Origin of the sequence: Brevundimonas sp. A19_0, from assembly GCF_017744255.1 — a bacterium.
Taxonomy (GTDB): domain Bacteria; phylum Pseudomonadota; class Alphaproteobacteria; order Caulobacterales; family Caulobacteraceae; genus Brevundimonas.
Genome location: NZ_JAGHQP010000018.1, coordinates 1 through 40,527, shown reverse-complemented (window position 1 = coordinate 40,527; position 40,527 = coordinate 1). Strand labels below are relative to the sequence as shown.

The following is a 40,527-nucleotide window of genomic DNA, read 5'->3' as shown; positions in this document are numbered from 1 at the left end:
CCGGCCCCGATGCCCGAGCCGGCTCCGGCTCGGGGACGGGGGCCGGAGCCGGCTCGGGCATCGGGGCCGGGGCCGGGGCCGCGGTCAGGAAGGGCAGGGGGCCGATGGCCTGGACCGAATAGGGCAGGAAGCGCTGGAACGCAGGCGCGGCCGTGGGGGCAGGCGCGGGCGCCGGCGCGGCGGGCGGCTCGGGACGGGAGGCCGGGGCGTCGGTCGCCTCACCCACCATGGGATGCTCGGGGACCTCGGACTGTAGCGGTGCCGGGCCGAAGTTCGGGATCTGGACGTCCGGCGCGGACGGCGCCTCGGGCGCGGCGTCGGGCTGCGGGTCTGCGGGGGCTTCGGTCTCACCGAGCAGGGCGGCCACGGCCTCGGCGCGCGGATCCCGGTCGTCCGGCTCTGGCTCTGCGGCCGGCGCGGGTTCGGGCGGCGGCAGGGGGGCTGAGAGCAGGGCGGCCAGCGCCACGGGGTGACCCGGGTCGGCCATGAACAGGGCGCGCTCAGCGGCCCGGCGGCGCAGGCCGTCCTGGGGCGAGGCCGGCTGGGGCCAGTGGACCAGGGCGTCGGCGGCCTCGCCGGTCGCCCCCCGGGTCAGGGTCTCCAGCACATCGGAGGCCATGAAGGTCTCGACACCGACCGACAGGGCGAAACTGGCCAGGGCATCGAACTGGTGGCCGTTGAGCGTCGGGATGCGCCCGTCGTCCATGGCGCCGTTCAGCGCCTTGACCACGGGAATCAGGTCGTACTGCAGCAGCAGTTCGGCATCGGCCTCGCCGATGGTCAGCCCCTCGCGCGCGGTCAGACGGTGACCGTAGCCGATCACCCAGCGCCCGTCGGCATCGAGGGTGGCGGTCGCCCGGAACCCCTCGAAGCTCTTGATGAGCACCACCCCCTCGCGGGAGACCTTCATCTTGTGTCGGATGGCTTCAGACACCGCAATTGACCCAAATCGAGACGGCGACCTTCGCCGTGCCAGATATCCAGCAAGGGGCGGGCCACGCCCTCCGGCCTAGAGCAGGACGATGGTGGCGAGGCCGAGGAAGATCAGGAAACCAAAGAAATCGGTCGTCGCCGTGACAAACACGGCCGAGGAGACCGCAGGGTCGAATTTGAGCCGGGACAGGGTCAGGGGCGTCAGCACGCCCACGGTGGCCGCGACCAGCAGGTTGAGGACCATGGCGGTCGAGATGACCGCACCGATGCGCCAGTCGCCGGACCAGAGGGCAGCGGCGATGCCGATCAGGGGCGACAGGATCAGGCCGTTGGCCAGACCGACCACCAGTTCGCGCCAGAAGGTCCGCACGGCGTTGGAGCTGTTCAGTTCACGGGTGGCCAGGGCGCGCACCGTCACGGTCAGGGCCTGGGTGCCGGCATTGCCGCCGATGGCCGAGACGATCGGCATCAGCACGGCGAGGGCGATGATCTGTTCCAGGGTGGCGCCGAACCACGAGATGACGCTGGCGCCCAGCACCGCAGTGCCCAGGTTGATCGCCAGCCAGGGCACGCGACCGCGGACGATCTCCGGTATCGACGAGCCCCGGTCCTCGTCCGACACACCGGCCAGGCGCAGGATGTCCTCGCGGTTCTCTTCCTGGATGATGTTGACGATGTCGTCGACGGTGATCTGGCCGACCAGCCGCCCGGCCGAGTCGATCACCGGCGCCGAGATCAGGTGATATTTCTCGAAGACGTAGGCGACCTCTTCCTGGTCCTGATCGACGGTGATCTCGTTGATCGGCTCCATCAGGTCGCTGAGGGCGGCGCTGCGCGGCGCGCGCAGCAGCTGGCTGACGGCCACCCCGCCGACCGGCCGGTTGAGCGGATCGACGACATAGATGTCGAAGAACAGTTCCGGCAGCTCCTCGCCCTGGGCGCGGACGTGGTCGATGGTGTCGCCGACGCTCCAGAACTGCGGCGCGGCCATGACCTCGCGCTGCATCAGACGGCCGGCGGAGTCCTCCGCATAGCCGAGACTGCTCTCGATCGCGGCGCGGTCCAGCTCGGGCATGGCGGCCAGCACGCGCTCGCGCCGGTCGTCCTCCAGGTCCTCGACCACGGCGGCGGCGTCGTCGGAGTCGAGCTCCTGCAGCGCCTCGGCCAGGGTCAGGTGGGGAACGCGCTCCAGCACCTCCTCGCGGATGCCGTCGTCGAGCTCGGGAAGGGTCTCGGCCAGCAGTTCGGGCGGCAGCCATAGGGTCACCACCGCGCGGTGCTCGGCCGTCAGAAAGCCCATCAGGTCGGCGACGTCGGCGGGGTGCAGGTCTTCCAGCAGGCCGCGCAGCCGCATGCCGTCGCCGTCATCGGCGGCGTCGACGACCTTTTCCACGAAGGCGGGCGTCAGCACATAGTCCTCGTCGAGCGCGATGTGCTCGATCTCGTCGGATTCAGGGCCCGGGGATGCGATGGCGTCTGTGCTCACGCGGCTGCCTCCCGGATTTCAGATCAGCTATTCGCCGATGATTCGCCCTTCAATATCAGATGGTGCGGTCGAGAAGACTCGAACTTCCACGGGTTGCCCCACAGCGACCTCAACGCTGCGCGTCTACCAATTCCGCCACGACCGCTCGCATCGGAGCGGGGGCGATAGCGCAGGTCGCGGGGAAAGGGAAGGGGCATCGTCCCGCATTCGCGCAACGGGGTCGCGGAGTGTCCGGGCGCTCCGTCGGCGGAACATCGCCGGGTGGATCACGTTTCCTGACCCGACAGAAGGGCGTCTTTCACAGGACGGAGTACCATGAAATCGCACATCACCCTGGTTTCCACCCTCGCGCTGTCGGCGGCGCTGGCCCTGCCGGCCCTCGCTGCCGATCAGGATCGCGGCAACGGCAATGGCAATGGTAACGGGAATGGTCGGGGGCAGTCTGCCCGCGCCGAGCGCGTCCAGGACGGTCCCGGCAACGGCAACCGGGGCAACCCGGGTCGGGGCAACGACAACGCCCGCAAGGACGATCGTGGTCCTCCGGCGGCGCGTGGCAACGGCAATGGCCCGGTGCCGCCCCAGGTCCAGCCGCGACCCCGGGATCGGGGCAACGATGTGCGCGATGTCGATCGACGGGCCGATGCACGGGCCCGGGTGACGGTCCCGGTCGGCCGTGATGACCGGCCCGAGCCGGTGGTGACCCTGTTCCGCGACGGCCGCGTGGAGCGCCGGGCGCTGATCGATGGATGCCCGCCGGGATTGGCGAAGAAGAACAATGGCTGCCTGCCACCGGGACAGGCCCGCCAGATGCGGCGCGAGGCCCTGGGCCGGTACGACGGCTACTGGCTGCGCGGGGACGAGGGTTACCGGTACCGCTACGACGACGGCTATATGTATCGCTATGACCGGAACGGCGGCCTGACCGGGTGGCTGCCGGCGCTGGGCGGGGCGCTCGGCCTCGGCAACACCTGGCCCCAGCAGTACAGCTATCAGCCCGCGCCGCAGTACTACAGCCAGTATTACGGCCTGAATGACCGTTACAGCTATCGCTATGCCGACGGCGTTCTTTACGGCGTGGACCCGCAGACGCAGGCGATCCAGTCGGTCGCGGCCCTGCTGACCGGCCAGCCGTGGACCGTCGGACAGGCCATGCCGCAGGGCTATGACGTCTACAATGTGCCGTACCAGTATCGCGGGCAGTACGCGGACAGTCCGCAGTCCTGGTACCGGTACAGCGACGGCTATGTCTATCAGGTCGATCCGACCACCCGGCTGGTGCAGGCCGTTATCCAGCTGTTGGCCTAGGGCCGGGGAGAGTCATCATGCGCAACCGTCTTCATACCCTGATGCTGTCCGCCGCCATGCTGGGCGTGGCCGGCCTGTCGCTCGCGGCCTGTGACCCCGCGCCCGAGACGGACACGACCGGAGTCGAGGTCGCCTCGACCCGATCAGACCGGACGCTGACCGCGGCCCTGTCGGATCAGGGCGATGCGGCGGGCTTCCGTGATGTGCTGGACAATTCGGGTCTCTCCACCGCGCTGGAGGGCGTCGGGCCCTATACGGTGTTCGCGCCGTCGGACTCGGCTCTGGGTACCGATGCCGACGGGCTGAAGGATGAGGCCATGTCGGCCGAGGCCGCGGCGCTGGTGCGCGCCCACATCGTGCCGGGCTCGCTGGGCCGGGCGGATATCAATGCCGCCATCGACGCCTCCGGGAACGATCAGGCGCAGATGCGGACCATGGGCGACGACATGCTGACCTTCACCCGCGACGGCGAGACCATCGTGGTCACGGCGTCGGACGGTGCGTCCGCGCGTCTGTCCGGGACCGAGGTTCAGGCCAGCAATGGCGTGATCCAGCCGATTGACGCGGTGCTGGTGAAGACAGAGGCGGTCGAGTAGCGCCGCCCGCCGGGGTCAGGCCGAGCCGGCCATGAAGTCGTAGACGTCGGCGGGACGGGTTACGGTGATCGCGATGCGGTCATCGCTGATCGAGATCTCGCCGCGCGCGATCGGATGGTTGTTGGCCAGAATCCAGACCTCGTCCGACTCGGTGGCGTTCAGCGGAATCACGGCGCCACGACCCATCTTGAGCAGCTGGGACATGGGCAGCACGGAGCGACCGAGGACGACGGAGATTTCGACATCGACGGCGTTGATCTGACTCATGACGGACTCGGGCGTACTGGACGAAGTTTGGGATGGAGCTTGCATGGGACCCCCCGCAGGCCACATTGGGGGCACCATGCTTTCGCAAGCCTTAAGCCCCGAACGATCCGCCCTCATCCGTGCCGACGGACGGTCGGTGGAATGGCGCGTGACGCCCGGGCGGGTCGACTACGCCGAGGCCGAGGCGGAGATGGAGGCGCGGGTGGCCGCCATTCGCGCAGGCGAGGCCAAGGAACGCGTATGGCTGCTGGAACACCCGCCGCTTTATACCGCCGGCGTCTCGGCCCGGCCCGAGGACCTGATCGACGCGCGCCTTCCGGTGCACAAGACCGGCCGGGGCGGGCAGTTCACCTATCACGGACCGGGACAGCGGGTGGCCTATGTGATGCTGGACCTGGACCAGCGCGGCCGGGACATTCGTGGCTTCGTCCGGGGGCTTGAGCGCTGGATCATCGGGGCGCTGGCCGGGTTCGGCGTCGAAGGCGAGGTCAAGGACGGACGTGTCGGCGTCTGGGTGACGCGCAAGGGGCCCGGATGGTCGCGCGAGGACAAGATTGCGGCCATCGGCGTGAAGGTGCGCAAATGGGTCAGCTTCCACGGCATCAGCCTGAATGTGGAGCCGGACCTGGACCATTTCGGGGGGATCGTGCCCTGTGGCATTCGCGAGCACGGGGTGACCAGCCTGCACGATCTGGGGGTGCTGGCGGGCATGGACGAGGTGGATGCCGCCCTTAAGTCCAGCTTTGAAAAGGAATTCGGCTCGCCCGTCGCAGGGTAAACTTAACCCCGGTGTGCAAGCTTGGCCTATCGCCAGAAGTGTCCCGGGTATGACCGCCATGTCTCTTGCCGCATTTGATTCCTGCCCGGACGAGATGGGCGTGGCGGATACCTTTTTCGATGTCTCGCTCGACATGCTGTGCATCCGCGACCTTGAGGGCCGGATCGTGCGGGTCAGCCGGTCCTGGGAGACGACGCTCGGCTATGCGCCCGAGGAGTTGCACGGTCGGGCGGTGCTTGATCTGGTGCACCCGGAGGACCTGGCCGCGACCCGGAAGGCCGCCGCACAGGCGCAGGACCTTTATACGGGCGGCTTTGTAAGCGGATACATCAATCGATACCGACACCGGGACGGGGGCTACCGGCTGCTGGAGTGGCAGGCGCGGCGCCACGGGGAGCGCATCTTTGCCGTGGCCCGGGATGTCACCGAGCGGGAGACCACCCGGCGCGAGTTGGAGGCCGCCAAGATCGCCGCCGAGGCCGCCAGCCAGGCCAAGACCGACTTTCTGGCCAATATGAGCCATGAGATCCGCACGCCGCTGAACGGGGTGATCGGCCTGATCGGCGCGTTGCAGGGCGATAATCTGACGCCGCGCCAGAGGGAGCTGGTCGATCTGATCGCGCAGTCGGGCGAAAGCCTGGAGCGGCTGGTGTCGGACATTCTGGATGTCTCGAAGGTCGAGGCCGGCAAGCTGGAGATTGTGCCGGTCGACATGGACATCATGGACGAGCTGGCGGGGGCGATCGCGACAGCCCGGGCCAAGGCCGAGGCCAAGGACCTGAGCTTTACCTTCCGGGCGGGGCCGACGGCGCGCGGACGGTTCCTGGCCGATGCCGGGCGCATTCGCCAGATCCTGTCCAACCTGCTGTCGAACGCCATCAAATTCACCCACGTGGGCGAGGTCGCCCTGGACCTGACGATCGACGACGATACGCCCGAGCCGGGGGTGAGCCAGCTGGTGATGGTGGTGCAGGACTCGGGCGTCGGCTTTGACGCCGAGGCCGCCCGGACCCTGTTTGACCGGTTCACCCAGGCCGACAGCACGATCACGCGCCGGTTTGGCGGGACGGGTCTGGGCCTGTCGATCTGTCAGGCGCTGACCGAGATGATGGGCGGTGAGATCCGGGCCGAGTCGGTTCCGGGCAAGGGCAGTCGCTTCGTCGTGGAGCTGCCGCTGTCACGGACGCGCTCGCTGGACGCCTATGACGCCGGTGTGGCCGTCGCGCGCGAGCGGGCAGAGCGGGCGATCCCGAAGCTCGACGCGCGGGCGGCCGGGACGCCGGTGCGGGTGCTGCTGGCCGAGGATCATCCGGTGAACCAGCGGGTGGTGGAGGCAATGCTGGCGGGCCCGGAGTTCCAACTGACCATTGTCGAGAACGGCGCCCTGGCGATCGCCGAGGTGGAGTCGGGGGCCTATGACGTGGTGCTGATGGACATGCAGATGCCGGTGATGGACGGCCTGGCCGCGACCCAGGCGATCCGGGCGGCCGAGGCGGCGATGGCCACGCCAAGGCGCCTGCCCATCCTGATGCTGAGCGCCAATGCCATGCCCCAGCATCTGGAACAGGCGAAGGAGGCTGGTGCCGACCGGCACGTGTCGAAACCGGTGACGCCGGCGGCCCTGCTGGAAGCCATCGGCGGGGTCGTGAGGCGGGACCGGGCCGCGTGAGCGGAGCGGCCCTCAGCGGGGGTGTGGTCCACGACCTGCCCGACGATCTGGGGGCCGCCCTGAAGGCCCACCCCGAAGCGCTGGCCGCGTGGGAGGACATCACCCCGCTGGCGCGCGACGAATGGATCTGCTGGACGATCTCGGTGAAGAAGGCCGAAACGCGCGAGAAACATGTGGTCCGGGCCATCGAGGACCTGACCGCCGGCAAGCGCCGCCCCTGCTGCTGGCCCGGCTGCCCGCACCGGGAGCGGGATGGAGGGCGGGGCGCAAGGGGCTGACCCCCGCCGTCACTCGATGGGACGCTTCGACGAGAGCAGGTTCTCTTCGGATGAGTCGCGGCGCTCGGCCTCGATGGTGCGGTCGATGTGGTCGTCGGGGCGAACGGACTGCACGGGCTCTGCCGAATCTCCCGCCGGGGCGTCAGCGCGGAGCCGCTTGACGGGCGGAGTGGCCGGGGCGCTACCTGTGGTTCCGGACAGGTCCGGCATCTGGTCGATGCGCAGGCGGTAGATCGGCTCGGGAAGCGAGAAGCCCGACGATTCAATGGCCATCTTGGCGACGCGGATGGCGGCGCTTCGACCCTTGAGAAAATCGACGTCTTTCTGATCGATCCAGCCGGTGAACTTCAGGATGATGTTGCTGTCTCCCACGGCCACGATGACGCCGGTCGGCGCGGGGTCGGACAGGATGAAGTCAAGGTCCGCCAGGGCGGCCACGCCCACCTTGATGGCGGCTTCCGGGTCATCCTCGGCATCGACGCCCAGTTCGAAGTCCAGCCGGCGCTGCGGGTTGCGCGTGTAGTTCAGGATCACCGCCCGGAAGACCATCATATTGGGAATGCGCAGGTGGTTCCCGTCCAGCGTCATCAGCACGGTGGCCCGCGACGTCAGCCGCACCACCTTGCCCTCGTGACTGTCGATGACGACGTGGTCGTTGGCCCGGAACGGCTGGCGCAGGCTGAGCATGATGCTGGAGATGTAGTTTTCCAGCGTGTCGCGCAGGGCGAAGCCGACCGCGATACCCAGCACGCCCGCGCCGCCCAGCACGGTGCCCATCAGGGCGGTGGCGCCCATCAGGTTCAGCGCCAGAACGATCCCGATGATCAGGCTGACCGCCCGGACCAGCTGGGCCAGCAGGTCGCCGACGAAGGGGTTGGGTGTCAGGCCGCGCCAGAAGCGGTTGAAGGAGGCCACCCACCAGCCCAGCCCCGCACAGACGAGGACGATCACGAGGCTGAGCACCACCAGCGGTCCGCTGTCGAGTACAGACCGCCACAGGGCCTTCATCTGTTCGAGGAAGGGGGACACCCGCTCGCCCAGCTGGACACTGGCCACAAGCTCGTTGCGCACGGCCACCACGCCCTCGACCCGGCCGGCGATCGCCTCGGCCTGATCCATATCGGCGCGGTCGGCCACCATGCCGTCGAGGGTCACCACCCCCTCGGTCACCCCGACCTCGACTGCGGAAAGGGCGTCGAACTGGGCGAAAATGCGGGTCAGGCGCGCGGCGATGGCGGCATCGGAGCCGGCGTCGTTGTCGACACGGATGGCCGGGGGATCCTGAACCGGTTCGGGCGTCTGACCCCAGGCCGGCGCGCCCGTGGCCGCCAGCCCGACGATCAGCATCAGGCAGACGGCCAGCAGGACGCGGAGGGCGGAGGATGTCATGGGGGCCGGTGGGGGAGAGGTCATGCCGGCCATGCTGGCACCCGCAGACGGGGCTGTCACCGTCCGGTGCGATCGCCTCGACCTCCTGGCCCCCGATAACGGGACGAGGACGGACCGACCATCCGCTCAATCGGCGGGGTCCAGCCTCACCAGCGAGAAGGTCTGATCGCCGACCACCAGCCGGATCGGTCCGGACGGGCGGGGGTCAAATTGGATGTGGATGGGGGTGCCGGGAATCCTCAGGTCCCCCGGGCCAACGACCTCCAGCCGAGCACGACGGATACGGGTGCCATCCGCTGCCGTCTCCATATAGCCGAGGCCGGAGTCCACGGGGACAAGGGTGATGCGGTTGCCTTCGGGATCGTCGGCAACAGCATAGGTGCCCGCCAGATAGTCAACATCGGCCGACGACAGACCGCCCGTGCGGTCGAAGGTTGGCAGCGGCACCGCGGGATCGAGGAGGTGCAGGGCGATGGCCTGCAGATCGTCGTCGACGGACGAGTTGGACATCAGGACGACGGCGGTGCCTCCGTCATCCTCACGAAAGCCCACGAAGGTCTGATACCCGCCGGCCTCGCCGCTGTGGTGGTAGATGCGCTGGCCGTCCACCTCGTGAACCTGCCAGCCGAGGGGAAGGTCGCGGTAGCCGACCAGCGCGACCTGCATGAAGGCCGTTTGCGGCTGCCGGTTGGCGGGCAGATGAAGGACGGCGAAGTGCAGCAGGTCGCGCGGCGTGCTGTAGAGGCCGCCTGCGCCCCGGCCGATATCCACCGTTTCCGGGCGGGTCTCACCGATGTCGGTCCTGCCGATATGAGGCCGCGCCAGACGCGCGCGATCAACGGGATGGTAGGCCGTGCTGCGCAGACCTGCGGGACCCGCGATACGGCCCAGCAAGCGCCCCAGAGACGTCCGGGTGCGGATTTCCATCGCGCGGGCGAGCAGCGCCATCCCCGCACTGGAATAGGTCGGGGTGCGGTCGAGCGGAGGTGTGGGAACGGCGGCGAGAAGGTCCTCGTCCTCGCCGCTCTGCAGGGCTGCCAACGGGACGTCGCGGGGCAGGCCCCCGGTATGGGTGGCCAGGTCACCGAGGGTGAGGTCGTACGGCAAGGCCGCGCCCGGCCAGATGTCCGACAGGGGGGTGTCGAGCTCCAGATCTCCGGACCGGCTGAGGGCGGCCAGCAGTTCTCCGGTAAAGACCTTGGTGATCGATCCGGTCTCGAACAGGGTGTCGGGGCCGACCGGCACGCCGGCCGCCGCAGTCGTGCCCCATGCATAGAAATCGCTCCGACCATCCTGCCAGTAGCCCACGACCACACCCATGCGATCGCCGTCCTCGACGGCCGACCGGACCGCTAAAGTGACGGGCTCGGGGATCAGCGGGTCCTGGGCGTGGGCGGTGCTGACTGTCAGGAGGGCAGCGGCGGCGCAGATGAGGGGTCGGAGCATCAGGCTTCCTCTTCGATATCCAGAATGTCGCCCGGCCGGCAGTCCAGCGCCTGGCAGATGGCGAGCAGGGTGTTGAACCGGACCCCGCGGACATGTCCGTTCTTCAGCAGGGAGAGATTGGTGGTGGAGATGCCGACCTGCTCGGAGAGCTGATTGAGGGACATCTTCTTGCGCAGCATCAGTTCGTCGATCCGGATGACGATGCGCATCAGATGACTTCGTCGCTGTCGCGCTGCACCTCGACGCCCACACCGAACGCGCGGGACACGACCAGAAGGATCAGGCCGGCGATGACGGCCTCGGGGCTGAACTCGGGCAGCAGGCGGAGGGCCGCGTCATCAGGCGCCGGGGCGAGGGTGTGGATGAGGGCTGCCTGCTCCCCCTGGTGCGCGATCACGCTCATCTGCCAGAGGGCGGACCGGAGGAGTTGCCAGACGGGGTAGGCCATCAGCAGCACGCCGGCGCGCGCGAGGCTATGGGTCGAACCGGCTGTAAAGGGCCTGCCGCTGGCTGCATCGCGGGCGAAGCGGCGCAGAAGCCAGATCAGCACAATGGCGAAGCCGCCCGTGATCGCCACATCGACCACGCGGAGGACGCTGGCGTCGAGGCTCGAGGCCGGGAGCGCGATCTCCCCGCGATCGAGGACCAGCTGGGCGGCGCCTGCCTGTCGCTCAAGGGCACAGACCGAATGCGTCGCATCCACGCAGGCGACGGGGAAACCCGTGATCAGGGGCTGGCCGACCAGAGGAGCAATGATGGCGAAGGCCGCCGCGACGGCGGTCACCGCGCAGGCCAGGATCAGGGCTACAGTCAAAAGGCGCGGCAGGACATGAGACGGCATGGGCGAACTCCTTTCCGCCCATGTGACACGATCACATATCGATTAACAGCAATATCGTTACGTTTTACGTAAATGTAATGCGGCGGCGCGGCCCTATTCGAACTCGACCAGGACGTCGTCGGCGGCGACGGGGTCGCCGGGGCCGGCGCCGATCGCCTTCACCACACCGTCGCGCTCGGCCTTGAGGATGTTTTGCATCTTCATGGCTTCGATGATGGCGACGGTCTCGCCTTCCTTGACCTCCTGGCCCACGGTGACCGGGACCGAGACGACCAGGCCCGGCATGGGCGACTGGATCAATTTGGAGGTGTCCGGCGGGACCTTTTCCGGCAGGCGGGCATAGAGCTCGGCATGGCGCGGGGACAGCACGCGGACGCGGGCGCGCATGGCCCGGTGACGGATGTCGAAGCCGTCGGGGACGCGGGTGACCTGGGCGGTGAAGGGGGTGCCGTCCAGCACGGCGCGGAACTGGGGCAGGCCGGGCGACCAGTCGATCTCGGACAGGACCAGGGTGCGATCCTCGTCGTCCAGCTCGATCACGAGGTTCTCGTCGTCATCGACCGCGAGCGAGGCCGAGACGTGCTCGGCGCCGACCAGAACCGTCCAGTCGCTGCGGTGGCCGGGGTCGCCCGCCTGTTCGACCTGGACCGCTTTCATCGCGAGGCTGGCGGCCAGCATGACGTCGCGGCCAAAGCCCGCCACGGGCAGGCCGTCGAACCCGTCGGGGAATTCGTCGGTGATATAGCGGGTGGACAGTTCGCCCGAGCGGAAGCGCTGCTGGTCCATGACGGCGGCGAGGAAGGGCACATTGTGGCCGACGCCCTCGAGGTGGGTGTCTTCCAGCGCGCGGGCCATGCCGTCGATGGCGGCCTCGCGGGTTTCGCCCCAGGTGCACAGCTTGGCGATCATCGGGTCGTAGAACATGCTGATCTCGTCGCCCTCGCGGACGCCGGAGTCGTTGCGGACCAGATAGCCGTCCTGATCCCCCTCGCGGGGCTGTCCATAGCGGACCAGACGGCCGATCGACGGCAGGAAGCCGCGATAGGGGTCCTCCGCATAGATGCGGCTCTCGATCGCCCAGCCGCGGATTTTCAGGTCCTTCTGGGTGATGTTCAGTTCCTCGCCCCAGGCCGAGCGGATCATCTGTTCGACCAGATCGACGCCGGTGATCAGCTCGGTCACCGGATGCTCGACCTGCAGCCGGGTGTTCATCTCGAGGAAGTAGAAGCTCTTGTCCTGACCGGCGACGAACTCGACCGTGCCGGCGGAGTCGTAGTTCACGGCCCTGGCCAGGGCGATGGCCTGGTCGCCCATGGCCTTGCGGGTCTTTTCGTCGAGCAGCGGGGAGGGGGCTTCCTCGATGACCTTCTGATTGCGGCGCTGGATCGAGCATTCGCGTTCGAACAGGTGCACGACGTTGCCGTGCTTGTCGCCCATCACCTGGATCTCGATGTGGCGCGGGTTCTCGATGAATTTCTCGAGGAAGACCCGGTCGTCGCCGAAGGCGGCCTTCGCCTCGGCCTTCACCGAGGAGAAGCCGTCGGCCATGTCGGCGTCCGAGTGGGCGACGCGGATGCCCTTGCCGCCGCCGCCGGCCGAGGCCTTGATCATGACGGGATAGCCGATGCCGCGCGCGATCTCGACGGCCTCCTCGGAGGTCTCGATCAGGCCCATGTGGCCGGGCACGGTGGAGACCCCGGCCTCGGCGGCGAACTTCTTGGAGGTGATCTTGTCGCCCATGGCGTCGATCGCCTCGGGGTTCGGGCCGATGAAGGCGATTCCCTCGTCGCGCAGGCGGCGGGCGAAACCGGCGTTCTCGGACAGGAAGCCGAAACCGGGGTGGACGGCTTCTGCGCCCGTTTGACGCACGGCCTCGATGATCCGGTCGGCCAGCAGATAGGATTCGGCGGCCGGAGCCGGGCCGATCAGGACCGCTTCGTCCGCCATCTCGACGGCCAGCGAGCCGGCGTCGGCCTCGGAGTAGACCTGCACCGTGCGAATGCCCATGCGACGGCAGGTCTTGATGATGCGGACGGCGATTTCGCCCCGGTTGGCAATCAGGATTTTGGCGAACATTCCCGGTTCCATCGACATCGCCGGAGGCGGGAGATCAAGGCTCTGTGATCTCACCTTGAGGCGACGGCCCCGATTAGGCCGTGATCGGATGCGAGTAAACCGCGTTCCGGACCGGGGGGTTCGCTTGATCGGCGTTCGGGGTTGGCAAGGCCCCGCCTGATCGGCTTTAACGTGCGGGTACTCCCTGACACGGCCACTGGAGCCTTTTGTATGACGTTTCGACCGTATGTTGCCCTCACGGCTGCGGCCCTCGCCATCGCCACCGCGACCTCCGTCGCTGCGCAGGACTTTCGCGCACTGGCCTCGCAGGACCTGATCGCGGCCCAGGAAGAAATCCGCGAGAACCACCCGGCGCTGATCGTCGACGGCCCCGAGGCCGCAGCTTTCCGCACCAATTTGGACTCGGGCCTCGCCGAGGCGCAGTCGATGATCGGACAGGTGAACAGCGGCGACAGCCACGCCTATCTGATGCGCTTCTTCGCTGCCGGTTTCCGCGATTCCAACCTGCGCATCACCCCGACCTTCGACCTGCTGGGGCCGTATTTCGCGACCAGCTGGGCCGGTGTGACCACCGGCTGGAAGGACGGCCAGTATGTGGTGACCCAGGTGGCGCCCGGTGTGCGCCGGGGCCCGCCGGTGGGCTCGGTTGTGCTGGAATGCAACGGTATTCCGATCGAGGAATTCGCCATGGGCAAGCTGGATCGCTGGGAAGGCGATCTGACCACCGAGGCCGGTCGTGTCCGCTCGGCGCCCTATCTTCTGTGGAACCGCAACAACCCGTTCACCCGCGGCGTGCCCCAGACCTGTAAATTCCAGGAAGGCCGTCGTCGCGCGCGCGACTATGACCTGCAGATCCAGCCGGTCAGCCGTGAAGCGATGGAAGCGGCCTACCGCGCCACCGTCTGGATGCCGGGCGATGTGCCGCTGGCCATCGAGGAGGTCAACGGCCGCCCGTGGGTGCATGTGCACTCGCTGAGCGAAGACGCCGACTGGGCCGCCTTCAACGCCGCGCTGGTCGCCCAGGTCGACTCGATCCGGGGACCGCAGGGCTTCGTGCTGGACCTGCGCGGGGCCAACGGGTCCGAGTTCACGGCGTCGCGTCGTGCCTATGGCGTGGCCAACCGCATCTGGACCCCCGAGTTCACCGTCAGCCGCCAGCCGGTGGTCGGCGAGGTGACCTATCGGGTCAGCGCCGACAACCGCAAATGGTTCGCCGATGCGCTGGGTCGCATGGAAGCCGATCCGCTGTTCGTCGAGGAAAACCCGGTCGTCATCGAGGAGACCCGCGCTCTGGTCGCCGCGTTTGATGCGGCCATGGCGGCCGGTGAAGACAGCTTCGTCCTGCCGGGCCGGGCGCCGGTGCCCGACACGGGTGCAGCCAACCCCGTGCAGGGGCCGGTGATCGTGCTGATCGACTCGGGCTGCTCGGGCGGCTGCCTGGACGTGCTGGACCTGCTGGTGAACCTGCCGAACGTGCGTCTGGCCGGTTCGACCACGGCCGAGGACTCCATCTTCGTGGAGCCGACCATCGTCCGCCTGCCGTCGAACTATGCCGACCTGACCTATGGTCACAAGGTGTGGACCAGCCGCGAGCGCGGCAATGACGAGCCCCACGTCCCGGCCGAGGGTCTGGCCTATACGGGCAACCCCACGGACGAGAATGCCGTGCGCACCTGGGTCGCCAGTCTGTTCTAGGACGGACGATACGGGCAAGGATCGGGCCGGTCGGGGTGGAACCCCGGCCGGCCTTTCCTATTTCAGGGACATGACCCAGATGACCTCTGCCTCGGGCTTTGACCTGACCCCGCCCTCCGAAGACCAGCGCGAGCGGTTGATCGCCGATCTGGACCCGGAGGCCGAGCGGATCCTGTTGGCCCATGGCACCGAGGCGCCCTTCTGTGGCGGCCTGCTGGACGAGAAGCGGGCGGGTGTCTTCTGCTGCCGCCTGTGCGGCCTGCCCCTGTTCCAGACCAAGACCAAGTTCGAGAGCGGGACGGGCTGGCCCAGTTTCGACCGGCCGTTCGACCCAGACCATATCCGCGAGGTGCGCGACACCTCGTACGGGATGGTCCGGATCGAGACGCGCTGCGCCCGCTGTGACGGGCATCAGGGGCATGTGTTCCCGGACGGCCCGCCGCCGACGGGTCTGCGCTACTGCATCAATTCCGCAGCCCTGAGCTTTGCGCCCGAGGGAGAAGCCCTGCCGGACCCTCTGGGCCGGGGAGAGGCGATCAGCGGCGGGAACGGGGCCTGACATGGCCACATTTGGTCCCCACGGTAGTGGTCGGGCGCCCGGGCCATTGCGGCGCGTCCGATCACAGGGGAAGATCAGCCGATGATCCTTTTGCTCGCCAGTGCCGTCCTCAGCCTGTCCGCGTCTGACCCGCAGGACCCCGAGGGCGAGATCATCCGCACGGCCACTGCCCCGCAGGTGTCCGCCGAAGCCGTTGCCGCAAACGCGGCCAGCCAGCCGCCGGCTGCTGCGCAGGACCCCGATCCGCACGGACTGACGACGGACCAGCAGATCCAGCGCTGGCTGGCGGCCGGACCGGTGGTCGAGACAGTTTCGGGCGATCTGCCGGCGGGCCCCGTCGACGGGGTTGCATGGGACGCCGAACGCCGCGTGCGCGGTGAGTTCAGCGTCGGCGTCGGGACGGAAGGCTATCGATCCTATGGGGCATCGGTGTCGGTTCCGCTCGGCGAGCGGGGCCATCTGGAGCTGCACTATCGCGAGGTCGAGAACGGCCTTCCGGCCTACAGCCGCTATGGCTCGCCCTATGGCTACGGCTATGACCCTGACTGGCCGGATGTGGTGATTACGCCCTGGGGATCGGATGCGGGGCTTGAGCCCATCGATGCGCGCCTCGACGGCCGGCCGGACCGTACGCGGGCCTGGCAGGACTATGGACGCACGCGTCGCGCTCCGGAGTCGGAGCGCTAGCGTAATCTGACAGGGAAGATGGTGCCGCCGGGGGGAATCGAACCCACGACCTCAGCCTTACCAAGGATGCGCTCTACCACTGAGCTACGGCGGCGAAATCTGAGGAACCGGGCGTATAGCCAAAGCCGGATGCGGGCGAAAGCCCCTAATCGCAATCTCTTGATGAAAAGCGCATCGGGTGGTCAGAGGGGCGCATGAGCGAGCGAGACAATTCCCCCGCCGACACGCCCACTGCCCGGGCGGCCCGGGCCCGTGAGGACCGGCTGGCCAGCGCGCTCCGCGCCAATCTGCGGCGGCGCAAGCAGGCCACGCGCGCCGCGCCCGCCCCGGAACCGGCCGGTGAGGCCGGTGACGAAGAAAGCTGAGTTTTGGCGGCGGCCTGCCCTTTCAACCCGGGGGCGGGTCGCGCTAGATAACCGGTCCCCCGCAGCGCGATCAGGTGCCGGCGGTCAGCATCAGGATCGACATGGACAGTATTGCCATCCGCGGCGGCAACACCCTGAACGGCAGCATCCCGGTCAGTGGCGCCAAGAATTCGGCGCTGAAGCTGATGGCCGCCTCGATCCTGACCGACCAGCCGCTGCGCCTGACCAATATGCCGCGGCTGGCCGATACGCGTTTCCTGGGACAGCTGCTGCGTCAGCTGGGGGTCGAGGTCACCGAATCGGGCGAGGCCGGGGCGCAGCAGACGCTGTTCCATGCGCCGGAGATCACCTCGACTTTCGCGCCCTATGATCTGGTGCGGCAGATGCGGGCCTCGTTCAATGTGCTGGGCCCGCTGCTGGCCCGGACCGGCGAGGCGCGGGTGTCGCTGCCGGGCGGATGCACGATTGGGGCGCGACCGGTGGACCTGCACCTGATGGCGCTGAAGGCGCTGGGGGCGGAGATCGAGCTGGAAGAGGGCTATGTCGAGGCCCGGGCGCCGAAAGGCCTGAAGGGCGCGGAGATCACCTTCCCCTTCATCTCGGTCGGGGCGACCGAGCACGCGCTGCTGGCGGCCGTGCTGGCCGAAGGGACGACGGTCCTGAACAATGCGGCGCGCGAGCCGGAGATCGGCGATCTGGCCCGATGCCTGATGGCCATGGGGGCGAAGGTCGATGGCCTGGACACCCATACGCTGACGATCACGGGCGTGAGCGCGCTGGGCGGGGCCGACTGGCCGGTGATCGCCGACCGGATCGAAATGGGCACCTATGCGGTGGCGGCTGCCATGGCGGGCGGCGACGTCACCCTGACCGGTAGCCGGCCCGAGCTGATGACCGCCCTGACCGCCAAGCTGCGCGAGTGCGGCGTGGACGTGGCCGAGACCGACGACGGCGTGCGTGTGCGGCGTGATCCGGCCGAGCGGCTGAAGGCCGTCGATGTGACGACCGAGGTCTATCCGGGCTTTGCCACCGACCTGCAGGCGCAGTTCATGGCCCTGATGACCACGGCCGAGGGCGAAAGCCGCATCCACGAGAACATTTTCGAGAACCGCTTCATGCATGCGCCCGAACTGGCGCGTCTGGGCGCGGACATCGCCGTGCACGGCGGCGAGGCGGTGGTGACGGGGGTCGAGCGCCTGCGTGGGGCGCCGGTCATGGCCACCGACCTGCGCGCCTCGGTCAGTCTGGTGATCGCCGGACTGGTGGCCGAGGACGAAACCACGATCGGTCGGGTCTATCACCTGGATCGCGGCTTCGAACGGCTGGAAGAAAAGCTGGGGCGCTGCGGCGCGGACATTCGCCGGATCACAGGGGATGGCCATGAGCACTGACGTCGAGGCTGCGCTCTCCCCGCCGCAGTCGGCCACGCCGCCCGAGCCCCTGCGGCTGCTGGCCATGGACGTCGAGGACCTGCAGTTCGTGTCCGCAGCCTTGCAGGACGCGATCCTGCGACCGGTTGACATCGTCTGGGAGCGGTCGGCGCGGCAGCTGACCCTGACGCTGAGCCGCTTCTGCTGGGAGTGCGGCGGCACGCGGGTGATGGCCGCCATGCAATTCGGCGACGTGACAGCGGTCAAAAGCCGGCAGCTGCCGCGCGGACCGGAACAGGCGCTGGAACTGCTGGCCCTGCATTTCGAGCCGTCGGAGGCGCCGTCCGGTCAGGTCTATCTGATGTTCGCGGGCGGTGGCGATCTGCGCATCGATGTGGAATGTCTGGACGTGGTGCTGGCGGACCTGTCGGACCGGTGGCCCGCGCGCGAGAAGCCCAGCCATCCCGAACTGGACGAGGGAAGCGAGACGGAATGACCGACAGCGCCCGCCCGGACACGGACCGTCTGGCCTCGGTCGACCTGGATGCGGCGACCCTGCCCGCCGCCACGGCCGAGATCGAGCATGAGCGCCGGGTGGCGATCTTCGATCTGGTCGAGAAGAACGCGTTTCGGCCCGAGGGGGCGTCGGGCGGTCCCTATGCGCTGAAGCTGTCGCTGCAGGACAGCCGGCTGGTGTTCGATATCAGCGGACCCGACTATGCGCGGGCGCACGGGCTGTCGCTGACGCCGCTGAAGACGGTGCTACGCGACTACATCCTGATCTGCGAGAGCTATTATGAGGCGCTGAGGGGTTCCTCGCCCAGCCAGATCGAGGCTGTCGACATGGGCCGCCGGGGTCTGCACAACGAGGGTGCCGAGATCCTGAAAGCCCGGCTGGAAGGCAAGATCGACATGGACCAGGAGACGGCGCGGCGCCTGTTCACCCTGGTCTGCGCCCTGTACCGGCGGTGAGACCCATGGGGCCGGAATCAGCCAAGGCCTTCGCCATCCGAAAGCATGGGAAGCAACAGTACGACGAGCATCCGTACGAACATCATCTTTCGCAGGTCGTGGACATCTTGCAGACTTGGACCGACGATCCCGATCTTCTGGCAGCTGCCTGGTTGCACGACACGATCGAGGATACCGACACGTCTCGTGACGACCTGATGAGACTTTTCGGAGAGCGTGTTGCGGGTCTGGTGTGGGCGGTGACCGCAGAGGGCGAAAGCCGTGCGGACAAGATGTCGGCCATCTATCGCAAGATTGCAGATAACCCGGACGCTGCCCTCGTAAAGCTGGCTGATCGGGTCGCCAATGTAGAGGCGGCGAGCCCGGGATCGAGACATCTCGAACGCTATTTGGGTGAACACGAAGGCTTTGCCAAAGCGATCCGACCGTATGTGCCGGCTGACGCCTGGACACGGATGGAAGCGGCGTATCAGCCCTGACCTCTCGACTATTCATGGATTTTAATGCATAGGGCGCGACCTCAACGGTCCGTGTTTCGCCCGACTTGGTACCGTTCAATGTCTCCCCGGGCGTGAGAGGCCGCATGGCTAAGGAAGAACTGCTCGAGTTTCCCGGCGTGGTCAGCGAACTGCTGCCGAACGCCACGTTCCGCGTGACGCTCGAGAACGACCACGAGATCATCGCCCACACCGCGGGCAAGATGCGCAAGAACCGCATCCGCGTGCTGGCCGGCGACAAGGTGCTGGTCGAAATGACCCCCTACGACCTGACCAAGGGTCGCATCACCTATCGCTTCAAGTAAGGCCGGGCGGGATGGCCCGTCCTGAGCTCATCCTGGCTTCGGCCAGTCCGCGCCGGCGTGAGCTGCTGGCCCAGGTGGGGATCGTTCCGGACCGGATCGAGCCCGCCGACATCGACGAAACCCCGCTGAAATCCGAAACCCCCGCGCAGCTGGCCGAGCGTCTGGCGCGCGGCAAGGCGGCTGTGCTGGCCGCCCGGCACCCGGACGCCATCGTGCTGGCGGCCGATACGGTCGTGTCGCTGGGACGCCGGTTTCTGGAAAAGGCGGCGGACGAGGCCGAGGCGACGCGTTTCCTCAAGATGTTGTCGGGCCGGAACCACCGGGTGCACACCGGTGTCGCCGTGGCCCGGGGGGACCGCGTGTCCGTGCGGGTGGTGGAGACCCGCGTCGCCCTTAAGGTGCTGAGCGAGGCGGAGATCGCCGCCTATGTCGCCAGTGGCGACTGGCGCGGCAAGGCCGGGGCCTATGGCATCCAGGGGCCTGCGGGCGCCTTCGTCCGGCGAGTCGTCGGCAGTCATCCGGCGGTGATGGGCCTGCCGCTCTATGAGACCGTCAGCCTGCTGGAAGGCGTCGGGTACCGGCGCGGGTGAGCGCGCTGCAGACCTTTCTGGATGAGGCGCCGGGCGAGACCTGGGGCGTGCTGTGCCAGGACGGCGAGCCGCGCCGCATCTTCCTGTCGCGTGACGAGGATCATCCGACGAATCGTCTTGAGGCCGAGAGCATCGGTCGGGTGACCGCCCTGTTGCCCGGGGGCGGCGGGGCCTTCGTCGATCTGGGGGCCGGAGAACCGTTCGGATTCCTGCCGAAGGGCGCAATGACGGTGGGCGAGGCTGTCCATGTGGCCGTGACGGCCGAGCCGCGGGGCGGCAAGGGGCCGACGCTGAAGCGGATTGGAGACGGGCAGGGGGCGCCGCGCCTGCTGAACGCCGGACCCGAAGTGGCTGACTGGCTGACCCGTACCGCGCCGGGTGTCGTGCCCGAGACCGGGGCAGCCGCCATCGAGGTCGTGCGGGAAGCACGCGAGCTGGCGCTGGCCTCCGTCATTGTAGAAGGCGGACTGGACGTGGCCGTGGAGCGCACCCGCGCCATGGTCACTGTCGACATCGATCATGCGGGAGAGGCCGGGCGCGACGGTATGCGCGCGCGTCTGGCGGCGAATCGGCGCGGAATGACGCTGGCCGCGCGCCGGATCACCCTGAAAAACTGGGGCGGGCTGGTCGCAATTGATCTGGTCGGCACCTCGTTGCCGCCGGAACCGGTGATGGCCGGAGCAAAAATTTCATTTCAGGACACCGGTGTCACTTTTGGGCCACTGAGCCGGTTCGGGGTCCTGCAGCTGTCGCTGCCCTGGGCCGAGACCCCCATCGAAGAGGTGTTGTTCGGCGTCTCGGGCGAACGGCGACGGCGGACGGATCAGATCGACGCCGTGCGCTCCCTGCGGCATGCGCTGGCGACCGACCGGTCGTCGCCCCGGGTGACCCTGGCGGTCCCGGAAGGGGAGGCGGGCGACATCGCGGCGCTGACCACCGGGATCGGTCCGAGAGGCCGCGTCGTCACAGACCCGGGCCTTGCTCCCGGTACCTATGAACTGCGGGAGGGCTGAATGGCCAAGTGTCCGATCTGCAAGAAAAATTCCACCCATCCCGATTATCGGCCGTTTTGTTCCAAGCGGTGTTCGGATGTTGATCTGCAGCGCTGGCTGACGGGGGGATATGTGCTTCCCGGGGAGCCCGCAGAGGGCGGCGAGGACGATAGGCGGGACGACGACAGCGAACTGTGAAGAAGGGTGCTGGACACCCCGCATTCGCTCGCCTATAGACCCCGCTCCCGCCCGCCGGAGCGCGCCTGGGTAGCTCAGTTGGTAGAGCAGCGGATTGAAAATCCGCGTGTCGGTGGTTCGAATCCGCCCCCAGGCACCACTTCTCCGAACCCCCTTGGGGCAGGAAATTCCAGATATCATTAAAATGTCGCTTTCCGGGGGAAGTCTGTGCCCCAACGACAGGTGTTCTCGCGCCGGGGGAAAAGCGGCTCGGCGCACTTGACGCTCTGGTATGCGTTCGCCAAAGGGAGCGTGACTGCTTTCTTGGGTGGGGGTGGCCAGGGGGTTCCGGATCTCGATCCGGAGGCATCTGTCACTGACACCGGTTCCATTCGGCAACCGGTCGCATCCGAAGGCGTTTCGACGTCGGACCCCTTCAGGTCTGAAGTCGGGAAGTCAGAGTTTTCAACTGGGGTACGGCCACTGGGGTCGGGTCCTTTTGGTTTTATGGTCAGACCACAACGCAGGAACTGGCGAACTATGCGCGATAGCAAAAAGACGAACATCCTCCTCGCAATGGCCGGCGCCGCCGTGCTGATGGCGAGCTCGCCGGTCCTGGCTCAGGACACCGCGACTCCGGCTCCGGCGACTGCCGAAGCCACCACCACCGAGGCTCCGGCCACGGACGCGGCCCCGGCCGACGCCGCAGCCGATCCGGAAAGCGTCGCTGACGCCGTCGGCGGCGAAGGCCACGGCGACATCACGCCGATCTCCATGTTCATGGAAGCCGGCATCGTCGTGAAGATCGTCATGATCGGCCTGCTGGTCGCCTCGATCTTCTCGTGGGTCATCCTGATCATCAAGATCATCGAGTTCGCCGGCCTGAACTCCAAGACCGACCGCTTCCTGGAAAGCTTCCGCGGTGCCCGCTCGATCGCGGACATGCGCAAGATCGCCACGGCGGACGAGTTCGACGGTAACCCGCTGGCCGACATGGCCGCCGCGGCCACCGAAGAAGTCGAACTGTCGCGTCAGGCCGGTCTGTCGGTCACCGGTGAGCACCGTGACTCGGCCATCACCCGCGCCTCGACCGCCGTTGCCGCCGTGCAATCCGGTCTGGCCGGTCGCCTCTCGGGCGGTCAGCAGTTCCTCGCCTCGGTCGGTTCGTCCGGTCCGTTCGTCGGTCTGTTCGGTACGGTGTACGGCGTCATGAACTCCTTCATCGGTATCGCCCAGTCGAACACGACCAACCTGGCCGTCGTGGCTCCGGGTATCGCCGAGGCCCTGCTGGCTACCGGTATCGGTCTGTTCGCCGCTATCCCGGCGGTTATCTTCTACAACTACTTCAACACCCGCATCGCCGCCTACGGCACGCGCTCGGACGGCTTTGCGGCTGAACTGCTCAACGCCATCTCGCGTCAGCTCGACAAGGGAGCGTAAGGCTCATGGCCGCAAAACTCTCAGGAGGCGGCGGCGGAAAGTATCACGTCGAGCAGAACAGCGAGATCAACGTTACGCCTTTCGTTGATATCATGCTGGTTCTCCTCATCATCTTCATGGTGGCCGCGCCTCTGGCCACCGTGTCGATCGAGGTGAAACTGCCCACCGCCGCGGCAGACCCGCAGGAGAACCCGCCCAAGCCGGTGTTCATCTCGATCCAGAACGACGGGGACGTGTTCCTCGGCGACTTCCGGACCTCGGTGGCCACCCTGGGTGACGATCTCCGCACACAGATCCGCACGCGTAACCCGGAGGAAGAGCGTATCTTCATCCGCGGCGACCAGCAGACGCGCTATGGCGATTTCATGCAGGTGATGAATGCCCTGCAGGACAATGGCTTCTATAGCGTCGCCCTGGTCGGCGAAGACAACGCGCCAGAGTAAAGGACGGGCATATGACCGATACACCCGTTGAGTACCATCGCAGTCGCTATGATGCCCCTCGCAAGAAGGGCTTCCTGGGGGTCTCGCTTGGCGTCTGGCTGATCGTGCTGGTCGTCGTCACCATCCTGTTCGGGGTGATGCTCTACTTCATCGACAAGACGAAGTTCGAGCTGAAGATTCCGGAGTATTCGGATGAGTCGGTGCAGGTGGATTTGATCGATCCGATCCCTCCGCCTCCGCCGCCGCCTCCGCCGCCTCCGCCTCCGCCGACGGACCAGCCGCCGCCGCCGAAGATCCAGCCGCGCGAGCCGCTGCCTTCGCCGATCACGCCGCCGGCCCCGCTGCCCATTCCGCCGGTGCCGAAGGAGGACCGTCAGGAGTACACGGGACCGCCGATCAACATCCCCGGGCCCCCGCCGCCACCGGCTCCGCCGGCGCCGCCGGTCCGCCCGTCGGTGATCACGAACCCCTCGTGGTCGCGTCGTCCGCAGCCGACCGAGCGGGATTTCCCCGACAGGGCTCTGCAGTCGGGCACCAGCGGTGAAGCCACCGTGCGGTGTACCGCCCAGGCCAACGGCCGGCCCGCCAACTGCCAGGTGGTGTCGGAGTCGCCGAGCGGATACGGCTTCGGTCGATCTGCAATCCGGGTGGTCCAGCGCGGCGAACTGTCGCCGCGGACCGTGGACGGGGCCGCCGAGAACGCGACGTTCAACGTCACGATCCGGTTCCCGATCGCGGACTAGGACAGAAGACATGAAGACGCCCCGGGGTTCGCCCCGGGGCGTTTTTGTCTGTCCGGACCCTCGGCGCGCGTGGGATCAATTTCGGCGCCTGCGGGTTCAGGCTTCACCGTTAAACAGAAATCTCCCGGGAGAAGTCCTGATGACCCTCACTGTGCCCAAGGTCCTGGTCGGACTGGTCGCTGCGTCTGCCCTCGTCGCGGGGTGCGCCTATAACGAGGCGCTGGGCCGCAACCAGTTCCTGCTGGTGGATAATTCGTCCCTGACGCAGCAGGCGGACCAGGCCTGGGCCGACGCCCTGCGGACCCAGCAGGTGTCGAGGGACGCCAATGCCAATGCCCGCATCCGTCGGGTGGGTGGACGGATCGTGCAGGCCGCCGGCCTGACCAACCTGAGCTGGGACTATGCGGTGTTCGTCGACTCGTCGCCGAACGCCTTCGTTCTGCCGTCGGGCAAGGTGGGGGTGACCACCGGTCTGCTGGCCCTGGTGCAGAACGATGATCAGCTCGCCGCGGTTCTCGGCCACGAGGTGGGCCATGTGGTCGCCCAGCATGCGGCCGAACGCTATTCCAGCACGGCGGTGACCAGCATCGGCCTCCAGGCCATTCAGGGTGCATCGGGGGAATATGGTCAGGCGGTCGGGGCCCTGGGTGGACTGGGCGCGCAACTGGGCGTGCTGCTGCCCTTCTCGCGCCAGCATGAGCTGGAGGCCGACCAGCTGGGCATCGACTATATGGTGCGTGCGGGCTATCGCCCGACCGAGGCCCTGACCCTGTGGCGCCTGATGGCCGCCCAACGACAGACCCAGACGCCGGAGTTCGCCTCGACCCACCCGTCGGATGCGTCACGCATCCAGGCGATCGAGCGCTACATCCAGTCCAGGGGCTACAGCTGATCCGGACGGGGCAGTGAATTCGAAAGAGCCGCTTGCCCCGGGCCGCGAGGCCCGCTAGAGAACCGCCCTCGCGACGAGATGTGCAGCCTTAGCTCAGCTGGTTAGAGCGCCGGTTTGTGGAGCCGGAGGTCCTCAGTTCGATCCTGAGAGGCTGTACCATCGCGAAACGGGCGCCCCCGGGCGCCGCTCTCCCCGACATGTCAGGCGCCTTGCTTGCGTCCCCGCCTTTTGGCCGGGGGCTCGGGCGCCTCGACGGTTTCGGCGGCCTCCGCCTGGCGGCTGCGCTCCCGACGGAGCCGGGTGACGGGCACATCAAGTTCAGCGAGGGCCGCGCGCGCGGCCTCATAGCCTGCCTGAACGGGAATGTCGTAGGCCTTCCAGTCCCGGATATCCATGCCCTCGGGTTCCGGCTGGATCAGCAGGTCGGTCGCCTTGCGCGACGTCTCGACGTCGGCGTCACTCGTCAGGGTGGCGGCGCGCATCAGCACGGCCACGATGGGCGGGCCGTTCTTCCAGTCCCCTGACAGGATCCAGCGCCACCACGAGGGCGGGTTCTGAAGCGAGGCGGGGTCGACCCCGCGCGCCTGGGACATGTCGACGCCGACCACGGGACCGGCGTTCATCTGGCGCATGGTCTCGGCCGGAAAGTTCCGCAGGACGGCGCCGTCGACCAGCACCTGATCGTGCATGACCACCGGCGGCATGACGCCCGGAATGGAGATGGTGGCCCGCATGGCCCTGCGTAGCAGACCGCGCTTGTGCACCTCGATCCGGCCCGTCGTCAGATTGGTCGAGACGGCGAAGAAGGGCAGGGGCATGTCGGCGATGTCGGTCTCGCCATAGGCATTGCGCAGGAGGCGCGCGACCTTGCCCGCGCGGGTCATGGCGATCAGGGGAAAGGTGATGTCCGACAGGGGATCGCTGGCGACGAAGGCGCGCTTGATCTCGTCCTCCAGCTCGTCATGCGACCAGCCGAGCGCCGGGCCGGCCGCGATCACCGCACCCATGGAGGCACCGCCGAGGAAATCGAGCGGGACCTTTGCGTCACGCAGGGCCTTGAGGGCGCCGATGTGGGCATAGGCCCGGGCGCCGCCGCCGGACAGGACCACCCCCACGGCCGTGCCCGTGACGATCCGGGCGAGACGCGCGGCATCGCCGTCGTGGCCGTCCATGGCGTGAAACCAGCGACCGGGCTTTACAGCATCCAGCCAGATCGAGGTGTTGGCCGGACGGGGCATGCGCGGGTCGCGCAGCAGGATCAGATCCGTGCGCTGCTGGGCGTCCAGCGCCGGATTGCGGGGCAGGTTGGCCCCCGGCGGCGTGGTCAGGGGGTTGCCGACGATGAACAGACGGTCGACCTGACGCGTGCACAGCTGGGCCCAGGCGGGCTCATCGGCCTCGGCGACATAGAGGACGAAGTCGTGGCTGTCCTCGACACGGCTGAACCAGTCGGTCACCGAGGTCAGGGCGGAATGATCGATGATCTGGCAGGTGAAGCCGTCGGCCTCGATGCAGGCGGCGATGCGCTCGACGAAGGCCCGGATGGGTTTGGGGCGGGCCGAGATGAAGCCGAACACACTGGGCTCGCTGCCGCCGAGGGTCTTGTCACGCGAGCGCCGGATCATGAGGCGCGACAGCTCGACCATCAGGTCCGGCTGGCTGCGGGCGGCCTCGAAGAAGGTCTCGCGCGGCAGGGCCAGGATTTCCGAGTCGCGCAGGGCCACCACGCTCGCGGTATGCGGAGTGCCCGCGAGCATGGACATTTCGCCGACCGGCTCGCCGGGGCGGACCACGCCGAGGAAGCGCGGCGTGTGATCCCCGTCGTGGCAGAAGACGCCGAGACGGCCGGAGCGCACCAGATACAGGGTGTCGGCGGGATCGCCCTCGCCAAACAGTTGCTCGCCGCCCGTGAGCGCAAACCAGCTGACCCGGGTCGTGTCGCCGCCGGTGAAGAGGTTCTGAAGTGCCGCTTCGAGGGTATCGGTGCGCGCCTTGGCCATACGGCCTTATGGCAGATTCCGGGGGGCGTGGTCATCCGTCGCCTGGCAGTTTCGTCCCCTTTGCCCATCGGCGGAAAGCTGCCTAAAGGGAGGGCATGCCCAAGCTGACATCTGCGATCGATCCGTCCAGTCCGGCCTTCAAGGCGCTGGAAACCACCAACCGCCGCCTGCGCGACGAACTGGTCGAGCGGGTGGCCCGGGCGGCGCGGGGCGGGTCTGACAAATCGCGCGAGCGCCATGTCAGCCGCGGCAAGCTGCTGCCCCGCGACCGGGTCGAGCGGCTGCTGGATGCGGGATCGCCCTTCCTAGAGGTCGGGCAGCTGGCGGCGTTCGGCATGTATGACGATCAGGCGCCGGGCGCGGGCATGATCTGTGGCGTGGGCCGGGTGTCGGGCCGCGAGGTGATGATCGTCGCCAACGACCCGACGGTGAAGGGCGGCGCCTATTTCCCGATGACGGTGAAGAAGCACCTGCGCGCACAGGAGATCGCCGAACAGAACCGGCTGCCGTGCGTCTATCTGGTCGACTCCGGCGGGGCCAACCTGCCGCACCAGGCCGAGGTGTTTCCCGACCGCGAGCATTTCGGGCGAATCTTCTTCAATCAGGCGCGGATGAGCGCGCGCGACATTCCCCAGATCGCCTGTGTCATGGGCAGCTGTACGGCGGGGGGCGCCTATGTGCCTGCCATGTCCGACGAGACGGTGATCGTGCGCAATCAGGGCACCATCTTCCTGGCCGGGCCGCCGCTGGTGAAGGCGGCGACGGGCGAGGTCATCTCGGCCGAGGATCTGGGCGGGGCCGACACCCATGGCCGCAAGTCGGGCGTGGTCGACCATGTGGCCGAAAATGACGAACACGCGCTGGAGATCGTGCGCTCGATCGTCGCCAATCTGAACACGGTCAAGGATGTGCCGCTGGACGTGCGCGAGCCGCGCCCGCCGGCGCTGGACCCGGAAGAGCTGTACGGCATCATCCCGGACGATGTGCGCGCCCCCTATGATGTGCGCGAGGTGATTGCCCGCACGGTCGACGGCTCGGAATTCGACGAGTTCAAGCGCGACTATGGCACGACGCTGGTGTGCGGGTTTGCGCGCATCTGGGGCTATCCGGTCGCCATTCTGGCCAACAACGGCGTGCTGTTTTCCGAAAGCGCGCTGAAGGGCGCGCACTTCATTCAGCTGGCCTGCAAGCGCAAGATCCCGCTGGTGTTCCTGCAGAACATCTCGGGCTTCATGGTCGGCGGAAAGTACGAGGCCGAGGGCATTGCCAAGAACGGGGCCAAGCTGGTCACCGCCGTGGCCAGTGCCGAGGTGCCGAAATTCACCGTGCTGATCGGCGGGTCGTTCGGGGCCGGCAACTATGGCATGTGCGGCCGGGCCTATAGCCCGCGCTTCCTGTTCACCTGGCCGAACAGCCGAATTTCGGTGATGGGCGGCGAGCAGGCGGCCAGCGTGCTGGCGACCGTGCACCGCGACGCCGACAACTGGACCGAGGATCAGGCCGAGGCCTTCAAGGCCCCGATCCGCCAGAAATATGAGGATGAGGGCAACCCCTATTACGCCACCGCGCGTTTGTGGGATGACGGCGTCATCGACCCGGTCCAGACCCGCGACGTACTGGGCCTCGCGATTTCCGCCAGCCTGAACGCCCCGATCCCCGACACGCCGTTCGGCGTGTTCAGGATGTGATCATATGAAACTGCAAGATTACGCTGTCTATCTAGTCATTGTCTCGGCTGCCTGGACCGTTGCATCTTTCGCTTATGTGTTTGGTCTTTTCTTGGATCGATCTGTCGCCCTAATCGGCTTTATAAGAATAGATGATGTAATATCGGCTGCGGCTGGGTCCACGGCCCTAATATTTGGTACCTTTGTGCCGTTGATGGCAATTGTATCTGAATTAATGAAGTTATTTGTATCTGATAGCGCCACTGCTATGTGGTCCAGTCCGCGCACTATAGTTATGGTTTTGGCGTTGTGTGTTTTCTTGTTAATGCTGTATTTGTATTTGGTGCTCAACCAATGGAGCGGATTTCCATACATTGCGCTGGTTATAGCTGCAACTTCAGTTTTAATAGCAATTTCTACATACTACGACAGACGTTCGGGTGGCTTGTTTGGCAGAGCGTTGGCGATATTCGTTGGTGCTGTCCTTTTTTCATTTAACTCTGGCGTCGCTCCTTCGGGTGCCAGAGAGTTACACTGTGCAGATGTATCTCAGAATGGCGAATGGGTAGCGAGCGGTAAGATGTTCTTGGCGGTGTCTCAAGGCGTTTTTCTGGAGATGGAGGGCGCCCGCTCAACAACCTTTGTCTCATCGAGAGCGTTTGATCGGATAGACATCGCGTCATGCGCAAAGGAGCGAGTTCATGGATAATGCCCCCCCCACCGAAGCCGACCTCAACGCCATGGACATCACGGATGCCGAGGCGCGCGAGATGAACCGCATTGCCCATCCCATGGTGGCGGGGGCGGATACGGATGCCGTCAGTGATCTGGTGTCGATCGAGTCGACGCCGGACGGGGCGGTGTTCATCACCATCAACCGGCCGGACAAGAAGAATGCCTTCGACGCCCGGACCATCGGCGCGCTCTATCAGGCGTTCGAGACCCTGCACGGGGCCGACCACATCCGCGTGGTGTTCGTGCGCGGGGCCGGCGGCACCTTCAGCGCCGGGGCCGACCTGACCTGGATGGCGGCGGCCGTCGACTGGTCCGAGGGCGACAATCGCGAGGACGCCATGGGTCTGGCCAAGATGCTGAAGGCCCTGCACGACGTGCCGGCGCTGACGGTGGCGCTGGTCGAGGGCGCGGCCATGGGCGGCGGCGCTGGCATCGTCGCGGCCTGTGACATGGCCGTGGCGGTCAAGGGCACGAAGTTTGCGTTCAGCGAGGTCAAGCTGGGCCTGATCCCCGCGACCATCGCGCCCTATGTGATCGAGGCCGTCGGCGCGCGCCGCGCCCGGGCCCTATTCCTGACGGCCAATGTGTTTGATGCGGACTATGCCGCCCATATCGGGCTGGTCGATTCGGTGGTGCCGGATACGGCGGCGCTGGACGGCTTTATCAGCCAGCTGAGCGGTTCGCTGGCGGTCTGTGCGCCGGGCGCCATGGGCCATGCCAAGCGGCTGGTGCACGATGTGGCTCACCACAAGGTCGACCATTCGCTGATGGAGGACACGGCGCACCGCATCGCCCGCGCCCGCGTGTCGCGCGAAGGGCAGGAGGGCGTGCGCGCTTTTCTGGACAAGCGTAAGCCCGACTGGGCTAAGTAGAGCCTCGGTTCGGAGGGGGATTCGATGTCGGGCGAATTGGAAGCAGCGGCGCTCGACTCGGGCGGCGGGTTTCTGCGCTGGAAGCGCAAGCACGCGGACATTCCGCCGGGCACACCCTGTGCCAATTGCCAGACTCCGCTGGAGGGCACCTATTGCCACAACTGCGGTCAGCTGGCCGAAGACTTTCACCGCTCGACCTGGCACCTGGTGGTCGAGGCGATTGAGGGGCTGCTGCACTTCGACGGCAAGCTGTTCCGGACGATCCCGGCACTGGTTCGGCGGCCGGGTCAGCTGACGCGCGACTATCTGGACGGCAAGCGGGCCTTTCAGGTCCAGCCGTTCCGCATGTTCCTGGTGCTGCTGTTGATCGTGCTGTTCGTCGGGCACTGGTCAGACACAGTGAGCATCGGCGAGAATGAGGGGGGCGAGACCCACTCGGCCACCAATATCGTCGGACCGCAAATGAGCGCCGGGCAACGCGAGGAGGCGCGGGCGGAGATCGAGGCGGACGAGAGCCTCACGCCGGAGTCCAAGGCGCTGGCGTTGGCGGCCATCGACGGGGACTGGGCCAACTTCGGCAAGTCCATGGCCGGCGCAGCGTCGCAGGCGGAGCCGGACGAAATCCGCGTGCAATCCAATGTTCTGGATGACGAACAGGTGAGCTCGGTCGAGAACTGGATGAAGACCCGCTATGAGGCGGTGCAGCGCGATCCCGAGCGGTTCGCGCTGTTGCTGGAGATTTGGGGGCACCGGGTGGCGATCCTGGCCCTGCCGGTCTCGGCGCTGATGCTGACGCTGCTGTTCGTGTTCAACCGGCGCTACTACGTCTTCGACCATGTGATCTTTTCGATGCATTCGCTGTCAGCGCAGATGCTGTTGCTGACGCTGATCATGCTGCTGTCGATGGTGGTCGGGGCCTGGGCGTGGTGGTTGATCCTGCTGTCACCGGTGCACCTGTTCCTGCACATGAAGGGGACCTATGAGCGCAGCACCTTCGGGACGCTGGCGCGCATGGCGGTGCTGTTCTTCATGACCACGGTGACCTTCAGCCTGCTGGCGGCGCTGTGGCTGTATCTGGGATTCAATGACATGGCGGGCGGTCACTGAGTGGCCGAGGACGCCGCAAGGCGTTAGAGAGGCGTCATGTTCAAATCCGTTCTGGTCGCCAACCGTGGCGAGATCGCCTGTCGAGTCTTCCGCACCGCCCGCGCCATGGGCCTGCGGACCATCGCCGTCTATTCCGAGGCCGATGCCCGGGCCCCGCATGTCCAGATGGCCGATGAGGCCGTGCTGCTGGGGCCAGCGCAGGCCAGTGAGTCCTATCTGGACGGTGCCAAGGTGCTGGCAGCGGCAAAAGCGACCGGGGCCGAGGCCATCCACCCGGGCTATGGCTTCCTGTCCGAGAACGCCGACTTTGCCGAGGCGGTGAAGGCGGCGGGGCTGGTCTGGATCGGACCGCCCCCGGCGTCGATCCGCGCCATGGGCCTCAAGGACGCGGCCAAGAAACTGATGATCGAGGCGGGCGTGCCGGTCACGCCCGGCTATCAGGGCGAGGACCAGTCGGCAGACACGCTCAGGGCCGAGGCCGACCGCATCGGCTATCCGGTGCTGATCAAGGCGGTGGCCGGCGGCGGCGGCAAGGGCATGCGCCGGGTCGACCGGGCCGAGGATTTCGCCGATGCCCTCGCCAGCGCCCAGCGCGAGGGACAGTCGTCCTTCGGCGATCCGCGCGTGCTGATCGAGACCTATATTACTCGCCCGCGCCACATCGAGGTGCAGGTGTTCGGCGACACGCATGGCACCGTCGTGCACCTGAACGAGCGCGACTGTTCGCTGCAACGTCGGCACCAGAAGGTGATCGAGGAGGCTCCGGCGCCCGGCATGGATGCCAAAACGCGCGAGGCCGTGACCGCCGCTGCGGTGCGGGCGGCGCAGGCCGTCAACTATGAGGGCGCGGGCACGATCGAATTCATCGCCGATGCCTCGGATGGCCTGAAGGCCGACCGCATCTGGTTCATGGAGATGAACACCCGCCTGCAGGTCGAACATCCGGTGACGGAGGCGATCACGGGCGTCGATCTGGTGGAATGGCAGCTGCGCGTGGCGGCGGGCGAGCCCATTCCGCTTAAGCAGGATGAGATCGGCATCCACGGCTGGGCCATGGAAGCGCGCCTCTATGCCGAGGATCCGGAGAATGGCTTCCTGCCCTCGATCGGGGCGCTGGAGCATTTCGTTCTGCCGCCGGCGGATATGGTCACGGGCGACCCAGAGGATCTGGACGACCCGGCGGAAGGGCCGCTGCTGCGGGTCGACACGGGCGTCGAGGAGGGCGGCGAGGTCAGCCAGTTCTATGACCCGATGATCGCCAAGCTGATCGTTCACGCCGAAACGCGCGAGGCGGCGGCGGACCATCTGGCCGAGGTGTGCCGCGAGGTCGAGGTGTGGCCGGTGCGGACCAATGCGGCCTTCCTCGCGCGCTGTCTGGACCATCCGCGGTTTGTCGCGGGCGATGTCGATACGGCCTTCATCGCGGCGGAGGAGGACACCCTGCTGGCGCCCTGGACGCTGGATGACGACGGCGCCCTGGCAGCGGCCGTGGCGCTGACGCATGAGGCGCGCAAGCGGACTCTGGCAGAGGAAAGTGCGGAGACGCCGTGGGCGACCGCGCCGGAGCTGGTGGGCTTTCGCCTGAACCGGCCCGCGACGCTGGCGGTGCCGCTGCGGGCGGGCGGCGAGGCCCGTGTGGTCGAGCTGACCCCGGATGGACGCGACGGCTATGCCGGAATGCTGGACGGAGAGCCGGTGCCGGTTCAGCCGTGGCCGGGCAGCGGACCCCATGAATCCTGGTACCGGACCTCGGTGACGCTGACCCCGGATCGGGCGCCGGTGTCCTATCGCTATCTGCCCGACGACCATGCGGCCGTGCTGTTCCGCGACGGGCGGGCCTGGCGGGTCGACGGACGGCCTGCGGCGGCGGCCGGGGCGGCCGAGGCCGGTGACGGGGCCTTGCGCGCGCCCATGCCGGGCAAGGTGGTCGCGTTGCCGGTCAAGGCGGGCGAGACGGTCGCCAAGGGCCAGGCCGTGATCGTCATCGAGGCCATGAAAATGGAGCAGGCGCTTACGGCTCCGTTTGACGGCGTCGTGGAGAGCGTTAGCTTCAGGGTCGGTGACCAGGTGGGCGCCGATGCCACCCTGGCGGTGGTCGCAGCAAAGGACTGAGTAATGAAACGTGTTCTGGCTTCCCTGACCCTGGGCGCCGCCCTGGTCGCGACATCCGCCCCGGCCTTTGCGCAGGACCCGGTTCCCGAGATTGATCGCAAGGATATGGAGTGCGCCGCCCTGTTCGCCCTGATGGCCGGCAGCGACCCGCAGTATCAGGCGTCGGGCGCCATGGGCATGGCTTATTTCATCGGCCGTCTCGAAGGCCGCAATCCCGGGACCAATCAGGTCCAACGGTTCTCGGACTGGGTGAACTCCCAGGATGAGGCGTCGCTTCTGACCATGATCGACACTGCCGGCGAGCGATGCGCCACCGAGATGGAGACGCTGGGCACTTCGATGACGACTGTCGGCAGCGCGGGCGCCTGATCCCGCCGGATGCCTCTTCACCTGATCAAGCTGTGTGTCGGCGTGTCCGAGGTGGAGACGCTGGAGCGGCGCGCGGCGAAGGGCGACTGGCTGACCGTACACACGCGCATGACGCCCAAGCGGGCGGATGAGCTGGAGGACGGCGGGTCGCTTTACTGGGTGATTAAGGGCTCGGCCGCCTGCCGCATGCCCATCGCCGACATCTCCACGCGCGGCGAGGGCAAGACCTCACAGTGCCTGATCCAGCTGGAACCGCGGGTGATCCGCACGGCCCCGCAGGCCCGGCGCCCCTTTCAGGGCTGGCGCTATCTGGAGCCGAAGGATGCGCCGGCGGACCTGTCGACCATGGACGCCGGGGATCTGCCGGAAGAACTGGCACAACAGCTGCGCGAAATGGGGGCGTGGTGAAGGGGAGGCAGTAGGCAGTAGGCAGTGGGCCTTGGAGACAGGCGGACAAGAAGCCGCTAAAGCGGCCGGCCCGATCGTGGCCGCCGCCCGATCAACCCTTCTATTCCCTACTGCCTACTGCCTACTGCCGCGAAGCGCCCATGCCCGTATCCCCCGCCACCCGAACCGTCCTGCGTGACCTGCTGGCCCTGGCCTGGCCGGTGGTGCTGGCGCGCATCGGCATCATGGTCATGGGCCTGACCGATGCGATCGTGGTCGGCAATTTTTCGAGCGAGGAGCTGGCGTTTCACACCCTGGCGTGGACGCCGACTGCCATTGTCGTGACCACGGCCGTGGGCCTGCTGCTGGGCGTGCAGGTCATGACCGCGCGCCGTCTGGGCGAAGGGCGGCGCGACGAGGCCGGCGCGGTGCTGCGCCGCGGGCTGGTCTATGCCCTGTGGCTGGGCGGCGGGTCGATGATCGGCCTGATGGTGCTGGGGCCGGCGGGGCTGGAGAATTTCGGCCTGGGCGAGGGTCTGGCGGAGGGCGCGCGCCTGCCGCTGATGGTGTTCGCCCTGTCGATGCCCGCCTATCTGGTCAGCGTCGCCGCGCAGTTCTTCCTCGAGGCGCTGGGCAAGCCCAAGCCCGGCATGGTCGCCATGTGGGTGGCGAACGGGGTCAATCTGGGGCTGAACCTGCTGTTCGTGCCGGACCTGCTGGGCCTCGGCGTCGACGGGGCGCTGGGCTCGTCCTGGGCGACCTTCTGTGCGCGCGGCGCGCTGGCCGTCTTCCTGATCGTCTATATCCTGCGGCTGCCGGAGGCGCGGGCGCTGGGCCTGTTCCGCAAGCCGGAGCGCGATCCGCTGGCCGAGGCGGAGCAACGCAAGGTGGGGTATGGCGCGGGCTCCAGCTATTTTATCGAGGTCGCGGCCTTTGCCCTGATGGCCCTGATCGCCGGTCGGCTGGGCACGGTCGAGACCGCGGCCTGGGCCGTGGTTCTGAACATTTCGGCCATCGTCTTCATGGTGCCCATGGGGCTGTCGTCGGCGACGGCGGTGCTGGTCGGACGGGCATTCGGCGCCGCGGATGCGCCGGGCGTCATGCGGGCCGGCTTGGTCAGTCTGGCCGTCATTGCGGCGCTGACGCTGGTCATCGCCCTGATCGTCTGGCCGACCGCGCCATTGCTGATCCAGGCCTACAGCCGCGATCCTGAGCTGGTCGCGCTGGCGGTGCCGGCGCTGGTTCTGGCCACCCTGTTCTTCGTGGCGGACGGCATCCAGGCGGTCGCGGCCCAGGCCAACCGGGCGGCTGGCGACATCTGGTGGCCGACCATCATGCACTTCACCGCCTATGGCGCGGTGATGATGCCGCTGGGCTGGGTGCTGGCGCCGCAGATGGGCGTGAACGGCATGGTCTGGGCCATCATCATCGCCAGTCTGGTGTCGTCGAGCCTGCTGACCGGCCGGTTCATACGGGTGGCGCGGCGAATGCAGAAAGTGGCGAGTGGCGAGTGGCGTGTGCCGAGTTAGGGTGCCAGGGCCTGTGAAAGGCGGATTATCGGACTTGAAGGTTGCGATATAGCGGCACACTCGCCACTAAACCGCTCAACACTCGCCACTCGTCACTCGCCACTTGTTCGGACACCCATGGCCCGCATCCTCATCACCTCGGCGCTGCCCTACATCAACGGCATCAAGCACCTTGGGAATCTGGCCGGGTCGATGCTGCCCGCCGATGTGTGGGCCCGGTTCAAGCGCGGGCAGGGGCATGAGGTGCTCTATATCTGCGCCACGGACGAGCATGGCACGCCTGCCGAGCTGGCCGCCGCCGCGGCCGGTCAGGATGTGCGGACCTATTGCGACGAACAGCACCAGATCCAGAAGGCGGCGGGCGAGGCCTTCGGCCTGAGCTATGACTGGTTCGGACGGTCCTCGAACGCGCCCAATCGCCAGCTGACCCAGCATTTCGCCCGGGTTCTGGAGGACAACGGCCTGATCGAGGAACGCGTCGATCAGATGATCTATTCGATCGACGACGGGCGCTTCCTGCCGGATCGCTATGTCGAGGGCACCTGTCCGCACTGCGGCTACGAGAAGGCGCGCGGGGATCAGTGCGACAACTGTGGCCGCCTGCTGGACCCGACGGACCTGAAGGATCCCTATTCGGCCGTTTCGGGCAGCCGAAACCTGGAGGTGCGCGACACCCGGCACCTGTATCTGCTGCAGACGAAAATCGAGGACCGAATCCGCGCCTGGATCGAGACGCGCAAGGACTGGCAGACGCTGGCGCGGTCGATCGCGCTGAAACACCTGGACGAGGGCCTGATCGACCGGGGGATCACTCGCGACCTGAAGTGGGGCGTGCCGGTGGTCGGGCCCGACGGCGGACCGCGCCCGGGCATGGAGGGCAAGGTCTTCTACGTCTGGTTCGACGCCCCGATCGAATACATCGGTGCGACCGAGGAATGGGCCGAGGCCACGGGCGGGACCTGGCGCGACTGGTGGCGTACCGACGAGGGCGCCGACGACGTCCGCTATGTCCAGTTCATGGGCAAGGACAATGTCGCCTTCCACACCGTCAGCTTCCCGGCCACGATCCTGGGCTCGGGCGAGCCGTGGAAGATGGTCGATACGCTGAAGGCCTTCAACTGGCTGAACTGGTACGGCGGGAAATTCTCGACCAGCCAGGGCAGGGGCGTCTTCATGGATCAGGCGCTGGAGCTACTGCCGGCGGATTACTGGCGCTGGTACCTGACGGCCTACGGGCCCGAGCATTCGGACTCGGCCTTCACCTGGGAGCAGTTCCAGTCGGCGACCAACAAGGACCTGGCCGATGTGCTTGGCAATTTCGTCAACCGGATCGTGAAGTTCACGGAATCCAAGTTCGACGGTGTCGTGCCCGAGGGCGGCGCGCCGACCGACGTCGAGCGGGACTTCCAGACCCGGATCACCCAGGCCGTGGCCGAGGCGACCGCGGCCTTCGAGGCCATGGAGTTCCGCAAGGCGGCACAGGCCGTTCGCGCCGCCTGGGTGCTGGGCAACGAATATCTGCAGGTCGCCGCGCCCTGGACCGCCTTCAAGACCGACCCGGAACGGGCGGCGACGGCGGTGCGGTTCGCGCTCAATCTGGTGGCTCTGTTCGCGCGTCTGGCGGCCCCGATCCTGCCGTTCAGCGCGCCGCAGATTGCGGCCAGCGTCGGCGCGACGGACCTGGGCTGGCCGTCAGCCGATGAGGCCTGGCTGGAGGCCGTCCCCGCCGGTCGCGCGGTGGCGCATCAGGGCGTGCTGTTCACCAAGATCGAGGACGCGCAGGTCGCCGAATGGGCCGACCGCTTTGGCGGCGGCGAGGGCTAGTCCGCCGCCGGCTCTGCCGGAACCGTCTGCACGGGCGGGGCGTCTGACGGGCTGGAAGGCACCGGCGGCGTCCTGAGGTCGCTGTCCTCGGTGCGAACGCCGCGCATGTGCTTCTTCGCCTCGTCCGGACCGATCTCGAGGAAGCCCGGCGCCGAGGCGTTGTAGCTCTCCATATTGCCGGTGCGGACCACGACCGAGCGATAGCCGTCCCAGATCATGTGCAGGGCGACGTAGAGCACGATCACGAGACCGACGTAGCCGATCCAGCGGTACTTGTTCAGCAGCTTGGCGATCCAGGTCGCGGCCACGCCCATGAGGGCGATCGACAGCACCAGGCCGAACACCATGATCCACGGGTGATCGTGCGCCGCGCCGGCCACGGCCAGGACGTTGTCGAGCGACATGGTGATGTCGGCGATCATGATCTGGATCAGGGCCGCGCCGAAGGTCTTGCGCTTGATGCCCATTTCCTCGGGCGAGGCGCCGCCGCCGTGGTGCGCGGCCAAGGCCATCTCCATGGCCTCTCCGGATTCGGCCTGGTCGTGGGTGCGCTGCTCCTGCAGTTCGCGCCACATCTTCCAGCACACCCACAGCAGCAGGAAGCCACCCGCCAGCAGCAGTCCGACGATGGCCAGCAGCTGGACGGTGATCAGGGCAAAGCCGATGCGCATGACCACGGCGGCGGCCAGACCGACCAGAATGGCCTTCTTGCGTTGCTCCTGCGGCAGGGCAGCGGCGGCCAGACCCACGGCGACGGCGTTGTCACCGGCGAGGACCAGATCGATCATCAGCACCTTGCCGAGGGCGGCGAGCTGACTGGCGAGTTCGGGAGAGGACAGGAATTCCATGGCGGCTCTGTAGGGCAGGCGGGGGCGGTCCGGCAAGCGGTGAGCGATCCGTGTTTGTGCCCCTAATTCAGCTGGAGTAGGATTGCACCATGACCCGCGATGACCTGCTCGCAAGACTGAGAGACCAGAAGCCGTGGCTGGCAGAGCAGGGGATCGTGAACCTGCGCCTGTTCGGCAGCTATGCGCGCGATGAGGCGGGGCCGGACAGCGACGTCGATCTGCTGGTCGATACCTCCCGGCCGTTGGGCCTGGAGTTCCTGACGGTCGAGCGGCTGTTGGGGGAGCGGCTGGGGAGGTCGGTCGAATTCTGTTCGGCGGAAGTGATGCACCCCAGGATCCGGATCAAGGCAGAGGGTGAAGCGGTTGTCGTTTGAGGAGACGGACAGCATTCATCTCGATGAGATGCTGGACGCCGCCACGCGATTGAAGGCGCATCTGCAAAGGACGACGGTCGAGGTCTTCGAGGGCGACGCGCTGGTCTATGACGCGGTTTGCCTGTGTCTGATGCGGATAGGGGAGGGCGCGCGGTTGCTCTCTGACGCTGCGAAGGCCCAGCTGCCCGACGTGCCCTGGCCCGATGTCATCAACCTGCGACACCGCATTGCCCATGGCTACAGTCACTTGCGGGGGTCGGTGATCTGGATGACCGCCACGCGCAGTGTTCCCGCCCTGGAAGCGGCCCTGCGCACGCTGCGGGCGCGGATGGACTGATCTCAGCCCTGTTTCCTTGACGCCTCATAGAGGGCGACCGCGGCCGCATTCGAGACGTTCAGGCTTTCGAAGCCGCCGGGCATGGGAATGCGCGCGAGGGTGTCGCAGTTTTCGGCGACCAGACGGCGCAGGCCGTCGCCTTCCGACCCCATGACCAGAACCGTGGGCCGCGAATCGAGCGCCTCGTCGAGGGTGGCTTCGCCCCGACCATCGAGGCCGACAATATGCCAGCCGGCGTCCTGAAGCGTGCGCAGGGCGCGCGACAGATTGGTCACCCGGGCGCAGGGCAGGCGTTCGGTGGCACCGGCCGCCGTCTTGGCCAGCGGCCCGGCAAGCGCCGGGCTGTGGCGATCCTGAACGATGATGCCGCGTGCCCCAAAGGCGAGGGTCGAGCGGAAGATGGCGCCGACGTTCTGGGGATCGGTCAGCTGATCCAGCATGACGAGCAAGCCGCGCGCAGGACGGGCCAGCTCGTCGAGATCGACGCCTTCCAGCGGCTTGACCTTGAACACCAGACCCTGGTGCACGGCACCGGGAGGCAGCAAGCGGGCCAGCCGGTCGGCCTCGACGACCTCGACCGCATGACCGTGGAGCAGATTGTCGCGTTCCAGCTCGGTCGCGCGGTCGGCGGTGGCCATCAGCCGGCCCATGCCGCGCCGGGCCGGGTTGGCGAGCGCGGCCAGCACCGGGTGGCGCCCCCAGATGAGGGAATCGGGATCGGTCCGGTCGCGGCCGCCGTCGCGGCGTCCCTCGCGCGCCGCCGGGGCCTCGCGCACGCCACCGGGGGCCGGGCGGTCCCCTTTGCGGCCCGGCTTTTCGGGGCCTTTGGGGCCACTCCGGGCAGACTGTTTACGACCGGCTTTCCAGTCGTTGCGTTCGCGGTTCGACGACACTATAAGACGCGCTCCGATTTGGGAGCCCCGGGGGTTTCCGGGTCCTTCACCCCCTCTAACGCAGGCGGAGACGGATACCGAGGCCTTTGTGACGACGCGGACCTTCGCGGTGCGGGTCGGGTTCTGAACCGGGTCGACAGGCGCGCTGGGGGAATGTCCCGAGCGGCAAAGGGGGCGGACTGTAAATCCGCTGCGTAAGCTTCGCAGGTTCGAGTCCTGCTTCCCCCACCACGCGCTGCCCGACCCGCCGGAACGGTCCGGATCGGAACCGATTGTGTCGCGTTCCGGAGTGATCCGGAGCCTGCCGCATTCGTTATGCGGGTATAGTACAATGGTAGTACAGCAGCCTTCCAAGCTGAATATGTCGGTTCGATTCCGTCTACCCGCTCCAGGTTTTTGATAGCACTCAGCGCCCCTCAACCCGGGCCATCAGGAGTTTTGGCCATGGCCAAGGAAAAGTTTGAACGCACCAAGCCGCACTGCAACATCGGCACGATTGGTCACGTTGACCACGGCAAGACGACGCTGACGGCGGCGATCACGATGACGCTGGCGAAGGCCGGTGGTGCGAAGGCGATGAACTACGCCGACATCGACGCGGCGCCGGAAGAGAAGGCGCGCGGCATCACGATCAACACGGCGCACGTGGAATATGAGACGGCCAACCGTCACTACGCCCACG

General features: G+C 67.2%; 44 protein-coding genes and 6 tRNA genes. 37 read left to right on the top strand and 13 right to left on the bottom strand.

Annotated elements, in window-relative coordinates; all coding sequences use genetic code 11:
• The 3 genes from J7346_RS13215 to J7346_RS13205 all read right to left on the bottom strand — a co-directional run.
• The coding region (locus J7346_RS13215; protein WP_209120440.1) for a lysozyme at positions 1-910 on the bottom strand (910 nt) is incomplete at its 3' end.
• Positions 911-1,009: 99 nt separating this feature from the next.
• Positions 1,010-2,419, bottom strand: a complete 1,410-nt coding sequence (mgtE, locus tag J7346_RS13210) for a magnesium transporter (protein WP_209120439.1) — start codon at positions 2,417-2,419, stop codon at positions 1,010-1,012.
• Positions 2,420-2,479: 60 nt separating this feature from the next.
• Positions 2,480-2,564, bottom strand: a tRNA-Leu gene (locus J7346_RS13205).
• 170 nt (positions 2,565-2,734) lie between these two features.
• On the opposite strand from J7346_RS13205, the gene J7346_RS13200 reads away from it, so the two are divergent.
• Both J7346_RS13200 and J7346_RS13195 read left to right on the top strand, forming a co-directional pair.
• Positions 2,735-3,724, top strand: coding sequence for a hypothetical protein (locus J7346_RS13200; protein ID WP_209120438.1), 990 nt, complete (start codon positions 2,735-2,737; stop codon positions 3,722-3,724).
• Positions 3,725-3,741: 17 nt separating this feature from the next.
• Positions 3,742-4,320 carry a fasciclin domain-containing protein gene (locus tag J7346_RS13195; protein ID WP_209120437.1) on the top strand — a complete coding sequence of 193 codons (579 nt, stop codon included), beginning with the start codon at positions 3,742-3,744 and terminating at the stop codon, positions 4,318-4,320.
• Between the two features lie 15 nt (positions 4,321-4,335).
• On the opposite strand, the gene J7346_RS13190 is transcribed toward J7346_RS13195, so the two are convergent.
• Positions 4,336-4,632, bottom strand: coding sequence for a FliM/FliN family flagellar motor switch protein (locus tag J7346_RS13190; protein WP_226634694.1), 297 nt, complete (start codon positions 4,630-4,632; stop codon positions 4,336-4,338).
• 31 nt (positions 4,633-4,663) lie between these two features.
• Here J7346_RS13190 and lipB point away from each other — a divergent pair, with 31 nt between their 5' ends.
• The 3 genes from lipB to J7346_RS13175 all read left to right on the top strand — a co-directional run bounded on the left by lipB (position 4,664) and on the right by J7346_RS13175 (position 7,312).
• Entirely contained in the window at positions 4,664-5,365 is a 702-nt protein-coding gene (lipB, locus tag J7346_RS13185; RefSeq protein ID WP_209120435.1) for a lipoyl(octanoyl) transferase LipB, read from the top strand.
• A 94-nt stretch (positions 5,366-5,459) separates the two neighbouring features.
• Complete coding sequence (locus J7346_RS13180; RefSeq protein WP_245157869.1) at positions 5,460-7,034, top strand: ATP-binding protein; 1,575 nt, start codon at positions 5,460-5,462, stop codon at positions 7,032-7,034.
• Positions 7,031-7,312, top strand: a complete 282-nt coding sequence (locus tag J7346_RS13175) for a YdeI/OmpD-associated family protein (RefSeq protein ID WP_209120433.1) — start codon at positions 7,031-7,033, stop codon at positions 7,310-7,312. Before J7346_RS13180 ends, J7346_RS13175 begins: the two co-directional genes overlap by 4 nt.
• 9 nt (positions 7,313-7,321) lie before the next feature.
• On the opposite strand, the gene J7346_RS13170 is transcribed toward J7346_RS13175, so the two are convergent.
• The 5 genes from J7346_RS13170 to J7346_RS13150 form a co-directional block, all read right to left on the bottom strand.
• Positions 7,322-8,701, bottom strand: a complete 1,380-nt coding sequence (locus tag J7346_RS13170) for a mechanosensitive ion channel family protein (RefSeq protein ID WP_209120432.1) — start codon at positions 8,699-8,701, stop codon at positions 7,322-7,324.
• A gap of 126 nt (positions 8,702-8,827) precedes the next feature.
• The gene (locus J7346_RS13165) at positions 8,828-10,147 is read right to left on the bottom strand and encodes a serine hydrolase domain-containing protein (RefSeq protein ID WP_209120431.1); all 1,320 of its coding nucleotides are present in this window, start codon (positions 10,145-10,147) and stop codon (positions 8,828-8,830) included.
• Entirely contained in the window at positions 10,147-10,356 is a 210-nt protein-coding gene (locus tag J7346_RS13160) for a helix-turn-helix transcriptional regulator (protein ID WP_209120430.1), read from the bottom strand. The genes J7346_RS13165 and J7346_RS13160 overlap by 1 nt, the downstream gene beginning before the upstream one ends.
• The gene (locus J7346_RS13155; RefSeq protein ID WP_209120429.1) at positions 10,356-10,988 is read right to left on the bottom strand and encodes a hypothetical protein; all 633 of its coding nucleotides are present in this window, start codon (positions 10,986-10,988) and stop codon (positions 10,356-10,358) included. The genes J7346_RS13160 and J7346_RS13155 overlap by 1 nt, the downstream gene beginning before the upstream one ends.
• A gap of 93 nt (positions 10,989-11,081) precedes the next feature.
• Complete coding sequence (locus J7346_RS13150) at positions 11,082-13,064, bottom strand: acetyl/propionyl/methylcrotonyl-CoA carboxylase subunit alpha (RefSeq protein ID WP_209120428.1); 1,983 nt, start codon at positions 13,062-13,064, stop codon at positions 11,082-11,084.
• 210 nt (positions 13,065-13,274) lie between these two features.
• On the opposite strand from J7346_RS13150, the gene J7346_RS13145 reads away from it, so the two are divergent.
• The 3 genes from J7346_RS13145 (at position 13,275) to J7346_RS13135 (ending at position 16,005) form a co-directional block, all read left to right on the top strand.
• Positions 13,275-14,759 carry a hypothetical protein gene (locus J7346_RS13145; protein WP_209120427.1) on the top strand — a complete coding sequence of 495 codons (1,485 nt, stop codon included), beginning with the start codon at positions 13,275-13,277 and terminating at the stop codon, positions 14,757-14,759.
• Between the two features lie 70 nt (positions 14,760-14,829).
• Positions 14,830-15,318, top strand: coding sequence for a peptide-methionine (R)-S-oxide reductase MsrB (msrB, locus tag J7346_RS13140; protein WP_209120426.1), 489 nt, complete (start codon positions 14,830-14,832; stop codon positions 15,316-15,318).
• Between the two features lie 81 nt (positions 15,319-15,399).
• Complete coding sequence (locus J7346_RS13135; protein ID WP_209120425.1) at positions 15,400-16,005, top strand: hypothetical protein; 606 nt, start codon at positions 15,400-15,402, stop codon at positions 16,003-16,005.
• A 19-nt stretch (positions 16,006-16,024) separates the two neighbouring features.
• Here J7346_RS13135 and J7346_RS13130 read toward each other — a convergent pair.
• Positions 16,025-16,099, bottom strand: a tRNA-Thr gene (locus J7346_RS13130).
• Between the two features lie 100 nt (positions 16,100-16,199).
• On the opposite strand from J7346_RS13130, the gene J7346_RS13125 reads away from it, so the two are divergent.
• The 15 genes from J7346_RS13125 to J7346_RS13055 all read left to right on the top strand — a co-directional run bounded on the left by J7346_RS13125 (position 16,200) and on the right by J7346_RS13055 (position 24,950).
• A complete protein-coding gene (locus tag J7346_RS13125) occupies positions 16,200-16,370 on the top strand; it encodes a hypothetical protein (RefSeq protein ID WP_209120424.1) in 171 nt (56 codons plus the stop codon).
• A gap of 101 nt (positions 16,371-16,471) precedes the next feature.
• Complete coding sequence (gene murA / locus J7346_RS13120; RefSeq protein ID WP_209120423.1) at positions 16,472-17,761, top strand: UDP-N-acetylglucosamine 1-carboxyvinyltransferase; 1,290 nt, start codon at positions 16,472-16,474, stop codon at positions 17,759-17,761.
• On the top strand, positions 17,751-18,236 hold the full coding sequence (locus J7346_RS13115; RefSeq protein WP_209120422.1) for a DUF2948 family protein: 486 nt from the start codon (positions 17,751-17,753) through the stop codon (positions 18,234-18,236). Before murA ends, J7346_RS13115 begins: the two co-directional genes overlap by 11 nt.
• Positions 18,233-18,712, top strand: a complete 480-nt coding sequence (locus J7346_RS13110; protein WP_209120421.1) for a UPF0262 family protein — start codon at positions 18,233-18,235, stop codon at positions 18,710-18,712. Before J7346_RS13115 ends, J7346_RS13110 begins: the two co-directional genes overlap by 4 nt.
• A gap of 5 nt (positions 18,713-18,717) precedes the next feature.
• Positions 18,718-19,191 carry an HD domain-containing protein gene (locus J7346_RS13105; protein ID WP_209120420.1) on the top strand — a complete coding sequence of 158 codons (474 nt, stop codon included), beginning with the start codon at positions 18,718-18,720 and terminating at the stop codon, positions 19,189-19,191.
• A gap of 104 nt (positions 19,192-19,295) precedes the next feature.
• On the top strand, positions 19,296-19,514 hold the full coding sequence (gene infA / locus J7346_RS13100) for a translation initiation factor IF-1 (protein WP_003164348.1): 219 nt from the start codon (positions 19,296-19,298) through the stop codon (positions 19,512-19,514).
• Positions 19,515-19,525: 11 nt separating this feature from the next.
• Complete coding sequence (locus tag J7346_RS13095; protein WP_209120419.1) at positions 19,526-20,104, top strand: nucleoside triphosphate pyrophosphatase; 579 nt, start codon at positions 19,526-19,528, stop codon at positions 20,102-20,104.
• On the top strand, positions 20,101-21,117 hold the full coding sequence (locus J7346_RS13090) for a ribonuclease E/G (RefSeq protein ID WP_209120418.1): 1,017 nt from the start codon (positions 20,101-20,103) through the stop codon (positions 21,115-21,117). The genes J7346_RS13095 and J7346_RS13090 overlap by 4 nt, the downstream gene beginning before the upstream one ends.
• Positions 21,118-21,294: a DNA gyrase inhibitor YacG gene (yacG, locus tag J7346_RS13085; RefSeq protein WP_209120417.1), complete on the top strand. Its 177-nt coding sequence runs from the start codon at positions 21,118-21,120 to the stop codon at positions 21,292-21,294. It abuts the gene before it with no gap.
• 63 nt (positions 21,295-21,357) lie between these two features.
• Positions 21,358-21,433, top strand: a tRNA-Phe gene (locus tag J7346_RS13080).
• 380 nt (positions 21,434-21,813) lie between these two features.
• Positions 21,814-22,713 carry a tonB-system energizer ExbB gene (gene exbB / locus J7346_RS13075; RefSeq protein ID WP_209120416.1) on the top strand — a complete coding sequence of 300 codons (900 nt, stop codon included), beginning with the start codon at positions 21,814-21,816 and terminating at the stop codon, positions 22,711-22,713.
• Positions 22,714-22,718: 5 nt separating this feature from the next.
• Complete coding sequence (locus J7346_RS13070; RefSeq protein WP_209120415.1) at positions 22,719-23,156, top strand: biopolymer transporter ExbD; 438 nt, start codon at positions 22,719-22,721, stop codon at positions 23,154-23,156.
• Between the two features lie 11 nt (positions 23,157-23,167).
• Positions 23,168-23,899 (top strand): energy transducer TonB, encoded by a 732-nt coding sequence (locus J7346_RS15155; protein ID WP_209120414.1) that lies wholly within the window; start codon positions 23,168-23,170, stop codon positions 23,897-23,899.
• Positions 23,900-24,038: 139 nt separating this feature from the next.
• Positions 24,039-24,791, top strand: coding sequence for a M48 family metallopeptidase (locus tag J7346_RS13060; RefSeq protein ID WP_209120413.1), 753 nt, complete (start codon positions 24,039-24,041; stop codon positions 24,789-24,791).
• An 82-nt stretch (positions 24,792-24,873) separates the two neighbouring features.
• Positions 24,874-24,950 (top strand) — tRNA-His (locus J7346_RS13055).
• A 41-nt stretch (positions 24,951-24,991) separates the two neighbouring features.
• Here J7346_RS13055 and J7346_RS13050 read toward each other — a convergent pair.
• Positions 24,992-26,791: a patatin-like phospholipase family protein gene (locus J7346_RS13050; protein ID WP_209120412.1), complete on the bottom strand. Its 1,800-nt coding sequence runs from the start codon at positions 26,789-26,791 to the stop codon at positions 24,992-24,994.
• Positions 26,792-26,886: 95 nt separating this feature from the next.
• Here J7346_RS13050 and J7346_RS13045 point away from each other — a divergent pair, with 95 nt between their 5' ends.
• From J7346_RS13045 to metG, 9 genes are all read left to right on the top strand, one after another.
• Complete coding sequence (locus J7346_RS13045; RefSeq protein ID WP_209120411.1) at positions 26,887-28,479, top strand: carboxyl transferase domain-containing protein; 1,593 nt, start codon at positions 26,887-26,889, stop codon at positions 28,477-28,479.
• 4 nt (positions 28,480-28,483) lie between these two features.
• The gene (locus tag J7346_RS13040; RefSeq protein WP_209120410.1) at positions 28,484-29,167 is read left to right on the top strand and encodes a hypothetical protein; all 684 of its coding nucleotides are present in this window, start codon (positions 28,484-28,486) and stop codon (positions 29,165-29,167) included.
• Complete coding sequence (locus J7346_RS13035; RefSeq protein WP_209120409.1) at positions 29,160-30,065, top strand: enoyl-CoA hydratase-related protein; 906 nt, start codon at positions 29,160-29,162, stop codon at positions 30,063-30,065. Before J7346_RS13040 ends, J7346_RS13035 begins: the two co-directional genes overlap by 8 nt.
• 24 nt (positions 30,066-30,089) lie before the next feature.
• The gene (locus J7346_RS13030; protein WP_209120408.1) at positions 30,090-31,172 is read left to right on the top strand and encodes a DUF3667 domain-containing protein; all 1,083 of its coding nucleotides are present in this window, start codon (positions 30,090-30,092) and stop codon (positions 31,170-31,172) included.
• Between the two features lie 36 nt (positions 31,173-31,208).
• Positions 31,209-33,284, top strand: a complete 2,076-nt coding sequence (locus tag J7346_RS13025; RefSeq protein WP_209120407.1) for an acetyl/propionyl/methylcrotonyl-CoA carboxylase subunit alpha — start codon at positions 31,209-31,211, stop codon at positions 33,282-33,284.
• Between the two features lie 3 nt (positions 33,285-33,287).
• Positions 33,288-33,653, top strand: coding sequence for a hypothetical protein (locus J7346_RS13020; RefSeq protein WP_209120406.1), 366 nt, complete (start codon positions 33,288-33,290; stop codon positions 33,651-33,653).
• Between the two features lie 9 nt (positions 33,654-33,662).
• Positions 33,663-34,061, top strand: coding sequence for a DUF1489 domain-containing protein (locus J7346_RS13015; RefSeq protein WP_209120405.1), 399 nt, complete (start codon positions 33,663-33,665; stop codon positions 34,059-34,061).
• A gap of 140 nt (positions 34,062-34,201) precedes the next feature.
• Positions 34,202-35,569, top strand: a complete 1,368-nt coding sequence (locus J7346_RS13010) for an MATE family efflux transporter (RefSeq protein WP_209120404.1) — start codon at positions 34,202-34,204, stop codon at positions 35,567-35,569.
• 117 nt (positions 35,570-35,686) lie between these two features.
• On the top strand, positions 35,687-37,393 hold the full coding sequence (metG, locus tag J7346_RS13005; RefSeq protein ID WP_209120403.1) for a methionine--tRNA ligase: 1,707 nt from the start codon (positions 35,687-35,689) through the stop codon (positions 37,391-37,393).
• Here the strand turns inward: metG and J7346_RS13000 are convergent.
• The gene (locus J7346_RS13000; RefSeq protein WP_209120402.1) at positions 37,390-38,241 is read right to left on the bottom strand and encodes a TerC family protein; all 852 of its coding nucleotides are present in this window, start codon (positions 38,239-38,241) and stop codon (positions 37,390-37,392) included. The two genes, metG and J7346_RS13000, sit on opposite strands and share 4 nt — an antisense overlap.
• Positions 38,242-38,330: 89 nt before the next feature.
• Between J7346_RS13000 and J7346_RS12995 the strand changes: the two genes are divergently transcribed.
• Complete coding sequence (locus J7346_RS12995; RefSeq protein ID WP_209120401.1) at positions 38,331-38,615, top strand: nucleotidyltransferase domain-containing protein; 285 nt, start codon at positions 38,331-38,333, stop codon at positions 38,613-38,615.
• Positions 38,596-38,952, top strand: a complete 357-nt coding sequence (locus J7346_RS12990) for a HepT-like ribonuclease domain-containing protein (protein ID WP_209120400.1) — start codon at positions 38,596-38,598, stop codon at positions 38,950-38,952. Before J7346_RS12995 ends, J7346_RS12990 begins: the two co-directional genes overlap by 20 nt.
• A 2-nt stretch (positions 38,953-38,954) precedes the next feature.
• On the opposite strand, the gene rlmB is transcribed toward J7346_RS12990, so the two are convergent.
• Positions 38,955-39,845 carry a 23S rRNA (guanosine(2251)-2'-O)-methyltransferase RlmB gene (gene rlmB / locus J7346_RS12985; protein WP_209120399.1) on the bottom strand — a complete coding sequence of 297 codons (891 nt, stop codon included), beginning with the start codon at positions 39,843-39,845 and terminating at the stop codon, positions 38,955-38,957.
• 147 nt (positions 39,846-39,992) lie between these two features.
• Between rlmB and J7346_RS12980 the strand changes: the two genes are divergently transcribed.
• The 3 genes from J7346_RS12980 to J7346_RS12970 form a co-directional block, all read left to right on the top strand.
• A tRNA-Tyr gene (locus tag J7346_RS12980) sits at positions 39,993-40,076 on the top strand.
• Between the two features lie 86 nt (positions 40,077-40,162).
• Positions 40,163-40,236, top strand: a tRNA-Gly gene (locus J7346_RS12975).
• 53 nt (positions 40,237-40,289) lie between these two features.
• On the top strand, positions 40,290-40,527 hold a 238-nt coding region (locus J7346_RS12970; RefSeq protein WP_245157828.1), incomplete at its 3' end, for a GTP-binding protein.

Excerpts from the sequence above, each read along its gene's own strand:
- J7346_RS13200 (WP_209120438.1), top strand. The coding sequence starts at position 2,735 with ATGAAATCGCACATCACCCTGGTTTCCACCCTCGCGCTGTCGGCGGCG.
- J7346_RS13195 (WP_209120437.1), top strand. The coding sequence starts at position 3,742 with ATGCGCAACCGTCTTCATACCCTGATGCTGTCCGCCGCCATGCTGGGC.
- J7346_RS13190 (WP_226634694.1), bottom strand. The coding sequence starts at position 4,632 with ATGCAAGCTCCATCCCAAACTTCGTCCAGTACGCCCGAGTCCGTCATG.
- lipB (WP_209120435.1), top strand. The coding sequence starts at position 4,664 with ATGCTTTCGCAAGCCTTAAGCCCCGAACGATCCGCCCTCATCCGTGCC.
- J7346_RS13180 (WP_245157869.1), top strand. The coding sequence starts at position 5,460 with ATGGGCGTGGCGGATACCTTTTTCGATGTCTCGCTCGACATGCTGTGC.
- J7346_RS13170 (WP_209120432.1), bottom strand. The coding sequence starts at position 8,701 with ATGACATCCTCCGCCCTCCGCGTCCTGCTGGCCGTCTGCCTGATGCTG.
- J7346_RS13165 (WP_209120431.1), bottom strand. The coding sequence starts at position 10,147 with ATGCTCCGACCCCTCATCTGCGCCGCCGCTGCCCTCCTGACAGTCAGC.
- J7346_RS13160 (WP_209120430.1), bottom strand. The coding sequence starts at position 10,356 with ATGCGCATCGTCATCCGGATCGACGAACTGATGCTGCGCAAGAAGATG.
- J7346_RS13155 (WP_209120429.1), bottom strand. The coding sequence starts at position 10,988 with ATGCCGTCTCATGTCCTGCCGCGCCTTTTGACTGTAGCCCTGATCCTG.
- J7346_RS13150 (WP_209120428.1), bottom strand. The coding sequence starts at position 13,064 with ATGTTCGCCAAAATCCTGATTGCCAACCGGGGCGAAATCGCCGTCCGC.
- J7346_RS13145 (WP_209120427.1), top strand. The coding sequence starts at position 13,275 with ATGACGTTTCGACCGTATGTTGCCCTCACGGCTGCGGCCCTCGCCATC.
- msrB (WP_209120426.1), top strand. The coding sequence starts at position 14,830 with ATGACCCAGATGACCTCTGCCTCGGGCTTTGACCTGACCCCGCCCTCC.
- J7346_RS13135 (WP_209120425.1), top strand. The coding sequence starts at position 15,400 with ATGATCCTTTTGCTCGCCAGTGCCGTCCTCAGCCTGTCCGCGTCTGAC.
- J7346_RS13125 (WP_209120424.1), top strand. The coding sequence starts at position 16,200 with ATGAGCGAGCGAGACAATTCCCCCGCCGACACGCCCACTGCCCGGGCG.
- murA (WP_209120423.1), top strand. The coding sequence starts at position 16,472 with ATGGACAGTATTGCCATCCGCGGCGGCAACACCCTGAACGGCAGCATC.
- J7346_RS13115 (WP_209120422.1), top strand. The coding sequence starts at position 17,751 with ATGAGCACTGACGTCGAGGCTGCGCTCTCCCCGCCGCAGTCGGCCACG.
- J7346_RS13110 (WP_209120421.1), top strand. The coding sequence starts at position 18,233 with ATGACCGACAGCGCCCGCCCGGACACGGACCGTCTGGCCTCGGTCGAC.
- J7346_RS13105 (WP_209120420.1), top strand. The coding sequence starts at position 18,718 with ATGGGGCCGGAATCAGCCAAGGCCTTCGCCATCCGAAAGCATGGGAAG.
- infA (WP_003164348.1), top strand. The coding sequence starts at position 19,296 with ATGGCTAAGGAAGAACTGCTCGAGTTTCCCGGCGTGGTCAGCGAACTG.
- J7346_RS13095 (WP_209120419.1), top strand. The coding sequence starts at position 19,526 with ATGGCCCGTCCTGAGCTCATCCTGGCTTCGGCCAGTCCGCGCCGGCGT.
- yacG (WP_209120417.1), top strand. The coding sequence starts at position 21,118 with ATGGCCAAGTGTCCGATCTGCAAGAAAAATTCCACCCATCCCGATTAT.
- exbB (WP_209120416.1), top strand. The coding sequence starts at position 21,814 with ATGCGCGATAGCAAAAAGACGAACATCCTCCTCGCAATGGCCGGCGCC.
- J7346_RS13070 (WP_209120415.1), top strand. The coding sequence starts at position 22,719 with ATGGCCGCAAAACTCTCAGGAGGCGGCGGCGGAAAGTATCACGTCGAG.
- J7346_RS15155 (WP_209120414.1), top strand. The coding sequence starts at position 23,168 with ATGACCGATACACCCGTTGAGTACCATCGCAGTCGCTATGATGCCCCT.
- J7346_RS13060 (WP_209120413.1), top strand. The coding sequence starts at position 24,039 with ATGACCCTCACTGTGCCCAAGGTCCTGGTCGGACTGGTCGCTGCGTCT.
- J7346_RS13050 (WP_209120412.1), bottom strand. The coding sequence starts at position 26,791 with ATGGCCAAGGCGCGCACCGATACCCTCGAAGCGGCACTTCAGAACCTC.
- J7346_RS13045 (WP_209120411.1), top strand. The coding sequence starts at position 26,887 with ATGCCCAAGCTGACATCTGCGATCGATCCGTCCAGTCCGGCCTTCAAG.
- J7346_RS13040 (WP_209120410.1), top strand. The coding sequence starts at position 28,484 with ATGAAACTGCAAGATTACGCTGTCTATCTAGTCATTGTCTCGGCTGCC.
- J7346_RS13035 (WP_209120409.1), top strand. The coding sequence starts at position 29,160 with ATGGATAATGCCCCCCCCACCGAAGCCGACCTCAACGCCATGGACATC.
- J7346_RS13030 (WP_209120408.1), top strand. The coding sequence starts at position 30,090 with ATGTCGGGCGAATTGGAAGCAGCGGCGCTCGACTCGGGCGGCGGGTTT.
- J7346_RS13025 (WP_209120407.1), top strand. The coding sequence starts at position 31,209 with ATGTTCAAATCCGTTCTGGTCGCCAACCGTGGCGAGATCGCCTGTCGA.
- J7346_RS13020 (WP_209120406.1), top strand. The coding sequence starts at position 33,288 with ATGAAACGTGTTCTGGCTTCCCTGACCCTGGGCGCCGCCCTGGTCGCG.
- J7346_RS13015 (WP_209120405.1), top strand. The coding sequence starts at position 33,663 with ATGCCTCTTCACCTGATCAAGCTGTGTGTCGGCGTGTCCGAGGTGGAG.
- J7346_RS13010 (WP_209120404.1), top strand. The coding sequence starts at position 34,202 with ATGCCCGTATCCCCCGCCACCCGAACCGTCCTGCGTGACCTGCTGGCC.
- metG (WP_209120403.1), top strand. The coding sequence starts at position 35,687 with ATGGCCCGCATCCTCATCACCTCGGCGCTGCCCTACATCAACGGCATC.
- J7346_RS13000 (WP_209120402.1), bottom strand. The coding sequence starts at position 38,241 with ATGGAATTCCTGTCCTCTCCCGAACTCGCCAGTCAGCTCGCCGCCCTC.
- J7346_RS12995 (WP_209120401.1), top strand. The coding sequence starts at position 38,331 with ATGACCCGCGATGACCTGCTCGCAAGACTGAGAGACCAGAAGCCGTGG.